General features: G+C 65.5%; 50 protein-coding genes (2 of these 50 running past the window's edge). 28 read left to right on the top strand and 22 right to left on the bottom strand.

Going from position 1 to position 56938, the window contains the following annotated elements; genetic code table 11:
* The 4 genes in view from AC1RM6_RS15850 to AC1RM6_RS15835 are tightly spaced (at most 2 nt apart) and all read right to left on the bottom strand, a layout consistent with a single transcriptional unit that may run on beyond the window.
* Positions 1-392 carry the 5' end (the start) of an efflux RND transporter periplasmic adaptor subunit gene (locus AC1RM6_RS15850; protein ID WP_493102847.1) on the bottom strand. 502 nt of this gene lie to the left of the window's left edge, so only the first 392 of its 894 coding nucleotides appear in the window; the start codon lies at positions 390-392; its stop codon lies off the left edge, out of view.
* Positions 389-604 (bottom strand): DUF1656 domain-containing protein, encoded by a 216-nt coding sequence (locus AC1RM6_RS15845; protein ID WP_493102845.1) that lies wholly within the window; start codon positions 602-604, stop codon positions 389-391. The genes AC1RM6_RS15850 and AC1RM6_RS15845 overlap by 4 nt, the downstream gene beginning before the upstream one ends.
* On the bottom strand, positions 601-2643 hold the full coding sequence (locus tag AC1RM6_RS15840; protein ID WP_493102843.1) for an FUSC family protein: 2043 nt from the start codon (positions 2641-2643) through the stop codon (positions 601-603). Before AC1RM6_RS15840 ends, AC1RM6_RS15845 begins: the two co-directional genes overlap by 4 nt.
* 2 nt (positions 2644-2645) lie before the next feature.
* Entirely contained in the window at positions 2646-3089 is a 444-nt protein-coding gene (locus AC1RM6_RS15835; RefSeq protein ID WP_493102841.1) for a MarR family winged helix-turn-helix transcriptional regulator, read from the bottom strand.
* Between the two features lie 409 nt (positions 3090-3498).
* Here AC1RM6_RS15835 and AC1RM6_RS15830 point away from each other — a divergent pair, with 409 nt between their 5' ends.
* A complete protein-coding gene (locus AC1RM6_RS15830; protein WP_493102840.1) occupies positions 3499-5367 on the top strand; it encodes a DUF6065 family protein in 1869 nt (622 codons plus the stop codon).
* Between the two features lie 140 nt (positions 5368-5507).
* Here AC1RM6_RS15830 and AC1RM6_RS15825 read toward each other — a convergent pair whose 3' ends face one another.
* Genes AC1RM6_RS15825 through AC1RM6_RS15815 form a run of 3 tightly spaced genes read right to left on the bottom strand, consistent with a single transcriptional unit; the run spans position 5508 to position 9809 of the window.
* On the bottom strand, positions 5508-8870 hold the full coding sequence (locus tag AC1RM6_RS15825) for a DEAD/DEAH box helicase (protein WP_493102838.1): 3363 nt from the start codon (positions 8868-8870) through the stop codon (positions 5508-5510).
* Positions 8863-9336, bottom strand: coding sequence for a hypothetical protein (locus AC1RM6_RS15820; RefSeq protein WP_493102836.1), 474 nt, complete (start codon positions 9334-9336; stop codon positions 8863-8865). Before AC1RM6_RS15820 ends, AC1RM6_RS15825 begins: the two co-directional genes overlap by 8 nt.
* Entirely contained in the window at positions 9300-9809 is a 510-nt protein-coding gene (locus AC1RM6_RS15815; RefSeq protein WP_493102834.1) for a hypothetical protein, read from the bottom strand. The genes AC1RM6_RS15820 and AC1RM6_RS15815 overlap by 37 nt, the downstream gene beginning before the upstream one ends.
* A 339-nt stretch (positions 9810-10148) precedes the next feature.
* Here AC1RM6_RS15815 and AC1RM6_RS15810 point away from each other — a divergent pair, with 339 nt between their 5' ends.
* From AC1RM6_RS15810 to AC1RM6_RS15785, 6 genes are all read left to right on the top strand, one after another.
* Entirely contained in the window at positions 10149-10556 is a 408-nt protein-coding gene (locus AC1RM6_RS15810; protein ID WP_493102832.1) for an MAPEG family protein, read from the top strand.
* 167 nt (positions 10557-10723) lie between these two features.
* Positions 10724-11374, top strand: coding sequence for a TetR/AcrR family transcriptional regulator (locus AC1RM6_RS15805; RefSeq protein WP_493102830.1), 651 nt, complete (start codon positions 10724-10726; stop codon positions 11372-11374).
* Positions 11375-11872: 498 nt separating this feature from the next.
* Entirely contained in the window at positions 11873-14320 is a 2448-nt protein-coding gene (locus AC1RM6_RS15800; RefSeq protein ID WP_493102828.1) for a TonB-dependent receptor, read from the top strand.
* A gap of 75 nt (positions 14321-14395) precedes the next feature.
* A complete protein-coding gene (locus AC1RM6_RS15795) occupies positions 14396-15331 on the top strand; it encodes an NAD-dependent epimerase/dehydratase family protein (protein ID WP_493102826.1) in 936 nt (311 codons plus the stop codon).
* A 128-nt stretch (positions 15332-15459) separates the two neighbouring features.
* Positions 15460-15963 (top strand): nuclear transport factor 2 family protein, encoded by a 504-nt coding sequence (locus tag AC1RM6_RS15790; protein WP_493102824.1) that lies wholly within the window; start codon positions 15460-15462, stop codon positions 15961-15963.
* Positions 15960-16469 (top strand): nuclear transport factor 2 family protein, encoded by a 510-nt coding sequence (locus tag AC1RM6_RS15785; protein ID WP_493102822.1) that lies wholly within the window; start codon positions 15960-15962, stop codon positions 16467-16469. The genes AC1RM6_RS15790 and AC1RM6_RS15785 overlap by 4 nt, the downstream gene beginning before the upstream one ends.
* A gap of 47 nt (positions 16470-16516) precedes the next feature.
* Here the strand turns inward: AC1RM6_RS15785 and AC1RM6_RS15780 are convergent, their stop codons facing one another.
* From AC1RM6_RS15780 to AC1RM6_RS15770, 3 genes are read right to left on the bottom strand one after another with little or no spacing between them, the layout of a single operon-like run.
* Positions 16517-16987: a hypothetical protein gene (locus AC1RM6_RS15780; RefSeq protein ID WP_493102820.1), complete on the bottom strand. Its 471-nt coding sequence runs from the start codon at positions 16985-16987 to the stop codon at positions 16517-16519.
* 17 nt (positions 16988-17004) lie between these two features.
* Positions 17005-17511 (bottom strand): hypothetical protein, encoded by a 507-nt coding sequence (locus AC1RM6_RS15775; RefSeq protein ID WP_493102819.1) that lies wholly within the window; start codon positions 17509-17511, stop codon positions 17005-17007.
* Positions 17512-17527: 16 nt separating this feature from the next.
* Positions 17528-18874 (bottom strand): spinster family MFS transporter, encoded by a 1347-nt coding sequence (locus AC1RM6_RS15770; RefSeq protein ID WP_493102818.1) that lies wholly within the window; start codon positions 18872-18874, stop codon positions 17528-17530.
* Between the two features lie 269 nt (positions 18875-19143).
* Between AC1RM6_RS15770 and AC1RM6_RS15765 the strand changes: the two genes are divergently transcribed.
* The 4 genes from AC1RM6_RS15765 to AC1RM6_RS15750 are packed head-to-tail and all read left to right on the top strand — an operon-like array spanning position 19144 to position 22993.
* Positions 19144-20871: an FAD-dependent oxidoreductase gene (locus AC1RM6_RS15765; protein ID WP_493102817.1), complete on the top strand. Its 1728-nt coding sequence runs from the start codon at positions 19144-19146 to the stop codon at positions 20869-20871.
* A gap of 25 nt (positions 20872-20896) precedes the next feature.
* Positions 20897-21388 carry a nuclear transport factor 2 family protein gene (locus tag AC1RM6_RS15760; RefSeq protein ID WP_493102815.1) on the top strand — a complete coding sequence of 164 codons (492 nt, stop codon included), beginning with the start codon at positions 20897-20899 and terminating at the stop codon, positions 21386-21388.
* A complete protein-coding gene (locus AC1RM6_RS15755) occupies positions 21385-22173 on the top strand; it encodes an SDR family NAD(P)-dependent oxidoreductase (protein ID WP_493102812.1) in 789 nt (262 codons plus the stop codon). The genes AC1RM6_RS15760 and AC1RM6_RS15755 overlap by 4 nt, the downstream gene beginning before the upstream one ends.
* A gap of 37 nt (positions 22174-22210) precedes the next feature.
* Positions 22211-22993 carry an antibiotic biosynthesis monooxygenase gene (locus tag AC1RM6_RS15750; protein WP_493102810.1) on the top strand — a complete coding sequence of 261 codons (783 nt, stop codon included), beginning with the start codon at positions 22211-22213 and terminating at the stop codon, positions 22991-22993.
* 39 nt (positions 22994-23032) lie between these two features.
* Here AC1RM6_RS15750 and AC1RM6_RS15745 read toward each other — a convergent pair whose 3' ends face one another.
* Positions 23033-23941, bottom strand: coding sequence for a LysR family transcriptional regulator (locus AC1RM6_RS15745; RefSeq protein WP_493102808.1), 909 nt, complete (start codon positions 23939-23941; stop codon positions 23033-23035).
* Positions 23942-24054: 113 nt separating this feature from the next.
* Between AC1RM6_RS15745 and AC1RM6_RS15740 the strand changes: the two genes are divergently transcribed.
* The 4 genes from AC1RM6_RS15740 to AC1RM6_RS15725 all read left to right on the top strand — a co-directional run bounded on the left by AC1RM6_RS15740 (position 24055) and on the right by AC1RM6_RS15725 (position 27455).
* Positions 24055-24807, top strand: a complete 753-nt coding sequence (locus tag AC1RM6_RS15740; RefSeq protein WP_493102806.1) for an SDR family NAD(P)-dependent oxidoreductase — start codon at positions 24055-24057, stop codon at positions 24805-24807.
* 272 nt (positions 24808-25079) lie between these two features.
* Positions 25080-25448, top strand: a complete 369-nt coding sequence (locus AC1RM6_RS15735) for a nuclear transport factor 2 family protein (protein ID WP_493102804.1) — start codon at positions 25080-25082, stop codon at positions 25446-25448.
* Positions 25449-25594: 146 nt separating this feature from the next.
* Entirely contained in the window at positions 25595-26008 is a 414-nt protein-coding gene (locus AC1RM6_RS15730; RefSeq protein ID WP_493102802.1) for a DUF305 domain-containing protein, read from the top strand.
* Between the two features lies 1 nt (position 26009).
* Positions 26010-27455 (top strand): YncE family protein, encoded by a 1446-nt coding sequence (locus tag AC1RM6_RS15725; protein ID WP_493102800.1) that lies wholly within the window; start codon positions 26010-26012, stop codon positions 27453-27455.
* Between the two features lie 168 nt (positions 27456-27623).
* Here the strand turns inward: AC1RM6_RS15725 and AC1RM6_RS15720 are convergent, their stop codons facing one another.
* The 3 genes from AC1RM6_RS15720 to AC1RM6_RS15710 are packed head-to-tail and all read right to left on the bottom strand — an operon-like array spanning position 27624 to position 31521.
* Positions 27624-29087 carry an LVIVD repeat-containing protein gene (locus AC1RM6_RS15720; RefSeq protein ID WP_493102798.1) on the bottom strand — a complete coding sequence of 488 codons (1464 nt, stop codon included), beginning with the start codon at positions 29085-29087 and terminating at the stop codon, positions 27624-27626.
* 39 nt (positions 29088-29126) lie between these two features.
* Positions 29127-30638, bottom strand: coding sequence for an LVIVD repeat-containing protein (locus AC1RM6_RS15715; protein ID WP_493102796.1), 1512 nt, complete (start codon positions 30636-30638; stop codon positions 29127-29129).
* Positions 30639-30690: 52 nt separating this feature from the next.
* A complete protein-coding gene (locus AC1RM6_RS15710) occupies positions 30691-31521 on the bottom strand; it encodes a sterol desaturase family protein (RefSeq protein WP_493102794.1) in 831 nt (276 codons plus the stop codon).
* Positions 31522-31698: 177 nt separating this feature from the next.
* Between AC1RM6_RS15710 and AC1RM6_RS15705 the strand changes: the two genes are divergently transcribed.
* Positions 31699-32865 (top strand): hypothetical protein, encoded by a 1167-nt coding sequence (locus AC1RM6_RS15705; RefSeq protein ID WP_493102792.1) that lies wholly within the window; start codon positions 31699-31701, stop codon positions 32863-32865.
* Positions 32866-33107: 242 nt separating this feature from the next.
* Positions 33108-36323: an autotransporter outer membrane beta-barrel domain-containing protein gene (locus AC1RM6_RS15700; protein ID WP_493102790.1), complete on the top strand. Its 3216-nt coding sequence runs from the start codon at positions 33108-33110 to the stop codon at positions 36321-36323.
* 273 nt (positions 36324-36596) lie between these two features.
* On the opposite strand, the gene AC1RM6_RS15695 is transcribed toward AC1RM6_RS15700, so the two are convergent.
* A complete protein-coding gene (locus tag AC1RM6_RS15695) occupies positions 36597-36806 on the bottom strand; it encodes a hypothetical protein (RefSeq protein WP_493102788.1) in 210 nt (69 codons plus the stop codon).
* A 120-nt stretch (positions 36807-36926) separates the two neighbouring features.
* Between AC1RM6_RS15695 and AC1RM6_RS15690 the strand changes: the two genes are divergently transcribed.
* The gene (locus tag AC1RM6_RS15690) at positions 36927-37151 is read left to right on the top strand and encodes a twin transmembrane helix small protein (RefSeq protein ID WP_493102787.1); all 225 of its coding nucleotides are present in this window, start codon (positions 36927-36929) and stop codon (positions 37149-37151) included.
* Positions 37152-37162: 11 nt separating this feature from the next.
* On the top strand, positions 37163-37738 hold the full coding sequence (locus AC1RM6_RS15685; RefSeq protein ID WP_493102785.1) for a cob(I)yrinic acid a,c-diamide adenosyltransferase: 576 nt from the start codon (positions 37163-37165) through the stop codon (positions 37736-37738).
* A gap of 5 nt (positions 37739-37743) precedes the next feature.
* Here AC1RM6_RS15685 and AC1RM6_RS15680 read toward each other — a convergent pair whose 3' ends face one another.
* Together AC1RM6_RS15680 and AC1RM6_RS15675 are read right to left on the bottom strand one after the other, a co-directional pair.
* The gene (locus AC1RM6_RS15680) at positions 37744-37935 is read right to left on the bottom strand and encodes a hypothetical protein (RefSeq protein ID WP_493102783.1); all 192 of its coding nucleotides are present in this window, start codon (positions 37933-37935) and stop codon (positions 37744-37746) included.
* Between the two features lie 11 nt (positions 37936-37946).
* A complete protein-coding gene (locus tag AC1RM6_RS15675; protein WP_493102781.1) occupies positions 37947-39608 on the bottom strand; it encodes a patatin-like phospholipase family protein in 1662 nt (553 codons plus the stop codon).
* A 206-nt stretch (positions 39609-39814) separates the two neighbouring features.
* Here AC1RM6_RS15675 and uvrA point away from each other — a divergent pair, with 206 nt between their 5' ends.
* Positions 39815-42847, top strand: coding sequence for an excinuclease ABC subunit UvrA (uvrA, locus tag AC1RM6_RS15670; protein ID WP_493102779.1), 3033 nt, complete (start codon positions 39815-39817; stop codon positions 42845-42847).
* Positions 42848-42921: 74 nt separating this feature from the next.
* On the opposite strand, the gene AC1RM6_RS15665 is transcribed toward uvrA, so the two are convergent.
* The 4 genes from AC1RM6_RS15665 to AC1RM6_RS15650 all read right to left on the bottom strand — a co-directional run bounded on the left by AC1RM6_RS15665 (position 42922) and on the right by AC1RM6_RS15650 (position 48086).
* The gene (locus AC1RM6_RS15665) at positions 42922-44808 is read right to left on the bottom strand and encodes an NACHT domain-containing protein (protein WP_493102777.1); all 1887 of its coding nucleotides are present in this window, start codon (positions 44806-44808) and stop codon (positions 42922-42924) included.
* A 132-nt stretch (positions 44809-44940) separates the two neighbouring features.
* On the bottom strand, positions 44941-45669 hold the full coding sequence (locus AC1RM6_RS15660) for an FkbM family methyltransferase (protein WP_493102776.1): 729 nt from the start codon (positions 45667-45669) through the stop codon (positions 44941-44943).
* Between the two features lie 295 nt (positions 45670-45964).
* Complete coding sequence (locus AC1RM6_RS15655; protein ID WP_493102774.1) at positions 45965-46969, bottom strand: alpha/beta hydrolase; 1005 nt, start codon at positions 46967-46969, stop codon at positions 45965-45967.
* 337 nt (positions 46970-47306) lie between these two features.
* Positions 47307-48086 carry an NUDIX hydrolase gene (locus tag AC1RM6_RS15650; RefSeq protein ID WP_493102772.1) on the bottom strand — a complete coding sequence of 260 codons (780 nt, stop codon included), beginning with the start codon at positions 48084-48086 and terminating at the stop codon, positions 47307-47309.
* Positions 48087-48486: 400 nt separating this feature from the next.
* Between AC1RM6_RS15650 and AC1RM6_RS15645 the strand changes: the two genes are divergently transcribed.
* On the top strand, positions 48487-49380 hold the full coding sequence (locus tag AC1RM6_RS15645) for an acyl-CoA thioesterase (RefSeq protein ID WP_493102770.1): 894 nt from the start codon (positions 48487-48489) through the stop codon (positions 49378-49380).
* On the opposite strand, the gene AC1RM6_RS15640 is transcribed toward AC1RM6_RS15645, so the two are convergent.
* A complete protein-coding gene (locus AC1RM6_RS15640) occupies positions 49377-50222 on the bottom strand; it encodes an alpha/beta fold hydrolase (protein WP_493102768.1) in 846 nt (281 codons plus the stop codon). The genes AC1RM6_RS15645 and AC1RM6_RS15640 overlap by 4 nt on opposite strands.
* A 342-nt stretch (positions 50223-50564) precedes the next feature.
* Here AC1RM6_RS15640 and AC1RM6_RS15635 point away from each other — a divergent pair, with 342 nt between their 5' ends.
* The 7 genes from AC1RM6_RS15635 to acnA form a co-directional block, all read left to right on the top strand.
* Positions 50565-51209: a phosphoribosylanthranilate isomerase gene (locus tag AC1RM6_RS15635; RefSeq protein WP_493102766.1), complete on the top strand. Its 645-nt coding sequence runs from the start codon at positions 50565-50567 to the stop codon at positions 51207-51209.
* Positions 51206-52417: a tryptophan synthase subunit beta gene (trpB, locus tag AC1RM6_RS15630; RefSeq protein WP_493102764.1), complete on the top strand. Its 1212-nt coding sequence runs from the start codon at positions 51206-51208 to the stop codon at positions 52415-52417. The genes AC1RM6_RS15635 and trpB overlap by 4 nt, the downstream gene beginning before the upstream one ends.
* Positions 52414-53229, top strand: coding sequence for a tryptophan synthase subunit alpha (gene trpA / locus AC1RM6_RS15625; RefSeq protein ID WP_493102762.1), 816 nt, complete (start codon positions 52414-52416; stop codon positions 53227-53229). Before trpB ends, trpA begins: the two co-directional genes overlap by 4 nt.
* A complete protein-coding gene (gene accD, locus AC1RM6_RS15620) occupies positions 53226-54080 on the top strand; it encodes an acetyl-CoA carboxylase, carboxyltransferase subunit beta (protein WP_493102760.1) in 855 nt (284 codons plus the stop codon). The genes trpA and accD overlap by 4 nt, the downstream gene beginning before the upstream one ends.
* A gap of 162 nt (positions 54081-54242) precedes the next feature.
* A complete protein-coding gene (locus AC1RM6_RS15615) occupies positions 54243-55571 on the top strand; it encodes a bifunctional folylpolyglutamate synthase/dihydrofolate synthase (protein ID WP_493102758.1) in 1329 nt (442 codons plus the stop codon).
* 115 nt (positions 55572-55686) lie between these two features.
* Positions 55687-56121 carry a DUF6628 family protein gene (locus tag AC1RM6_RS15610; protein WP_493102757.1) on the top strand — a complete coding sequence of 145 codons (435 nt, stop codon included), beginning with the start codon at positions 55687-55689 and terminating at the stop codon, positions 56119-56121.
* Between the two features lie 343 nt (positions 56122-56464).
* Positions 56465-56938, top strand: the start of a protein-coding gene (gene acnA / locus AC1RM6_RS15605; protein WP_493102755.1) for an aconitate hydratase AcnA. It continues 2211 nt past the right edge of the window; only the first 474 of its 2685 coding nucleotides appear in the window; its start codon is at positions 56465-56467; the stop codon falls past the right edge of the window.

Raw genomic sequence — 56938 nt, 5'->3', positions numbered from 1 at the left:
GCGACCCGCGCGACATTCTGCTCATGGCTTTCGGCGGCGACCAGATCGCCCAGCGCCAGGTCGCGGCTCGCCTCGCGCTGCGCCTGACCCAGCGTCGCCCGCGCGCTCGCCACCTGCGCCTGCGCCTGTTCGAGCGCGAGCGCGTAGCGCGGCCGGTCGATCACGAACAGCAGGTCGCCCGCGTGCACCGTCTGGTTGTCGTGGATCGCCACCTCGGTCACCAGCCCGCCGATATCGGGGGTCACCCGCACCACATCGGCGCGCACCCGCCCGTCGCGAGTCCAGGGGCTGCGCTCATAATGATGCCACATCCACAGCGCGACCAGGACGGCGGCGAGGGCGATGGCGATGGTGGCGGCGCTGCGGGTCAGCGTGGCGGCAAGCTGTTTCACGTGGGGATACCGATCAGGGGGGAAAGACGGGCCAGCAGGCCCAGGCTGAGGATGAACAGGCACAGATCGACCAGCGCGCGATAGGCGACGAAGCGGTAGAGCCCGAACCAGCTCATGATCCGGATCGCGAGCACGGTCGGGATCAGCGCCGCGACCGCGAGCAGCAGCAGCGTCGGCACGAACACCCCGCCGATCGAGATTTCGCCGGTCATGCCGCGGCCCTTTCATAGCCGGGCGCCGCCGGGAACAGGTTGCGGCGCAGGCTGACCAGCGCCAGCGTCGCCGGCCGCGCCGCGACTGGAATCCGGGTCAACGCGCCGATCGCCGCGTCGATATGCGCGAGCAACCCCGGCCCGGCCGGTGCCGGCGCATCGGGGTCGAGCCCGCGATAATAAGCGCCGACATCGTCGAGCACCGGGGTCAGCGGCCGCCCGGCCTCGGCGGGCAGGTCGATCCGCAGCTGGCGCAGCTCGCCGATCGCCACCCCGGTGCGCAGGTCGCGCAGCGCGTCGTAGAGCGGCTTGCCGCTGTCCTGCCCGCGCGCGGCGAGCCGCGGCGCCAGCAAGGCGACCCGGTCGAGCATCCGGTTGATCCAGGCGCGGACGTCGGGCGGGCCTGCGATGTTGCTGCGCGCGGCGATGTCGGCCCAGCCCGCGCGGATCGTCCGCCGGATCGCGCCCTCGGCGCCCGCCGATTGCAGCAGCCGCGCCATCAGGATCGCGAACCAGATGCCGATGATCTGCGCGATCGCGCCGTTGACGAACGAAGCGAACTGGTTGGTGTAGCTCGCCGACAGCAAAGCCGGGCTGCCGAGCCCCAGCATCGCCGCCAGCGCGACGACATTGTAGCGCGGCGACGCCATCAGCGCCCCGCCGATCAGCAACATCGGCGCCATCGCCGCCGCCAGCATCGCGAAGCCGTCGAGCCGCGGCATGATCGCATAGCCGTAGAGCAGCCCGAGCAGCGACGCCGCCACCGTCCCGATCAGGAAGGCGCGCAAGGGGACGGCGGGATCGTCGGAGGCCGAGAACAGCGCCAGAAACACCCCGGCCAGCGTCACCGATCCCGAAAATTCGGCCGACCCGCTGCCGATCCACAGCGCGCAGCCGACGATCACCGTCACCATCGCCCCGAACGCGCCGCGCAGTGCGCCGGCATAGTCGCGGTGCAGCTCGCGGTTGCGCCGGCCTTCGAGCAGCTCGCCGACCCGCGCGGTGACCGGCCTGCGGCTGTGGGTCTCCATCTGGTCGCGCAGGTCGCGCGCGTCGCGATGCGCCGCGATCAGCGCCGACAGCCGCGCGAGCAGGCTCATCACCATCATCTCGGGCCAGGCGAGCTCGGGCGCGGCCGCGGGTTCGAGCGCGGCGCAGCGGTCGCGCAGCGCTTCGGCGGCGTCATGCCGCGCCGCGCGGTCGTCTCCGGGTCCGGCGAGCCACAGCCGACAATCGTCGATCAACCCCGCGACCGCCGACGGCAGCGCCACCCCCGCCTCGCGCAGCGCCCGCATCCGGTCGTCGACCGCGGCGCCCAGCGGCAGCAGCAGCGACAGCTGGTCCTGCAGCGCGCGCACCGTGCGCACCCGCGGCGAAACCCGGCTGGTCTCGAACGGCAAATGGGTCGACAGCATGTGGAGCTCGGTGATGTCCTGCGCCAGCCGCTGGCGCTCCTGCTCGACCCCCGGCACCGCCGCGGGCGCGATCGAATCGCGCGACCAGCGCTCGGCGTCGCCCAGCATCATGTCGATCCGCCGCAGCAGCAACTGGGTCACCGACCCGGGCAGGACGAAGCCATGGACCAGGCTGCCGCAGACGATGCCGATACCGATCTCCTGGACCCGCAGGATCGCGGTGGTGAAGATCTCGCCGGGCGCATCGACGCTGGGGATGCCGATGATGCACGCGCTATAGCCCGCCAGCACGAACATATAGGCGCGCGGGGTGCGGTCGAGCAGCGACACGAACACGCACAGCCCCAGCCACAGCGCGAAGCCCAGGGTCAGCAGTTCGGGCGAATCGACCAGCGCCGGCACCATCAGCACGGTGACGCTCGCGCCGACGATCGTGCCGATCACCCGGAAGATCGCCTTGGAGATCACCGCGCCGGCGAGCGGCTGGGCGACGATATAGGAGGTCAGGAACGCCCAATAGGGCCGCTCGAGCCCGATCCGCAGCGCGATATAGAGCGCCAGCATCCCGGCGACGAAACATTTGATCGAGAACAGGGCCGCCGGCCAGCCATAGCGCGCGCCCATGGTCAGGCCCGCCGCTCGGCGATCGCGACGGTCAGCCGGTCGAGCACCCTGAGCGTCGCCGCGATATCGTCCGACGACAGCCCGTCGAGCAGCTCGTGCCGCAGCGCGACCAGGGTCGCCTCGATCCGCTCCGCCAGTTGCCGGCCCTGTTCGGTCAGCAGCAGATGGTTGACCCGCCGGTCGTGCGGGCTGGTCCGCCGCACCAGCTGCCCCGACGATTCGAGCTGGTGGACGATCCGTACCAGCGACGCCTCGGTGATCCCGATCGCCCGCGCCAGATCGGCCTGCCGCACATCCTCGCCCAGCCGCTGGAGCCACACCAGGCACCAGCCGGTCGAATTGGACACGCCGAGCCGGGCCAGCGCCTGATCCGCCAATTGCTGCCACGCCCGCGCCACGGGGTTGAGCCGCGTCGCCAGGTCGCGTTCGAGTGTCCTGCGATCCATATCCATTAGTTAGCACACTAAGAGATATTTGCAAGCGCAGTGATCGACGCCAGCACGAGCCCGCCTTCTGAAGCCCTCCCCCGTTCTTCTGAAGCCTTCTCCCGTCCTTCACGGGAGAAGGTTTGGATGAGGGTCTTCTTCTCCTGTGCCTTCTCCCCACACTCCCTCCCCACCGTTCGTGTCGAGCGCAGTCGAGACACCACACGCAACATCGGGGCAGGTGTCCCGACGACGCTCACCACGAACGGCCGGGGTCATGGCCGGACCGGCGGCACCAACCCACCGCCGGCGAATGATCGTCCCACGGGCCCCCCGTCTCCAAACCGACATCGATCCCCTTCTATGCTAAACGATTACCACCCGCCGCTCGCCCAGCGGCGGAGCCCGACACGCTGGAGCCGTCGCCGCAATGCCCTCCGACCCCATCAAGCCCCCGGTCGACCTCATCTGCTACCTCCACCCCGCCTGGGCGCCGCGCATCCGGCCGGCCTCGGCGAAGCGCGACTGGATGGAGACCACCCCCGAACGCTTCGCCTATCGCTGCCTGCCGCTCGCGATCGCCAACGCCCATGGCTGGGAGATCGGCAGCCCGTGCGGGTTCGAGGCGCGCTGGAATGGCGGCCGCGGCACCGAAGCGGTCGAGATCCGCCTCGATCCCGGCACCCCCCTCGCGCAGGCGCCGGTGTCGCTGTTCGGCCAGGGCACGATCACCTTTCATGTCGAGGGGCTGTTCCGCACCTCGCCCGGCTGGAATCTGTGGGTCGGCGGCGCCCCCAACGCCGCCAAGGACGGCATCGCCCCGCTCGGCGGGGTGATCGAGACCGACTGGTCGCCCTACAGCTTCACGATGAACTGGCGCTTCACCCGGCGCGGCGAATGGGTGCGGTGGGAGAAGGACGAGCCCTTCTGCTTCTTCTTCCCGATCGAACGCGGGGTGCTCGACGGGGTCGAGCCCGAACTGCGCCCGCTCGCCGACGCCCCCGAACTCGAGGACGCCTTCACCCGCTGGAGCGCCTCGCGCGACGCCTTCCAGGCGCATGTCCGCAAGACCAACCCGAAGGCCCCCGCCGACCGCTGGCAGAAGCTCTATTATCGCGGCGTCGGCCCCGACGGCGAACCCGGCCCCGACGACCACCAGGCCAAGCTGCACCTCGAACCGTTCCGCGAAGGCAGCGACCCGCCCGCGGCCTGCCCGGCCCATGTCCCGCAAGTCCAACCCCAACCGGCGCCGGCATCGGCGCCGAAGCCCGCGATCGCCGCGACCGGAGCCAAGATCCCGCCGATGCTCGCGGCGATGCCGGCGGGGCAGGGCGCCAATGCCGCGGCCCGGATCCAGGCGGCGACGAACCTCATGACCCTGAACCGGCTCGGCTTCGACGCGCCGCTGCGGCCGGGTGCGGCGCCGATCGCCCCGGCGCTCGCCGCATCGCCCGCCCCGGCGGAGCCGCCGCACAAACCCGATCGCCTCGCCGCCCGCCGCGACTGGATCGACGAAATCGCCCGCCGCCAGCGCGCGCTGGCGCCCCACGCGGCCGGCGCCATCCCCCGCGTCCGCACGCCGTCGGCGGACGAATTTCTCGATCACTTCTACGCCGCCAGCCGGCCGGTGGTGATCGAAGGCGCGATGGACGGCTGGCCCGCGCTCGACCGCTGGACCCCCGACTATCTCGCGGCGAAGGTCGGCGCCGCGCCGATCGTCTATCAGGGCGGCCGCGACGCCGATCCCGATTTCGAACTCTACAAGGATCGCCACACGAAGCGCATGGCCTTCGACCGCTTCGTCGCGGCGGCGGGGCAGGGGGCCGGCAACGACGCCTATGTCACCGCCTATAACAGCGCCGAAAACCGTACCGCGCTCGCGCCGCTGAACGCCGATCTCGGTACCCTCGACGCCTACCTCACCCCCGGCGAAGGGATGATGTGGATCGGCCCGGCGGGCACCTTCACCCCGCTCCACTTCGATCTCACCAACAATCTCCTGGCGCAGATCGTCGGCCGCAAGCGCCTCGTCCTGCTCCCGCCGAGCGAAACCGCGAAGCTCGCCAACAGCCGCCATGTCTTCAGCGACGTCCACGACGTCACCGACCCGGCGAAACTCGCCCGCTTCCCGCAGGCGAAGGACGCCCGCCGCTTCGAGGTCGAGATCGGCCCGGGCGACCTGCTCTACATCCCGGTCGGCTGGTGGCACCAGGTGCGGTCATGCGACTTCAGCGTGATGCTGACCTATACGAATTTTCGGTGGGCGAATGATGCCTATGCGAGCTTTCCGGGGGATTGAGCGCGCCAGCGTGCAACGGAATCGGGAATAGGGTTGCGCTAATAATTCTCGATTGACCGCATTGGTTCGATTGCAGATGGCCTGCTTCTGCACCTCGATAACAAAACCTCTCGCTCATCGCGGATCGTTTAAGACGATTTTCACGACTCCCCATTCGTCTGGAACTGCTGCAAAATCGCCTGAAAATCATCACCTGAGAGATCGCCAAACATCTCGGAGATCTGCACCGTCTCCAGTTTTTGCCGAATCGCCTCCCAAGTGTCGCTGGCATCGCGATTCAGCTTTCCAGCCATCCCTTCAAACGCCTGCTGCACCTCGACGCGCGAACCGGTTTCTGAGTCACGGGACAGCGCATAGTGGTACGGGGTTTTGAAGCCGTAGCGAGTAAGCTGAGACAGAAAACCTGGCATCGGAGGTGCATCGACACCTCGGTCTTCGCTGATTTTCTGAGAAATCTGACTGAATACGCCGCAAAGGAATCCGAGATCTGGCGCAAGGCGTATCGCGAACCGCCGCGCGCGCTTTCCCTTTTGGTCGGCAGTGGTGGGCCTCTTCGTGCCAATTTCGTTCGCAGCCACAAAGGTAGCGATCGTCGTTTCAATCTCGCAGAGCGGGCGTCCGCCAAACCACAAATCTAACGCTTCCACAGTACCTTTGAGCGCTATTTGGCGGGCGGTTTCGGTGTTTGGTTGTGTCGTATAGGCCCGACCGAAGACCCGTCCGACGGTTTCCGGTCGAATGAAGGCGTCTGTCTCGGGTTCCGTCGGGCTCAGCTGACCAAGGAGCCATTTAACCCAAACATCGGCGTCCGGACTATCGAAAGGAGCCTGATCATAAGCGCCAGCAAGCCTCACGACAAATGCTGCTGACGTGCCGGTTTTCGCCGCCAGCTCTTCCAGCCATGGTAAAGATGGCGGCTCCTCCCGCTTCGCGATCTTGTCAAGTAATATAGCTTTTCGTTGGGCGAGCCATTGGTCAGCTGCCTCAGGATTGGATGCTTGCCGCCTGTAAAATCCGAATGTCCGGCGCGCCAAGTTATCGAATGTCTCGACCCCTTCGCGCTCCTGCCCAAGAGATACGGCCAAACGGCGCAACAAGTAGTCAGCTTCCCGGGTAACCACTCCGGCGACCTCGATCTGATCAAACAGTGTTGTCAAAGGATCATCTAGCGGGAGACATTGGTCGCCCTCGGCAAAAATGACCTTCAACTCCTCATCTGAACTGACGGTTTTCGTGCTCAAATCGCATGGTAGTGGACTGCCCGGAATAACGATGGAAAACCCGGTAGCAGCTTGACCGGCACGGCCTGCTCGACCCAAGGCATTGATGATCTCATGCGGCATTAAGGAGACGCGCGCTTTTTCCTCTGCATCAGCGTCGTCTAGACGATCCGAGGAGGCGAGGATGACAACGTCACAGGGCAAATTAAGCCCCTGCGCCAGAGTTGATGTCGCCGCTAGCACGTCCACGCCGCTGTCCCTACTTTTGAACAAAGTCTCGACGAGCCGTCGTTCGCAGGGAAGAAGTTCACCGTGATGCACAGCAGCCAATCGCGTTCCAGCATCGTAGATCGCATCGGCGTTTCCCAACTCAGATATGGCATCGTTTCGCCATTTTTCCTGACCGGCATCGCGCTCGGAAGGGAAGGGTTGCGCAGCACCATTTAGCGACTTCGCAACGCTGCCGCAGGTCACGATGCTCTCGCAAAAAACCACAACCTTGAGGCCGCTGGCAGCGAATTTTCCTGCAATGTTGGAGGCTACTTCATACCTGTTCGCCGTAAGCCAGCGGCGCAAATTTTTGCCTCCGACCGCAAGCGCGACAGGCCCGGCGGAAAAGGGCCGAATGAGCAGCTTGTCGGGCGCTTTGGGATTCCATCCGCTTGAGAGCGAGAACATACCATACGGCACCGCCGCCGGAGAATTTGACCGCGGCGGAATATTGATCTTCCTGACTTGCGACTGAAGCTCATTCTTTTCGTACAACACGCAAGAGCGCAACTGCCTGGTTGGCTTCCATTTGAAATCGAATGGTATGACCGGGCGGCCGATCAGCTTTCCGAGCCAATCGGCGATCTCAGTGCCGTTGCTAACCATCGCGGACAGTAGAAGATAATCCGCACTGGGGTTGGTTACTTGGAAGGTGAGTAGACAGAGCATCGCGTCGATGCCCCGGCGGTCCACCTTAGCTGCTGATCCTCGGAATGCAGGGCGATTGACGCCGAGCAGATGAAACTCATCGAAGACGAAAAGTCCGACGTTGGCAAACAATTCGGGTGCGAAGGTGAGTAGCGCAAAGCATCGTTCAGGTGTAACGACGGCGATGTCAGGTAGTACTTGGGCGGTCTCGTCCAAGCTCACATTCTCGATGCTGACAGCCTTCGCGACGCCAACGACACGCTTGTTCAGATCATCCTCGATCTGGCTCACCAGCGCGTGTGTTGGGGCCAGATAGAGCACGGTCTTTCCGGCTGCGAGTGTGGAGACAATCTTGAGTGCGGCGAGTGTGCTTTTCCCGGAGCCTGTCGGGGTGGTCATTACAAGCGATGCGCCCTGATTCAAATAACCGGTTGCGATTGCCTGCCGATGATTCTCCCAGAGGAACGGCCACCGGCTGGCTTCGCTTTGAACCCATTCCGTCCATTTTTCTGGGTCTGCCCCCGTGGGAGGGGCGACAAGGACAAGGGCGTTGTCTTGAAACGAGCCCGCCGCCTTGGCTAGTAGCGCAGCGAGGTGATGCGGCCCGGCGAAGATCGATGTCGCCTTAAGCGGGATGGCGGCTACAGGAGATTCCAGAATGCTCGTCGCGATTGACCTGTTGATGACACCCTGAAAAGCCGCTTGAGCTGTCTCAATCGCTTCCACACCATCAATACCCAATCCCGCCCGGGCGAGCATCATCACGCCAATTAATATTTCTCGGTATAGAAAATCGACCGCAAGCTCGATCGGATCGGTGTTGGGCGAGACCTCTGCATCAAGATTCGTGTCGGCGATTTCTTGAAATTGACCGCGGGCGAACCTGCCAAGATTCAGAATGAGGACTCGACGGATTGGATTAGCTTCGCCGGTAGCTCTAACGTCGCGGCTTGCCTCGTACGCATCCGAGGATCGCTCCGCGATGAGGAATAACAACGCGGCGGCAATCTCCGCGCCGATCGCCACATGATCGAGGACGGTGGGCTTTTCCGAGGCCGGATCGAGGCGCGCAATTTGGGCTAAAACTTGGCGAGCCGACCCCGCGACAAATGCTATAGAACGGCGACGGTCCGCCTGCACGTCGAGCACGATCTCGGTTTCATACACGTCAGCAAGACGCCCCATTCGGTCAACCAAGCCAAGAAGTTCGATCCGATCTTCTGTACTCAAGCCAGCCCCGACCTTTAGTCGCGCGGCGGCAATCTCCACATAAGCGGTGGTTAGCTGATCAACGAGCGTCTCGGGATTAAGACCGGGCAGCGGCGGTGCAGCGCTAATCACCCGCGCGGTTTCCTGATCAAACATTTGGCTTCATCTCTTCCAGACGAGCGATAACTCTAGTCGCCAGCTCTTGCAGGTAAGGTCGGACTGCGGGCATTGGCATGACTTCGCCCAGCCGAATCTGCACATCGCCTAGCGCTTGGTTCTCGTATCCATCGAATAGATGACGGTAGCTCCCATCCTTGATCTGGTCGTCACCTGCGGCGAGAGCTATCCGGTAATGCTTCGCGCGGTCCCAGACCGTTGCCGCCAAAATGGCTTCCCGATCGATTGGCTGCACATTTGACAAAAGCGCTCCCACGGCGGCGGCGATTTCGCGGTCCTTGTCGCCAGCGATTATGGCTTTGATGTCCGGCCAAATCTTGCCAGTGACCAACCCTCGCGGGCTGGTCGAAGCCTTGTCTTCGCACAGGATTACTTGCGAGAGCGCGAGTTGCCCCGGCGTATGTTGAATTAGGAATCCATCAAAGCCCTTATCCGCCGCACGCACATGTGGTGGTGTTGCCTCCGCATGTGGGTATTGCAGCCGAGCCGCATCCAAGAAATATGCTGGAACAGCAGGCCATCGCGATGAGATATTCGCGTGGCTAGTGTGCGATTGGCTTTGTTCCTGATCTCTACATCGGCGCTGGTCAGGTCATGCAGGAGGTCGCTCGTTTTATACCGCAAGGTGTCAATGGCGTTGTCGATTTCCTTGCCGATGAACGCGGCGGGTCCTGGCGCCAACGCTTGGATGACAGCGACAGCGTGAGCCTGCTTCTGCACGTAAAGCCAAGCAATCGCGGTTACGAGCGAGTCATCAATCGCGATAGTCCACGACGATAGAATACAAGTTGGAGCATTCTCCGCAGTTTCAATTGTTAGCGGCATAATTCCAATTTCGCTGATTGCTTGTGAACTCTGATCTGTGATGCGCCATACCTGACTATCGTGCCTGACAGCACTTCCTTCAGCAAGGGCCATATCTGGCGAGGGATGATATGTTTGAGCCGATCTTTCGTCCCAGCCTTGGCATGGCGAACGGCGCCCTAGGTTTGGCGCGAGCACTTAAGCGCCTACAAAGCTGAGGTGGTCTACGAACACCAAGTAGCTGATTGTAAACGATTCATCGAGCAACAAAATTGCCGATTCTGTTGCATCTCGCTGCCTCGTTATGCTCTAGATGATAGCGCGCCGTCGTTCTGGTCTCCGACCACAGCTGGCGAAAACGCAACACGCATCGGCGATTTCCGTCATACCCCCATGCATGCCATGCTCGCATCGATGGCGACGCTTCACCGCCGCGCCCCGGAGGGAACGAACATGATGATGGGACATCGCTGGACCGCCCTGGTCTCGATCCTCGCGCTGCTGGTCTATTTCTGGATGAGCGTGCAGGTCGGACGCGCCCGCGGCAAGGCGGGGATCGCCGCCCCGGCGATGACCGGCGACCCGCTGCTCGAGCGCGCGATCCGGGTGCACATCAACACCCTCGAATGGCTGCCCCTGTTCCTGACCGGGCTCTGGCTGTTCGCGATCTACTGGGACGAGCTGGTCGCCGCCGCCCTCGGTCTGGTCTGGATCGTCGGGCGGCTGATCTATTCGGCCGCCTATATGGCCGATCCGGGCAAGCGTAGCCTGGGCTTCCTGATCCAGTTCGCGGCCGCCATGATCCTGTTGCTCGGGGCGTTCGGCAGGATCGCCTATAGCCTGGCGACCGGCGGCGCGTGACGTCGCCCGGGACGTCTTTCGCGTCGAAGGCCGCCCCCCTATCGAAATGGTCGGCGATCGGGCGATCGGCACCGCGATCGCACCGACCCGATCCGGGTGGAAAGCGGGATGGTCCCGGAGGCGGTCGGGTCGACATCGAGTCGGCCGGCTGATAATTCGGTTTGGTCATGCCGTCCCCCACGCCTTCGAAAATCCACAAGAACACGGCGGCGACCCGCTCCGGCATCCTCGACGCCACCGAAGCCATCATGCGCGAGGAGGGCTATGCCGCGGTCAGTTCGCGCAAGGTCGCGCTCCGCGCCGGCCTGAGTTCCAAGCTCGTCCATTATCATTTCAAGACGATGGACCATCTGTTCCTCGCGCTGTTCAACCGCGTCGAGGAGCGGTATTTCCATCATCTCAGCCAGACGCTGGTCGCGGATTCCCCGCTCCGCGCGCTGTGGGAGCTCGGGATTTCGCCGACCGCGCCGCGCATGCACAAGGAACTGCGGGCGCTCGCCACGCATAATGAGCAATTGCGCGGGCTCATCGCCCGCTCGTCCGAGCGGACCCGCTCGATCGGCACCGCGATCGTCGCGCGAGCCCTGCTCGACCGGGGGATTACCGCCGAACAGCTTGCACCCAAGGCGGTGGTGGTCATCATGGAGGGCGTTTCCCGGCTGCTCGTGTCGGAAAACGCGCTCGGAACACAGGACGGCCATGCCGAGGCGATCGATCTCGTCGAACGCTGGATCGACATGATGACATCGGCCTTGCCGAACGCCGGCCAGCCGCTGCCCGCGAACGACGAACCCGCCGAGGCCGACACCACCGGCTGACCAGCCCCGGTCGTCGCGGGCGTCGCCCGCCGGCGAACCGCCACAGCATCCCCACTGCCTTGCAGATCGATCGCGGATGCGCCGCCATCCGCGCGGTCGCCTGTCGCCGCGCACCGGCTATGCCATCGGCGCTTGCAATATTGGGCGAGTGCCCTAAAAACATAGGACGACGAAGGTTCGATCCGATCTGTAACTGTTTGGGATCGGAGCGTGTGTGACGTCGGCATGCAAGGCAATTGCCTGAATATACACGACCGGAGGTCAAAAGGCCGCGGCGGGGAGGATGTGAAACTGTGGGCAAGGGGAAGCATCATGCTTCAGCTATAAGATGGCCTCGCCATCATGCCGGCCCGGTGGCCGGTTTTCCCTCGCTCCTACGCCGTTCGATCGAACCCGCGGGGCGATGCCCCGCATGATGTTCGGCCGCATCCGCTTCTGTGACGTCGATCGATGGGCCGTCCCGAGGCGGCCTGCGGACACTATGATGAGGGGATCGTAATGACAGGGACAATATCCACCTACGCGCACCGCGGACTCCGCAGGGCGTCGATTCTCGGGGCCGCCGCGCTGATGCCGGTCTGCGGCACCGCGGGGCTCGCCCAGACCGCACAGGATGTGGCCGCCGACAATGAGATCGTCGTCACCGCCCAGCGCCGGGCGGAAGCGGTCGAGGACGTGCCGATGACGGTCTCGGTGATCTCGCAGGACACGCTGCGCAATGTCGGGGTGAACACGGTGCGCGAGATCGCCAACGTGACCAGCGGCATGCTGATCAACAACAGCGGCGCGTTTCCGCAGCCCGCGATCCGCGGCATCACCACGATCAACGCGGGCATCTACGAGAATAATGTCGCGGTGTTCGTCGACGGTCTCTATCAGATCGCGCCGCAGGTCCTCACCATGGAGCTGCCGAACGTCGATAATGTCCAGATCCTCAAGGGGCCGCAGGGCACGCTCTACGGACGCAACGCCACCGGCGGGGCGATCCTGATCGACACGATCGATCCCAGCCGCGACTGGCACGGCAATCTCGAGGCGACCTATGGCCGCTTCGACGACCGGCGCGGCCGGGCCTATCTGTCGGGGCCGATCGCCGACAGGGTCGGCTTCAGCCTCGCCGGCACGGTGCGCCACACCGACGGCTATTATAAGCGGGCGAGCCGCACCACGCCGGGCGAATTCGACGGTCGCTTCCTCGGCCTGAAACAGGAATCGATCCGCGCGAAGCTCAAGTTCGACCTGTCCGACAGCTTCCGCGCCACTGCGGGCTACTCCTATGGCCGCACCAGCGATCCGCGCGGGGTGATCTTCACCGCGATCGAAAATGTGAACACCCCTTATACCGGCGCCAACGCGACGCGGCCCACCGGGCTGGGCGAGGTGTCGGGCGACCTCTTCACCCAGAATTTCAAGCAGCATGAAGGGTCGCTCAAGCTCGAGCTCGACACCGGCATCGGCCGGTTGCAGTCGCTCACCGGCTATACTTCGGGCTGGCTGCGAAGCGCTTATGATGCCGATGGCACCTATGCCGCCGGCGGCTATTCGGACACGATCATCCGCGACCGGACCTGGCAGGAGGGGCTCGATCTGACCGTCGATGCCATCGACAATGTCGATCTGATCGTCGGCGGGACCTATTATCATATCCGCACCGACTATGATCCGGAGGCCGCCAACGCCGCTTATGCCGCGCCCGCCGGCTCGCTTCCGGGCACGCCGCTGTCCAGCTACCGCAAGGCGCAGGAAATCTATTTCTGGCGGACCAAGCAGGCCTGGGCCGGTTTCGTCGATGCGACCTTCCATGCCTCCGATCGGCTCAGCATCAATGTCGGCGGCCGCTACAGCACCGAGACGCAGGACGTCGCCGCGCAGAAGAATATCTATTGCACCAATCCCGCCACCTGCACGGTCGGCACGATCACATCGACGCCCTATACCCGGGCCAGTTCGGCGCAGGGGTCGAAATACAGCAAGTTCACGCCCCGCGCGTCGATCCGCTACGAGATCGCGCCGCGCACCAACATCTACGCCTCCTATTCGAAGGGCTTCCGCGCCGGCGAATGGAACTCGGTCCCGCCCTCCGACACCAATCTCGCGCTCTGGCGCAGCAATGGACAGATCGGCCAGGAAACGGTCGATGCCTATGAAATCGGGGTGAAGTCGGCGGGGCCGCGCTTCCACGCCGACGCTTCCGCCTTCTATTATGATTACAAGGACCTGCAGGTCAGCACCACGGTGTTCGTCGGCGCGGTTTCGCTGGTCAGCCTGCAGGCGGTGCCCAAGGCCAGGATCTACGGGCTCGAGGGCAATGTCGACTATGAGCTCGTCGACGACCTCACCGCCCGCGCCGGGGCGACCTGGCTGCACGCGCGCTATGGCGACGGTGCGGTGTTCGTCGGCACCAGCGTCAACCCGCGGGGGACCGGCTATAACAGCAACAGCGATCCGCTCAGGGTCTTCCCCAATGTCGGGCAGACCGCGATGGACATCTCGGGCAAGCAGATGTCGCGCGCGCCGAATTTCAGCGCCTATTTCGGCCTCGACTATCTGGTCCACAGGGGCAATGGCGGCCTGCGCCTCGCCGGCAATCTCAAATATACCGACAGCTATGTCGTGACCAATCCGTCCTTATGGGGCGGCGAGCCGCTCGCGGCCTACACCGCCCGCAAGGCGGCCGATCCCAACGCTTTGCCGAACAACGACGTCGCGCTCGCCGGCACGCCTTATGCCGGGCGATCCAACGACCAGCGCGCACGCCAGGGCCGCTATGTCCTGTTGAATGCCTCGGTGACATGGACCGACCCGTCCGATCATTATTATGTCCGCGTCTGGGGCAACAACCTGACCAATATCCTCTACCGGACGCATTATAACCCGAGCACCGCCACCTATTCGCCGATCGCCGAGCCGCGAACCTTCGGCGGGACCATCGGCTATAAATTCTGATCCCCCCGCCTCTGATCCATTGTTGCCAATATGCCGGCCGCGGCGCGTCCGCGCCGGCCCGTCTGGAGAAATCCCATGCCCCAGCTTTCCGGCAAGCGCGTCCTGATCACGGGGGCGAGCGGCATCGTCGCCCTGCCCGTCGCGGTCGAGCTTGCGAAGACCAACGAAGTCCATGCCGTCGCGCGCTGGTCCGACCCGGCCCAGAAGCGCAAGATCGAGGATGCCGGGGTGCGCGCGATCGCGTTCGACCTTGCCGAGACCGACCTGTCGCCTTTGCCGAAATCGGTCGATATCGTCATCAACTATGCGGTGCTGCCGCCGAAGTTCAAGAACATGGCCTATGACGTGAATATCGGCGCGACCGGCCGGCTGGCCCGGCGCTACCGCGATTGCGCGGCGTTCGTGCAGGGCAGCACCGGTTCGCTCTATGAATATCAGGGCGAGCGCCCGCTGCGCGAGGATGATCCTTACGGGCTCCACAGCGCCGGCGAGAATTATGCGGCGAGCAAGATCGGCGCCGAATATCTGCTAAGGCATCTGAGCGAGGATTATGGGCTTCCGGTCACGCTGGTCCGCATCTTCTCCTTCTACGGTCCGCGTGGCGGCGGCGTCACCCAGCGCGTCGACCAGGTCCTGCGCGGCGAGCCGGTGAGCGTCTATCCGGGCGTGCTCAACATGCACACCCCGCTCTACGAGGACGACTATGTCGCCAAGACCATCGCCGCGGCCGGCATCGCCAGGATCGGCGCCGAAGTGGTCAATGTCGGCGGGTCGGAGGCCGTCACCACCCAGGATTATTGCCGGATCGCCGGCGAGATGGTCGGCAGGGAGCCGATCTTCGTCGAGACCGGCACCTCCTGGCCGATCTGGGCCGACACCACGAAAATGGAAGCGTTGCTCGGGCCCAGCACGGTGTCGATCCGCGAGGGGGTGCGGCGGATCATCGAGTCGGCGCACGAACGTCTGCCGAACGCGCATCATGTCCTCGGCCAGGCCGGCGCCGACGCGTGACCGCGCGGGCACGCGCCCCCCTCGCGATCGCGGGTCGGCCCGTCGGCCGCAGGGCGGTTGAGGTGCGGCCGAACATGCGCGATCATCCGCCGGTCCGTCGCGGCCCGGCGGTCAGGAGAGGAACGACCATGAACGTCGGCGACCAACTCGGCGATCTCGAACGGCTGATCGAGCTCCAGGCGATCTTCGATCTCAAGGGGCGGCGCGACCATGCCGTCGATCAGAAACGCTGGGACCTTTATGCCGACATGCACACCGACGATTATGTCGCGATGTCGATCGGCGCCGAGCCGATCGTCGGCGGGCGGGCCGCGGCCGATGCGCTGTCGGTCCAGCTCGCCAACGTCACCACGGTCCATCATTGCCATACGCCGGTGATCGAATTCCAGGATCGCCGCAACGCCACCGGCGTCTGGGCGATGGAGGATAATCTCTTCTGGTCCCGCGACGGCGAGAAGCAATGGCTGCGCGGTTTCGGCTTCTATCACGAGACCTATGTGAAGGGGGATGATGGCCGGTGGCGCTTCCGTTATCGCAAGCTGCACCGCACCCACGCCGAGACCTCGCCGGGTGCAGCGCTTCTCGCCGCCGATCTGTCGGGCGAGAATCTGATCGTCGGCGTCGCCCGATGACCGTGCATGTCGCGGGCGATCCGGCGCACGAACCCGGGCAATCCGACGACGATCGCGCCATCCGCCGGCTGGTCGCCGAATATAGCGACGCGATAACCCATCTCGACGCGCGCCGCGCCGCACTGACCTATGCCGAGGACGGCTGCGTCTCGCTGCCGGGTGTGCAGATCGCCGGCCGCGCGAACATCGAGGCGGGCATGCGCGAGACGTTCGCGGCCTTCCAGGTGCTGCAGCTGGTCGCCCATGCCGGCCTGATCGATATCGACGGCGACCGTGCGTCGGCGCGCTGGTCCACCGTCGAGCTGGGCGTCCGCACCGGCGCGACCGCGCTCAGCTGCATCCTCGGCCGCTATGAGGACGAATTGATCCGGACGCCGCAAGGCTGGCGTTTCGGCAGGCGGGTGTTCAGCCTCGCCGCCCGGGCGCTGCTCGACACCGAGAAATTGCAGCTCAACCCCGCTTTCGGATCGGTCGGCCCGTTCACAGGCGCCTCGACCGAAGCGTGACCGTCGGACCGCCCGGCCGTTCCGCAGGGGGAACGGGCGGCTGCCGCTCACATTGGGTCGGGAGGGGGCACAACGGACGGGTCGATCTCCACGCCGGGAAGCCCGAAAAAATCTTCGCCGAGCACCGCGACCAGAAACGGGGCATCCTCGGCATCGACATAATTGCATTCGCCGCTGACCAGGTCGCCGGTGAACTCGCACCAGCTGAACTGGCTCGACGCCCGCTCGCCGCCGTCGGGCAGCGGCTTCACGATCCGCACTTCGCCGATGAACCCATCGTCGGCGAACCAGCTGTTGACGACGTCGGGCGCCCCCATCGCGCCGATGATCGGGAACATCCGCTGGTACATTTGCGAGACGCCCTCGACGCTGGTGATCGAACAGCCGATCGGCTCATAATGCCAGCCCGGTTCGTGGTGGACCGTCGCCATGAGCTTGTCGATCTCATGCGAGAATTCATAATGAGTGTGCCGCTCGGCGAGCGCCTGCATTTCCGCCAGGCTGCGATCGGTAGGCATCGGCTCGTCCCTTCCTGCTATCCCGCCACGCGTTCGACGCCCGGCAGGTCGAAGAAATCGGCGCCCAGCGCCGCCGCGAACCGGCGCGCATAGGCCATGTTCATCCTGAGACGGTAGGAGAGGATGTGGTCGAGGCCCTCGGCGAACTCGATCACCTCCAACTGCCGCGTCGGCCTGTCGCGGCCATCCTCGCGCACCGGATAGGCCCACTCGCGCAGGACGCCGTTCTGGTTCGTCCATTGGCGCAGCTTTCGCCGCCCCGAAAAGGACGGCCGCAGCGCGGGAAGCGTGCGGCGGAAAAGATCGCCGATCAGCTGGGTACCGGTCAGCTTCATGCCGACCGGCTTCACCTCGGCGATCGCGTGCGAATCGAACAGGCCGGGCAGCGCGCCGAAATCCTCGACCCGCATCGCCTCGTCGAATCGGGCGATCACCCGCTCCATCGCCGCCAGCTCCTGCGGGGTGCTCGGGCGGGCATGGGCGGCGAGGCTGCCGATCGGTCCGTCGGTCTCGGTCATACGCATCACCCTCTCCGTTGCATCATCGGGCCGACCGCGACGCCTCGCCGCGGCGGATTGCATGCGGGCGCGGTGCGGCGCTGCGACTCTGGCCGGGCGTGATCAGCCGCTTCGCCCGAAACAGGCAGGCGATGGCGAGCAGCTCGACGGGGATGATCGCCAGCATCGCCTGGCGCAGCCCTTCGGGACCCGACGCCTGCCAATGGTCGCTCAGCATGCCGACCGCGAGCGGGCCCAGTCCCAGTCCGATCAGGTTGATCGACAGCATCAGCAGCGCCGAGGCCGAGGCCCGCGTCGTCGGCGCGACGATGCCGTGCGCGGTGGCGATGCAGGGCGCCAGATAGGCCCCGCCGAAGAAGAAACTGCCGGCAAACAAGGCCAGCGCCCCGGTCTCGCCGCCCGCCGACAGCCCCCCGATCTCGAACGGGATCATCAGCGCGATGCTCGCCAGCGCCACCTCGATCCGCGCGTTCGGCCGGCGCTCGGCCAGCCGGTCGGCAAGATAGCCTGCGCCGAGGATGCCGATCAGCGCGGGACCGACCGAAAACAGCGCCAGCCAGGTGCCGAGTTCGGAGCTCGACATGCCATGCACCCGGCCGAGAAAGGGCGGCGTCCAGTTGCCATGGCCGTAGGTCACGAAGGTGTGCAGCCCGCAGCCCAGCGCGAGCCAGCAAAAGGCGCGGTTGCGCATCAGCGCGCCCAGCGCCGCGCCGAACGAAGGCGGTGGGGCGCCGGTCGGATCGGTGGCGACCGGATCATATTGGCCGCGCCGCGGCTCGCGCATCGTCAGTCCGATGACCAGCGCGAGCAGCAGGCCGGGGCCGCCGGCGAACAGGATGGCGATCCGCCATCCGAAATAATGGTTGATCCACCCGCCGATCAGAAAACCGCACATCAACCCGACGGTCCCCGATGCCGCGTAGATCGACAGCGCCCCCGCGCGCTTCCTGGGCTCGTAATAATCCGATATCAGCGAATGCGCCGCCGGCGTCAGCCCCGCCTCGCCGATCCCCACCCCGATGCGATAGACGAGCAGCGAGACGAAGCTGTTCGCCGCCGCGCACAGCGAGGTCGCCGCGCTCCACAGCGTCATCGACACGACGATGATCGCCTTGCGCGACCTGATGTCGCCGAGCCGGCCGATCGGCACGCCGAGCGTCGCGTAGAACAGGGCGAAGCTGAGCCCGGTGATGAGGCCGAGCTGGGTGTCGGTCAGGTGCAGGTCGGTCTTGATCGCGTCCTGCAGGATCGTCACGACCTGCCGGTCGACATAGTTGATCGTATAGGCGCAGAACAGCAGCAGCAGCGCGTAACGGCGCGCGCGCGTGCCGACCAATGGCGGCGACATCGTCCAGGCTGCTTCGGTCATCCTCACCCCTTTTAGTCGTGCGCGGCTTCTCGGCTCATGCGCCCGTGCATGTTCGATGATCGGCCCGCTCATGGCAACAGGATTCTGCATTTGTTGGGCGATCGCCTTGTATGGAGGACTTGGCCAATACGGGACCGATATATCCGTGACATGGGCTGGAAATAAAATTTGTGCAGTCGCCCTAAATATGCTTTTGGGCTGGCCCGACAGGGACGGCGGGCGCCGATGCGCGCCGGCGAACGGGAAACGGGACCGGGGGGGGGATGACGATGACGACCGAGCCGCATCGGCGTGCTGCGAAGCCTGGCCTGGCGGCCGGTTCGGCCGACATCGTCGTCGTCGGGTCGGGCGCGGCGGGCATGATGGCGGCGCTGCGGGCGCATCATGCCGGCCTGTCGGTGGTCCTCGTCGAAAAGGCGCGCCAATATGGCGGCACCACCGCGACGTCGGGCGGACTGTTCTGGGTCCCGGGTCATGGGATGAACGGCTTCCGCGACGATCCGGCGCAGGTCCTGCTCTATCTGGAGCAACTGACCGGGGGCCTGGTGCCCGAGGCGCGGCTGCGCGCCTTCATCGACGCCGCGCCGCGAATGGCCGGCTTCATCCGCGATCTCGGCATCCCGTGCGAGCATCTCCCGACCGCGATCGACTATCATAGCGAGCTTGCCGGCAGCGGCACCGGGCGGCTGCTCGCCGTATCGGAGTTCGACGGCGCCGCGCTGGGCGACGATTTCTTCCGGATGCGCGCGCCCAACCCGATGCGCGTCCTCTTCGATCGCTATCTGATCGATCGGCCGCAGTCCTACGCGCTTTCGGGGCGGAAGCGGGGCTGGCAATGGGTGGCGTTTAGGCTCGTCGCAAAATATTGGCTCGACGTCCGCCAGCGCCTGAGGTCGCGGCGCGACCGGCGCGCGACCGGCGGCGATGCGCTGATCGCCTGGCTCCGCCGCGAGCTGCGCCGCCGCGAAATCCCGCTCCTCCTCGACTGCGCGCTCGAGGAACTGGTGACGGAGGGCGGTCGCGTGTGCGGGGCGGTCGTCCGGCATCGCGGATCGCGCCATGTTGTGTGCGCCGGTCGCGCCGTGATCCTGGCCGCGGGGGGCTTCGAGCAGAATCAGCGATTGCGCGACGCCCATCTGCCGGTGCCGACCGATCGGCGCGCGAGCGCCACCCCCGAAGGCGCCAATGCCGGCGATGCGCTGGTCGCGGCGACCGCGGTCGGCGCCGACACCGCGTTGATGGACTGCCTGTGGTGGATGCCGGTGCTGCGCCTGCCCTCGGCGACCTATCCCAATATCGAGATCGCCCACATCATGGGTTTCGAGCAGCGCTATCCGAACAGCATCATGGTCAACCGGATCGGACGCCGCTTCTGCAACGAGAATATCTCCTATGATCGCTTCGGGCTGAAGATGATCGAGGACGCGCAGGCGACGGGCGCCAATGCGCCCTGCTGGATGATCTTCGACGCCACCTATCGCAGGCGCTATAATTGCGGCGGGCTGATGCCGGCCATCGTCACCCCCGACCGGCTGGTGCCGCCCGGATGGTGGGACAATTATCTGTTCAGGGCGGACTCGATCGCCGCGCTCGCCGACCGCATCGATGTCCCCGCCGACCAGCTCTGCGCGACGGTCGCCCGGTTCAACGGCTTCGCCGCGCGCGGCGTCGACGAGGATTTCGGGCGCGGCGACACCGCGTTCGACCAGAGCCGCGCCGACCGCCGGGTCAGACCCAATGGCTGCCTCGGTGCGCTCGACACCGCGCCTTATTATGCGGTGCGGATCGATCTGGGCGACATCGGCTCGAAGGGCGGGCTGCGCTGCAACGAGCATGCGCAGGTGGTCGACACCGACGGCATGCCGATCGCCGGCCTCTATGCGGCCGGCAACTGCGCGGCGTCGCCGTTTGCCGACAGCTATCCGGGTCCCGGGAGCACGATCGGCGCGGCGCTGACCTTCGGGATGATCGCCGCCGACCATGCCGCGGCAACATGATGATGGCAAAGGGGAGAAGAAGCCTGTGACTGTCGAGGAACGTCTGGCCGCGCTCGAGGCGCGGCTCCGTGCGAGCGAGGATCATCTCGAGATCCTCAACCTGCTGATGAGCTATGGGCCGCTCGTGGACAGCAAGACGAGCGAGCCGGCGGCGGCGCTCTGGGTCGATGGCGGCGGTTATAATTTCACCATTCCGACCGGCGCGCCCGCCCGGCTCGAATCGCCCGACGGCCTCGTCGGCATGTACGAAGGCGAGTCGCATCGCTGGCTGGTCGACACCGGCTGCTCGCATCTCACCGCGACGCCGAAGATCATGATCGTCGGCGACGAGGCCGAAGCGGTCGGCTACTCGTTCGTCGTGCTGCGCGAGGAGGATCGCTGGTTCGTCTGGCGGGCCGCGATCAACCATTGGAAGCTCGCGCGGACCGGCGACGGATGGCGCATCGTCGAGCGCTTCAACCGTCCGCTCGACGGATCGTCCGAAAGCCACGACACGATGCGCAAGGTCCTCGGATGATGCGCCCCCGCTTCGAAGGAAAGGTGGCGATCGTCACCGGCGCGAGCTCGGGCGTGGGCCCGGTCATGGCGCGCATGCTCGCCGGCGAAGGCGCGCGGGTGGTGATGGCCGCGCGCCGCGTCGAGATGGTCGAGGCCGAGGCGGCCGCGATCGGCGATGCCGCGGTCGCGATCAGGGCGGACGTCACCAGCGAGGCCGATGTCGCGGCGATGGTCGATCTGGCGATCGACCGCTGGGGGCAGGTCGACATCATGATCAACAACGCGGCCGTCCCCGGGGTCGACAAATATATCTGGGAACAGACGCTCGAAAACTGGAACGCCACATTCGCGGTCGACGTGACCGGCGCCATGCTCTGCAGCCGCGAGGTCATCCGCCGGTCGATGCTGGAGCGCAAGGCCGGCGTCATCGTCAACTTCTCGTCGACCGCCGGCTGGAACGGGTTGCCGCGCAAGAGCCATTATAGTTCGGCCAAGGCGGCGCTTCGCGTTCTCACCAAGGTGGTCGCCACCGAAGCCGGCCCGTTCGGCATCAGGTGCAACTGCATCGTGCCCGGCGCGATCGAGACCCAGCTCATGGCCGACTGGCTGCAGCGCACCGCCGACGAGCAGGGGCTGTCGCTCGAGGAACGGCGGGCCGGCTGGTTTTCGAACATTCCCTTGGCGGCGAAGATCTCGACCGCGGACGACGTCGCGAACCTAGCCCTCTTCCTCGCCTCCGACGAAGCGCGCACGATCACCGGTCAGTCGATCAATGTCGACTGCGGGGGCGTCATGATCGGATAGCGCAGAACTTCTCCCCCTTTGCATATGGGCAGGCCGCATGATCACCTTCATCATCCATGTCAGGGTCCAACCCGCCAACCGGCCGGCCTTCGAGGCGCTGATGGCCCATGTCCGCGACCTGTCCCGCGCCAACGAGCCCGGCGTCGTCCATTACGACTTCGGGATCAGCGCGGAGCAAGGCGACGCCTATGCCATCGTCGAGGTCTACCGCGATGCCGCGGCCCATGCCGCCCATATGCAGACCGACTGGGTCAGGGAGTCGATTCCCGAATCGCGCCGGCTCGTCGAGGGCGGGTTCGACATCCGGCAATATGTCAGCCCCGGCACCGAACCGGCGGTGCGCCAGATGCAGGAGCCCGTGCGGCGCTCGAGCCAATCGATCGAGGATGCGTCGGCATCGTCGCGATCGGATAGGGTGCCGGTCCTTGGCTTCAACCATCTGAACATCCGCACCCCCGATTTCGAAGCGGCGACGCGCTTCCTCTCCGAGGCGCTGGGCATGGCGGTGATGCCCGTGCCCGGGCAACCATCGCGCGACAGGGCCGCCTGGCTGCTCGATGCCGGGGGCCAGGCGCTGCTGCATCTGGCGAGTGCGGACGTTCGCTATGCGGAAGGCGAGGCGCTCCCCGATCCCGCGCCGCGGGGCAGCGGCGCCATCCACCATGTCGCGCTGACCTGCACCGACATCGCCGCGATGCGCGCGCGGCTGACCGCCCGGGACATCCCCTTTCGCGAGAATGTCCCCGAAGACGGGGTCCGGCAGATCTTCGTGACGGACCCGAGCGACATCCGCTTCGAACTCAATTTTCGGGAGGACTGACGGCATTCGGAGCGAGGGGTGTCGCGCCACTCGCGCCATTCACCCCGCCCTTGTCGCAATATCGCGCGGAAACCCCGCCGCCAGATGGTCGATCAGCGCCCGCACCGCCGGCGACAGCCCGCGCCGGGTCGTGAACACCAGATGCACGATCCCCTGCAGCCCGTGCCAGGCGGGCAGCACCCGCACCAGCCGCCCCGCCGCCAGCGCCTCGCGGCAGACATGGTCGGGCAGGATCGCCACCCCGGCGCCGTCGATCGCGGCGTTGCGCACCGCGACCATGTCGGCGCAGCCCATCCGCGGCACGACGCGGACGACATGGGTCCCACCATCCTCGCATTCGAGATGCCATTCGACCTCGTCGCTGCCGTCGTCGGTTGCCAGTGCGGGCAGCGCCGCCAGCTGCTCGATGCGCGCGACCTGGCTCGCGATCTGCGGGCAGGCGACGAGGATGCGGGTCGACCGGCCGAGCGAGCGCATCGTCAGCGCGGCATCGCTGGTCAGCGCGGCGCGCACCCGCAACGCCAGGTCGATCCGTTCCTCGATCAGGTCGACCGCGCGGTCGGTCGCGATCAGTTGCAGCCGCACCTTGGGATAGCGCAGCAGGAAGGACGAGATCAGCCCGGAAATCGGCTCGATCATCCCCGTGGGGCAGCTGAACCGCACCCGGCCATGCGGTTCGGACTGCGCCTGCATCACCAGCGCCTCGGCCTGTTCGGCCTCGGCCAGCAACGCCCGACATCGCTCGTAAAAGGCCTGGCCCGTGTCGGTCACCCGGAAGCGCCGGCTCGACCTTTCGATCAGCCGCAGCCCCAGCCGCGCCTCGAGCCCGGCGATGCGCCGGCTGAGCTTCGACTTGGGTTCGCGCAGCGCCCGCCCGGCGGCGGCGAACCCGCCATGCGCGACCACCTCGGCGAAATAGGCATAGTCGTTCAGGTCGATCCGCATCATCGTTCCTCCAATAGAACGCTGAGTGCCATATCTGCCGGCTACACGCATCATCGTTCTGGATGCATCTCGTACGGGCACCGGCGCTTCGCCGACAGCTTCAAAGGAGACAGACGATGAGCAACAGGTTCGACAACAAGGTGGTGGTGGTGACCGGCGGGACCAGCGGGATCGGCCTCGCCACCGCCAAGGCGTTCGCCGCCGAAGGCGCTTCGGTGTTCGTCACCGGACGCCGCCAGGACGCACTCGACGCCGCGGTCAAGGCGATCGGCGGCCGGGTCACCGGCGTGCGCGGCGACATGGCCAATCTCGCCGACATCGACCGGCTCTACGACGCGGTCCAGCAGCAGCATGCCCAGATCGACGTGGTGTTCGCCAATGCCGGCGGCGGCGACATGCTCCCGCTCGGCGCGATCACCGAGGACCATTATCAGCGCATCTTCGACACCAATGTGAAGGGCGTGCTGTTCACCGTGCAGAAGGCGCTGCCGCTGCTCCGCGACGGCGCCTCGGTGGTCCTGACCGGCTCGACCACCAGCGTCTCGGGCACCCCGGCGTTCAGCGTCTACTCGGCGACCAAGGCCGCGGTCCGCAACTTCGCCCGCACCTGGATCCTCGACCTCAAGGACCGCCATATCCGCGTCAACACCGTCAGCCCCGGCGTCACCGAGACCGCCGGCCTCGACGAGCTGTTCGGCGGCGCCGACGCGGCGCAGGGCACCAAGGACTATCTCGCCACGCTGATCCCCGCCGGTCGCGTCGGCCAGCCCGAGGAGATCGCCCGGACGGTGCTGTTCCTCGCCTCCGACGAAGCGAGCTTCGTCAACGGCGTCGAACTCTTCGTCGACGGCGGCCAGATGCAGATCTGATCCGGCACCGAGGGGCGACGGGCCTGTCTCGTCGCCCTTCGCTTGCCCACTGCATGCGCACTTCCAGTGTCGACGGTGCCGCGAGCAAGATCCTCCCTGCGCGTAGCGTGGGGAGGGGGACCATCCATAGGATGGTGGAGGGGTCTTCCGCACCATCGATGTTGCGCAGACCCCTCCACCGCTTCGCGGTCCCCCTCCCCATCTGCGATGGGGAGGTCTGCAGGACTGACCCGATGAACCAATTCGATAGCGCGTTCCCGAGGAGACACGCCATGTCCCACAGCATTTCCGATCTTCTGGTCCGCAACCTGCACGAGGTGTTCGGCGAGGGCGACCCCGTCCGCCGTCGCGCGGCGATCGACGATCTCTACACCGAGGACGCCGCTTTCTACGCCCCCGACGGCATCCACCGCGGCCGCGACGCGATCGACCGCAACGCCGGCGCCGTCCGCGCTACCCATCCGGACTATCGCTACACCGAACTCGGTGCGCCCGAGGAACTCCAGGGGGCGGCCGGGCGCCTCGCCTGGGTGTCGGGGCTGCCGGGCGAGCCGCCGGCCTATGCCGGCACCGACATCATCACCGTCCGCGACGGTCGGATCGCGGCGGTCTACCTCTTCTTCGATCGGCCGGATGCCTGACCCCGAAGGTTGCGGGGAGCCGCGACCCAAACCTTGATATGGGGTGCGCTCCGCGATCCGCGCAGGCAACCTCACGTCCGCACTTGATCCTTCCCATCTGCGATGGGGAGGATCCGGCAGTACGCCCATCGAAGGGGAACCGCCTCATGACCAGAGCCTATGCCATCGTCCTCGCCGGCCTTCCGCTGCTCGTCGCCGCGGCGCCGGCCGGTCGAGATCCGCAGGCCGCGGCCTTCCTCGGCGAAAGCCATGCGGCGATGGACCGGATGATGGCCGGCATGGCCGGGCCATCGACCGGTCAGGTCGACCGCGATTTCGTCGCGATGATGGAGCCGCACCATCAGGGCGCGATCGACATGGCGGTCGCCGAGCTGCGCTACGGCAAGGACGTGCGGCTCAAACGCATCGCCCAGGAGATCATCGTCGACCAGCAGCAGGAAATCGCCGCGATGCGCCTCGCGATCGGCGTGCCGCTGCCCGCCGCCGCACCGGCCCCGACCGATGGCGCGCTGCCGCCGGCACCGATGGCCGCCCATTCTATGCACGACATGGAGCACTGACATGAATCGCCGCCTTTCGCTCGCGCTGCTCGGTGCCCTGTCGGCGCTTCCGGCGATCGCCTCCGCCCAGCAGGCGCCCTGGGCCGCGCCCGATGTCGCGATCAGCCACCGCGACCGGGTCTATGCCGCCGAGCAATTCTCCAACACGCTGTCGGTCACCGATCCTGCCGACAACCTGCTGCTCGGCGTCGTCCGGCTGGGCGATCCGCAGCCGATGAACTTCTCGCCGCTCTACAAGGGCCAGGTGCTGGTCCATGGCCTCGGCTTCTCGCCCGACGGCCGGACGCTCGCGGTGGTGTCGATCGGGTCGAACGCGGTGAGCTTCATCGACACCGCCACCAATGCGGTGAAGCACACGACCTATGTCGGCCGTTCGCCGCACGAGGCCTTCTTCACCCCCGACGGCAAGGAGGTCTGGGTCACGGTGCGCGGCGAGGATTATATCGCGGTGCTCGACGCCACGACCTTCGCCGAAACCCGCCGGCTGACCACCCCGGGCGGGCCGGGCATGACGACATTCTCGCCCGACGGCAGATATGGCTATGTCTGCTCCTCCTTCAATCCGGAGTTGGTGGTGTTCGAGGTCGCGACCCACGCCATCGTCGGCCACGTCACCCAGCCGAGTCCCTTCTGCCCCAACATCGCCGCGACGCCCGACGGCCGGCAGGTCTGGTTCACGCTCAAGGACATCGGCAAGGCCGTCGCCTTCTCAGCGGTGCCGCCGTTCGAGGTTCTGAAGGTGATCGACACCGGCCCGATCACCAACCATGTCAATTTCGCCCGGACCCGCGACGGCATCTTCGCTTATGTCTCGGTCGGCGGCCTCGACCAGGTGAAGGTGTTCCGCACCGACGATTTCCGCCAGGTCGCGACGATCCCGGTCGGCAAGCTGCCGCACGGCGTCTGGCCCTCGGGCGACGGCAGCCGGATCTATGTCGGCCTCGAAAATGACGACGGACTCGCGGTGATCGACACCGCCGCCAACAGGCTCGTCGGCCATGTCGCGATCGGGCAGGCGCCGCAGGCGATCGCCTTCGTGCCGAATGCCGTGCGCGACGGCGACGGCACCAACAGTCTGCAGCCGCTCGGGATCGCGGGCAATGCCGTCCATCTGACACTCGCCGCCAAAGGCAGCGGCGCCACGCCGACCAGCGTCACCCTGTTCGATCAGGGGCTGGTCCAGATCCTCCAGGCATCGGCGACAGGGCTCCAGCCGAAGAGTCCCTATATCCTCGCGCTCGCCGACCGTCCCGACGGCAAGGGGCCGCTCCAGCCGCTGGCCCGGTTCACGACCAACCCCGCCGGCGCCGCGATCGTCGATACCACCGGCCCGATCCGCCAGATCGTCGCGGGCGACGCCGCCGCACCCCGCCGCTACCTCGTGATCGCGCTCGCCCCCGACGACGCGAAGGCGCCCCCAACGGTGGTGCAGATCCAGTCGCCCTGACCAGTGGCAACTGGTGTGCATTTCGGCGACAGTGCACTTTTAGCGACGCATTTCACCCGGCTTGGGCTCGCCCTTTGCCAGGGCGAGGACAAGGCCGGTCTGCGCCTCCATCGCAGCTTGCCGGTCCTTCGATCCGACAGGACGTCCTGGGCGTTCGGTCGGGTTGGCTCACAGCCCGAGCCGCGCCTTGACCTGCGGTTCGATCAGCAGCACTTGCAGGCTGGTCTTGCCCGCCATGTAGATCAGCCCCCGGCCGGCATCGTAATAGCCGATGCCGCCATGCTCGAGCGGACCGTGATTGAAATACGCGACTTCGCTCGGCTTCGACGGATCGCGGATGTCGAAGATGCGCAAACCTGCATCGCCGAAATTCACCGCCGCGAAATGCGCGTTCATCGCATCGTCGATCAAATGATAGGCGATCCACGGATCGCGGCCCGATGCCTTCCGCGCCGCGCAGAACTGCGGATCGTTGATCGCGATCCTGAGCATCGAGACGCCCTGCGCCTTGTCACCGGTGACGTCGCTGACGAACGCCTCGAACCCCCAACCCAAGGCTGACGGCCGCGGATAGGGGCGGCATGTGTCGCCTGGCGATCCGTAGACCTGCTTGTCGCTGCTGCCCCATTCGTTCGAGCCGAGCACATAGTCGCGGCCGCCGGTACGGAACCAGTCGAGGCCGTGGCCCGGCCCGTCGACGGTGCTGACGATCCGCACCGGGCGGCTCGTCATGTCGATCACGCGCGTCTTGGGAGTTTCCCCAAGGTTGCGGGTGCCAACGACTTTCTGGTCGCCGACATAGACCCGCGTCCCGTCGGAATTGATGTCGAGCGAATGGGCGATCGAAGGCCAGAGCAGACCTGATTGCATCCGGCTTCCTCCGATGCGGTGATCGGCACCGTGCGGATTGGCCAGGTCGTCACACAGATTATAGCCCGAGGCGAGTGCCTGGCGATGCAGTTCCTGCCAAGGCCCCGGTATCTGCGGTGAGAGATCGCAGCGATAATCGGTAATCTTCCAGCTCGTCGGATTATCGAGATTGCTGATGTCGGCCACCCACAGGCCCGGAGATGCGTAGATTTTCGTGGCTGTCCGGTCGATCCGCAGATCGTGCGGAAGCTGTCCGTAGCCCGCGCCCGTGCCCTCCGCTGCGGTGGCACCGATGATCAGCGGAGGCCATTTGACTTCGCCGAGATGCACCGGATTGAGGCAATCCTTGATGCTGTACACGGAGTTGCCTGTGACCAGGATCGCCCGATCCTTGGTGACCATGACGCGCATCGTCTCCGACACGCCTTGGACTGGCAGGCTCCTGACCTGCACCGGCCTCGCCGGATTGCCGACATCGACGACGAAGACTTCGTTGCTCTCCTCCGGGCGAACATAGGCGCATCGCCCGTAGCCCTGGACCTTCCCGCCCTTGGGGAACTGGCCGACGAGCCGGACGCCACAATTATAATGGGGCGTCTGTCCGACCGGGACGTCTCCCTGAATGCCGGGTTCCCGAACATCGCTGCGCCCGCACTTGGCCGGCGACGCTCCATCGACCGGATTGCGCTGCACTGCCTGTGCCGGCGCCGTGCCGCTGGCCAGCGTACCGGCCAACAATGTGACGATCATCAGTCGCTTCATGGCGCCTCTCCCCTTTTGTCGCTTTGTTTGGATCGACGGCTACAGCCCGAGCCGTGCCCGAACCTGCGGTTCGATCTGCAAAATCTTGAAACCCGTTGCGTCGGAGAAATAGATGAGTTTGCGGGCCGCGTCGTAATAGCCGACCTGCGCATGGACCGGGACGCCGTGGTTGAAATACGCGACTTCGGTCGGCTTCAGCGGATCGCGCAGGTCGAAGATGCGCAGGCCCGCGTCGCCGAAATTCACTGCCGTAAAACGCGGGTCGATCGGTCGGTCGATCAGGTGATACGCGATCCACGGGTCGCGGCCCGACGCCTTGCGCACCGCGCAGAATGCGGGCGTGTTGATGGCGATCTTCACCATTGCAGCGTTATGCGCGTGGGCCGGGTCGGTGACGTCGCTGATGATCGCCTCATATGCCCAGCCGAGCGCGAACGGTCTTGGGTATGCCGCGCAGGCATCGCCATCATGCACCCGACCGGGGGTCGCACTGGTGCCTTCGTTGGAATGCAGCACATAGTCGCGACCGCCCGAGCGGAACCAGTCGAGACCATGACCTGCGCCATCGACCTCGCCGAGAACCTGAAACGGGCTTTTCGTGATATCGATGATGCGAACCTTCGGCACGGGTGCCCAAAGCGCGCTGTTCCCGCCAGCCTGATCGCCGACATAGAGCCGCGTGTCGTCGGCGTTGAAATCGGGCGAGTGCGCGACTTGCGGCCACAACAATGATATCGCGTAGGGGCTTGCCCCGAGCGAGTAACCCGCACCGGCCGGGGCGGGCTTGGTCGCATCGTCGCACAGGCTGCGGCCCTTCGAGATCGACTGCCGATGCACTTCGGTCCACGGTCCGGCGAGTTGCGCAGCGACTTCGCAACGGTGATCGACGACCTTCCAGCTTTCCGGGTTCTTGAGGTCGGCCAGGTCGGCTTCCCACACGCCGAACGACGCGAATACCTTGGTGGCATCGCGGTTGATGCGGATGTCGTGCGGCAGATTGCGCGAGCGAACACCGGGAACCGTCGTGTCGGGCCATTTGATCTGCCCGGCGAGTTTGGGGTGAAGGCAGTCGCTGATGTCGTACACCGTCGCGCCCGAGACCATGATCGCGCGGTCCTTGGTGACGACGACGCGCAACGTCTCCGATCGCAATTGCAGCGGCAGCGGCTCGCCGACCACGATAGGCTTTTTCGGGTCGCGCACGTCGATGACGGAGATGGTGGCCGGCCCCGGCGCACCGCCTTGTCCGCCGCCGCGCACATAGGCGCATTGGCCGGTGCCCGCGACATTCCCGGCAACGGGAAGCTCCCCGATGAGCTTGACGCCGCAATTGTAGCTGGCGGTCTGGCCGGCGGGGACTTCGCCCTGTACGCCGGGTTCTCGAACATCGCCGACACCGCACAACGCGGGAGAGGCGCCGGCGACCGGAACCTGCGGTCGCGCGCTCGCGGCTTGCGGCGCGCCTATGGCGCAGCCGATCAGCGCAACCGACGCGGTGCCTGCCAACCATCGGCGCGAGGTGGCCCGCAAGCGGCCAACATGGAATGCCATCGGATTTCTCCCCGTTTGCTTTTTTGGTTTTGCAATCGGTCTAGGGTGGCGCTCACGCCTCCGCCGAAGGAAGCGGGGCCGCAGCCCGCCGTCGAAACGGCTTGCTCCACCATTCCCACCGCCGGTCGCAGATCTTCTCGAAATCGGCCTCGAACTTCGCGCGCTTCGTGCCGCACAGCCGATCCCAGATCGTCGTGTACCCACCGAAGTTCCAGTTGAAATATTTGTGGTGCTGGTCGTGAAACGTCGTGGTGATGAACCACTTCGTCGCCCAACTCTTGTGCCACCAGCGCGGAAAGAACTCGTGTCCCGCATGCACATAAAGTCCCATGACGATGTTGGTCGGCAGGATCAGTGCCGCCGCCACGGTGCTGATGGGCAAATGGATGAGCGTCGCAGTCGTCAGGAAAAGCGGCACGAACCCGCCATTGATGCAGGATTCGAGCGGATTGACCGAGAGCGTCGTGAGCAGATTGGGCGATGTCGATTTGTGATGGAGCTTATGGATCCAGCTGTAGAACGGCTCTTTGTGCATCCAGCGATGCAGCCAGTAGAACCAGGTGTCGAACAGCAGGAAATAGGCGGCATATTCGATCGCCACGCGCCACCATGCGACCGGTGCGCTGTCGAACATGATGAAGCCGTGGCTGTTGAGAAACTTGTTCGCGCCGCCCAGCAGGAAACCGGTGACGAACCCGCCGATGACGGCGACGAGCAACTCGAAGCCCAGCCGCTTCCATTTGAACCCCTTGGGCTGGATGCGGTGCGCGCCGAAGAAGCCGGAGAAGAAGCCGATCGCGATTGTCGAAGCGACGATTCCGATCAGCCACAAATGCAGCAGCCATTCGCCGGACGTAATCATTTTAATCATGGTCGGCCTCACCTGCGCGTCTCCGCGCCGTTTCGGCGTCGGTCTTCGCTCCTGTGGGATCGCCGACGCGGCAGCCGAAAAGTAGTGCCAACATTCAAACGACCGGATCGCCACAGCGATGCCGTCTCGTCGGCCGTGAAACGATCGCGCGCACTTTGACCGATGCGTGCGACGGGGTTAGCCTTCGTCGTGGACGATAGCGCCGACACTCGCGGGCCGATGACCTCGCCGGAAATCCGGGCGTTCGCGGAAGGCTATGGCGACGGGCCAATCCAGAGCCCGCTGCATGTCGCATGGCTGCTCGAAAGCGTGGCGCTCGGGTGCGATTGGCGCGACGATAACGACATGGGGTCCGAGAGCGACCTGATCGAGCGCTTCGCCGCCAGCCGGGACGTCGTGCGAGGCGCCATCCGCATAGTCGAGGCGCGGGGATCGATGCGGATGCGGCGAGGCTGCCGCGGCGGTCTCCACTTGCAGGCGCCGAGCGTGCGGTCTGCCGCGATGGCACTGGCGATCTATTTGCGATCGCACGGCTATGCGGTGCAGCAACTCGAAAAGGTCAGGGGCCTGGCCGACGCGTTGCTGACGCTCTCGACGACAGGCCGGATCGTGTCGGCAGTGCTTGCGCAGACGGCCGCGATGCTGGCCGATGGCGCGGCATTGTCCGCCGGCTCGGACAATCGCGCCGAGCGGTTCGCGATGAACATCATCGCGCGCTCCGGTTCTCTACCGGAAGAAGGCGTGCGCATCGGCAACGAGGCTGACCTGTGCGAGGCGTTCGGGATTGGACACCGGACCTTTCGGCAAGCGCTCAACATCCTCGAAGACCTCGACATGCTGCGCGTAAGCCTGGGTCGCGGTGGCGGCTATACGCTCAAGCCCGCAAGCCCGATCGGCGTCATTCGTCGCCTCTTCGTGCTGCTCGCCTCGCGGCAGGTACGGTCCGCCGAAGTCAACGAGACGCTGTGGAAGCTCGACATCGTCAAGCTCCGGCTGATCTTCGATCCATCGCGAGGCGTCGTGCTCGACATCCGCGACCAATGGGCCGACGCAGTCGAGCAAGAAATTGAAGATTTGACCGAACCTCGCCGCTGGGTTCGCGTTCAACAAGCCATCGACAAGTTGGTCGGTGACAAACTCGTCGAAATCCTGACCTTGGCGCTGGTCGCATATGTCGCTCGAACGGCACCCCCCCTTTACAGCCATGCGCCGATTGAAGGCGGATTGGCCGGGGCAGAGCGAGGCATCATTGCGTCTATCACATCAGATCGACCTAATGATGCCGAGCAGCATCTTCTCGACGGCCAAGCCCTGTTGTCGTCGCTGAATGAAGCCCGATTGGTGCGGCCAAATTAGCGATAACAGCCGTTCGGTCGGCGTTGGCGCGATGCCGGGTGGTATCACCCTGTGTGGCGCTTGAGCAAATCGATCGAGGATGCGTCGGCATCTTCGAGATCCCGCATAAGCCACAAAAGCCTCCCCAAAAAATTTCTCACGCCCCGCCAAGGTTGCCGGCGATCGGCCCCGTCATGCCCTTCGAACGGACGCGATGACGCCACCAGGCGCGTCGCCTCCTGCGAAAAGGGAATGATATTCGAATGCGCGCTCTGCTTGCTTCCACCTGCCTCCTCTCGATCGCCGCGATGACCGCCGGCGCCGCCCGCGCCGAGACCGTGATCGACACCAAGCGCACCACCCCGGCCGCGACCTCGAGCATCAAGTCGGGCGCGGCCGACGACATCCGCATCACCTCGGCGGGCTCGGTCGTGCTGCCCGGCACCGGCGCCGCGGTCGTGCTCGACAGCAACAACAAGGTCACCAACGAAGGCCTGATCCAGATCACCGACGCCAATGCCGTGGTCGGCATCCGCGCCTCGGCCGGCACCACCGGATCGATCGTCAACGCCGCCACCGGCAAGATCGTGCTCGACGAGACCTATACCGGGGTCGACGACGACAAGGACGGCGATATCGACGGCCCGCTCGCGGTCGGCTCGGCGCGCTTCGGCATCGTCACCGCCGGCGGTTTCACCGGCGACGTCACCAACAATGGCGCGATCACGATCGAGGGCAAGGATTCGGCCGGCATCCAGCTCGGCGGCCCTCTCACCGGCAAGCTCACCACCGACGGCACCATCGCCGTGATCGGCGATCGCTCTGTCGGCGTGCGCACCGGCGACATCAGCGGCGCGGTCCGCATCGCCGGCACCATCACCGCCCAGGGCCAGGGCGCCCAGGCGGTGTCGATCGAGGGCAATCTCGCCGGCGCGCTGGTCGTCCAGGGCTCGCTGACCTCGACCGGCTATCGCGCCACCACCCCGCCCACCGACACGTCGAAGCTCGATGCCGACGATCTGCTTCAGGGCGGCGCCACCCTCGCGGTCGGCGGCAACGTCGCCGGCGGCATCATCCTCGCGATCCCGCCCAAGGATGCCAGCCCCACCGATAACGACGAGGACAAGGACGGCATCGACGACAGCAAGGAAGGCTCGGCGGTCGTCACCTCGCTCGGTTCGGCGGCGGCGGTCCAGGTCGGTTCGGCGACTCGCACCGTCACCATCGGTGCGGTCGCGGGCAATGGCAGCGGCCATGGCCTGGTGATCGACGGCGCGGTGCTCGGCGCCGGCACCTATGCCGGGGTCGCCGGCAACGGCGTCCAGATCGGCGGCCTCGGCCAGGCGGTAACGATCGCCGGCGGCATGACCGTCAACGGCAAGGTCGAGGCGACCTCGAACGGCGCCAACGCCACCGGCATCCGCATCGGCAGCGGCGCCCAGGTCGCCGAGATCAAGGTCGCCGGCACCGTCTCCGCGGCCGGCGGCGGCACCGCCGGCGTCACCTCGACCGGCATCCGCATCGATGCCGGCGCGGCGGTCTTCTCGATCAGCAACAGCGGCGTCATCAAGGCGACCGCCTCGGGCACCGCCGGGGTCGCCGCGGCGATCGTCGACGCCTCGGGCGAGGTCGACCTGGTCAGCAACAGCGGTGCGATCGGCGCCGCGGGCGGGGTCGCCGGCAACAATATCGCGATCGACCTGTCGGCCAACGCCACCGGTGCACGCATCGCCCAGACCGTGGTCGCCAGCGGCGTCGCGGCGCCGCAGATCGTCGGCGACGTGAAATTCGGCGCCGGCAACGACGTGTTCGACATCGCCGACGGCGTCGTCACCGGCAACACCAGCTTCGGCACGGGCGCCAACCAGCTGCTGCTGTCGGGCGACGCGGTCTATACCGGCCAGGCGAAGTTCGGCGTCGGCGACGACATCATGACGCTCGGCGGCACCTCCTCCTACAGCGGCGCCGCCGATTTCGGCGGCGGCAACGACCGGCTGACCTTGACCGGCACCGCGAAGTTCACCGGCACCCTCGCCAACGCCACCGGCCTGGCGGTCGCGGTCACCGGCGGCACCCTCGATGTCGGCAAGACCACCGCGGCGATCCGTTCGCTGTCGGTCGGCGCGACCGGCATTCTCGGGGTGACGATCGACGCCGTCACCAAGACCAGCACCCTCTACCAGGTGAGCGGCGAGGCCGCCTTCACCACCGGTTCGAAGGTGGCGGTGAAGCTGACGTCGATCACCGCGGCCGAGGGGCGCTACAGCTTCCTGAAGGCCGGCACCGTGACCGGTGCGGCGAACCTGACCAGCAGCAACACCGTGCTGCCCTTCCTCTACAAGAGCAGCATCGTCAGCGTCACCCCGACCGAACTGGCGATCGACATCACCCGCAAGACCACGACCGAACTCGGGCTCAACCGCTCGCAGGCGGCGGGCTATAATGCGATCTACACGGCGCTCGCCAAGGACACCAAGGTCGCCGGAGTGTTCCTCGACACCGTCGACGGCAACCGTTTCCGCAAGCAGCTCCGCCAGATGCTGCCCGACCATGCCGGCGGCGCCTTCGAATCGGTGACGATGGGTTCGCGGGCGACCGCGAGCTTCCTCGCCGATCCCAACGCCCCCTTCGCCGACCAGGGCAGCTGGGGCTATCGTGTCCAGCAGGTCGGCTGGGGCACCTCGAAGAGCCTCGGCGACACCGCCGCCTACGACATCACCGGCTGGGGCGTGAACCTCGCCGGCGAGAAGAAGACCGGCATCGGCAGCTTCGGCATCTCGCTCGCCTATCTGTTCGGCAAGGACGCCGATGGCGGCACCGACAACAGCGTCGACGCCGGTCAATATGAGGCGGGCGTCTACTGGCGCGGCAGCTGGGGCCCGCTCTCAAGCTGGGCGCGTGCCTCCTATGCCCATGTCGATTTCAAGGGCAAGCGCCACTTCGACGGCATGATCGGCAGCGAGGCGGTCGAGCGCAACTCCAGGGGCAACTGGAACGGCAAGCTGGTCTCGGGCTCGGGCGGCGCGTCCTACACGGTGCAGATGGGCTCGTTCAGCGTCCGCCCGGTCGCCGCGATCGATTATTACCGGCTGCGTGAGGACGGCTATACCGAAACCGGCGGCGGCGACGCCTTCAACCTGATCGTCGGCAGCCGCACCAGCGACGAACTGGCGCTGTCGGGCACCGTGGCCGCCGGCTTCGATTTCGGCGGCTACACCCCCGAGGGCGGCTGGCTGCGGGTCGAGGCCGAAGGCGGCCGGCGCCAGCTGGTCGGCGGCTCGCTCGGTTCGACCACCGCCAGCTTCAAGGGCGGCCAGGCCTTCACCCTCGATCCCGAGCAGCGCACCAGCGGCTGGGTCGGCAAGTTGCGCGCGGTCGGCGGGGCCGAAGGCTTCCGCATCGCCGGCGAAGCCGGCGCCGAACAGCAGCAGGGCCGCGCGGCGCTGTCGCTCCGGGCCACGCTGATGGTCGGCTTCTGACCTCTTTCAACCTCTAGCCATCTCTCTTCCACCATCTCTCTTCCGGACGACCCCACCAATGTCCGGAAGCGGGAGGAGGCGGGTGCAACCCCGTGCGATCACGCGACCCCCCCGATCGCCGCACCCGCCTCCGATCCTCTTTTCGATCCTTCGCGCCACCCTCCCCGCCCCGCTCTCCACGAGCGGGGCGGTTCGAAATTCGGCGAATGCCGGCTCGGTACAGGCCCCATATTTGCAGAGGCGCGCGCCACGAGGCCGCCGAAAGCGGGGAAATTACGCCGCCGGTACGCCGGTCCGCTCCGCCTTGCGGCGGTCATAGACCTTCTTGGCGACATAGCCGCCGCCGAGCAGCAGGCCGAGCGGACCGAGACGGCGCATGACGCCGACCGCGGTCGCGCCGAGCAGGGCGCCCTTGACGCCATTGTCGCCGTCGCGGCGATCGATTTCGCGGCCGACCAGTGCACCAATGATTTTGCCGATCATGAAAGCCCCTTTCGCAATGAAGACGGGGGCCAAGCGAACGAAGCGCCGGCTGGTTCCATGGATCGATCCGGCCAAGGTTCTGGGCGTGCATCTTGTTCCACGCGGCGCTAAGACGGTTCCATGAACAGCTTCTTCCTCATCATTCTGATCGTCATGGTGATCGGAACCGTCGTCGCGCTGGTCCGCGGCATCATCGCCTTCCTGAAGACCACCGAGGCGGATCTGAAGGGCGGCGGGATCAGCCAGTCGGGGCTGAAGCAGAACAAGATGATGCGGATGCGGATCGCCTTTCAGGCGGGCGCGGTGATCGTCGTGATCCTGATGCTGATGATGGCGCGGAAATAGGCGCGACCGCGATGGTGCGCCTCAACAAGATCTACACCCGCACCGGCGACACGGGCGAAACCGGGCTGGTCGACGGGTCGCGGCTGCCCAAGCATGCGCCGCGGATGGCGGCGATCGGCGACGTCGACGAGCTCAATTCGGCGATCGGGGTCGCGCTCACCCACGCGATGCCCGCCGAACAGAAGGCGATGCTCGCGCGAATCCAGAACGAGCTGTTCGACCTCGGCGCCGATTTCGCGACTCCTGGTGAAGATTTCGCCCCGACCGAGATGTCGCTGCGGATCGTCGCCGACCAGGTCGAACGGCTCGAGGCCGAGATCGACGCGATGAACGAAGCGCTGCAGCCGCTGCGATCGTTCATCCTGCCGGGCGGCGATCCCGCCGCCGCCGCGATCCACCTCGCCCGCGCGATCGCCCGCCGCGCCGAACGCGCCGCGGTCGCTGCGACCCAGACGATCGCGCTCAACCCGCTCGGACTGGCTTATGTGAACCGACTGTCGGACCATCTGTTCGTGATGGCGCGCTTCCTCAACCTGCACGCGCAGGGCGACATCCTCTGGCAGCCCGGGGCGACGCGCGCGGGCTGAGGTGATCAGGGCCGCGTCAGCTTGCTCAGGATCTCGTCGATCTGCGACTTGGCCTTCTCGATCATCTCGTTCGACGGCTCGAACTTCGATTCGCTGGTCTGTACATTGCGCGACGCAGGGTTGAAGGACAGCGTATCCGACGCCGCAGCCCTGGCATCCTCGGGCGTCGAATAGATCCAGCTTGTCTTGTCCGCCATCGCGATCAACCTCACGGATATTGCTGATAGACCCGATCCCGTATGATTGCGGGTGAGCAGGCCACGCCGAGCGTGTTCAGCAATGCCATGAAAATAGCATCGGCAAACCACGCATTCAATAGACGGTCGCTGTCGAGACACAGCACCCCGCCGATCACCGGGATGCAAATCGACGAGCAGAGCGGCCGCCTTTGCAGGGCCAGTTCATATTTCGTCATGAACAGTTGCTGCGCCGAGAGGCCGGAAAATTCCTTGTAGACCGCCTTGCGTTCCTTGAAGGCGAGCGGCGCGGTATCGTTCCTCAGATCGAACTCCAACCGATCGTCGGCATCGGCATCCATGTTCGCGCAGGCGGTCACCTTGAAGGCGGCTGGCAAGGGGCGTTCGGGGGTAAGGGCGGGCGTCGGCTCGATCAGGCTGAGGCGCAGATGATGCGCCTGCGGCTCGACGCCCTGGATATGCTTGTCGAGTTCGCCCAGCGTGAAGAGCAGGATGTCCCTGCTCAACGTCTCGATCGCGATGCGGCGCTTCAGTTCGCGACCGGCAACCTTCGATCCGGCGTCACGCGCGTCGATCGCTTCGTCCCGGGTGCAGTCGAACGACAATGTCCTGAGCAGGGATCCGAGCCGAATGACCTGGAGATCGGGAATGAAATCCTGGATCAGCGTCTGGCTGCCGAAAATACCCGCCGAGACGATCGCCATGACCGAACCCAGCAGGCCGAGTTCCTCCTCCTCGGCATCGCCTTCGTCGCCGCTGGCGAGGGTGAAGGCCATGATCGGGATCGGCACGCCGCCCTGCTTGCGTTCGAGCGCCTTCTTCTCGGCGCGAAACGACCAGACCGGCAGGTTGGACAGCAAGCCGCCGTCAACGAACATCGGTTTCCCCGGGACCGAATGGCCGCGAATCTGCGGCGGCCGAAAGAAGAAGGGGATGGCGGCGGAGGCGGCCACCGCATCGGCGACCGCGACGTCGGGGGTCGCGTGATCGAAGATCAGGGTCTGGCCCGATCGTGCGTTCGATACGATGATCTTCAACGCGCAGCATCGATCGACGACATCGGGGTCGATATGCCTGAACTTTATGACGGGCGGGACTTTCCAGTCGCGCAAGGCGGGCGAAGCCGCATAATGTTCCCTGAGCTTGTCGCGCAGCAGATCGTTAAGCGTGTCCCGCATGCCTTCGGTCGAAAACAGCCCGCGGTGACGAATGATCGACCCGGCGCACCAGAAGAAGCGCCAGCCGAGCGAGACCATGGCGAGGACGGCCACGGCGATGGCCGCCAGCCATACCGGCGCATTGGGCCCGTTCGCGCACATCAGCAGCGCAGCGAAGCAGAACAGCGTCACGGCCAGCAGCACGAGGGTCGCCAGCGCGGCACGCCGGACCCCCTTGAACCGGACCCAGTCGTTCGCGCCCAGCAGGTCGAGCGGGGTCTTGCCGCGCCGCACGAGGATGTCGCTGGACGGGCTCAACAGCTCGGCGGGCTTATAATTGACCGCGGTCAACGCGGCGATGATCGCACCGGCCGAGGAGCCCGCAACGCCGACGATCGCCAGTCCCTCGGCATCGAGCGCCTCCAGCGCGCCGAGATGGGTGATACCCTTGGCGCCGCCGCCTTCGAAAATCGCGAAAATCGACCGGAAGCCGCCCGGATTCATTTGTGTCGCCACGGCCATTCCCCCAAACCGCCCAAGCCATTTTAGGTGATCTCGCCCCGGCCGTCATCGGTATCGGCAGCAAACTCGTCCATTTCGGGTCAAGATTTGCGACGCGCCCGTACCGCCCTGTCCCCTTGTCTTTGCGACGCGCCAACCCATCTCACGTCCGCGCGCCCTTCGGCTTGCCCAATCCGAACAAATATGGAACAAATCGACGCATGAGTCTCACCCACATCAGTGTGCGCGGCGCGCGCGAGCATAATCTCAAGGGCGTCGACGTCGATATTCCGCGCGACAAGCTGGTGGTGATCACCGGCCTGTCGGGATCGGGCAAATCCAGCCTCGCCTTCGACACCATCTATGCCGAGGGGCAGCGGCGCTACGTCGAATCGCTGTCGGCCTATGCGCGCCAGTTCCTCGAGTTGATGCAGAAGCCCAATGTCGAGCATATCGAGGGGCTGAGCCCGGCGATCTCGATCGAGCAGAAGACGACGAGCCGCAATCCGCGATCGACGGTCGCGACGGTGACCGAGATCTACGACTATATGCGGCTGTTGTGGGCGCGGGTCGGGATTCCCTACTCGCCGGCGACCGGGCTGCCGATCTCGGCGCAGACGGTCAGCCAGATGGTTGACCGGGTGATGACGCTGCCCGAGGGCACCCGCTTCTTCCTGCTCGCGCCGGCGGTGCGCGGGCGCAAGGGCGAGTATCGCAAGGAGCTGGCCGAGTGGCAGAAGGCGGGCTTCACCCGTGTCCGCATCGACGGCGAGATGTACGAGATCGAGGACGCCCCGGCGCTCGACAAGAAGTACAAGCACGACATCGAGGTGGTGGTCGACCGCCTCGTCGTGCGCCCCGATATCGAGACGCGGATGGCGCAGTCGTTCGAGACCGCGCTGCGGCTGGCCGACGGCCTGGCCTATGTCGACCTCGCCGAGGGGACGGTCGCCGAGGCGATGGCCAAGGCGGGCGGCGCGAAAGGCGGCGTTGCGGAGGCGCGGACGGCGTTTCAGATCGAGGGCGAGCTGTCGCCGGACGACGCACAGGGTGTCTCGACGGCGCCCGACACGAACGGTGGCGGTAAGACGCCCGCCAAGATGAAGGGGACCGGGGTTCCGGCGAACCGGATCACCTTCTCGGAGAAGTTCGCCTGCCCGGTGTCGGGGTTCACGATCGCCGAGATCGAGCCGCGGCTGTTCTCGTTCAACGCGCCGCAGGGGGCTTGCCCGGCGTGCGACGGGCTCGGCGAAAAACTCTATTTCGATCCGCAACTGGTGGTGCCGAACGAGGCGCTGTCGATCAAGCAGGGGGCGGTGGTGCCCTGGGCGAAGTCGAACCCGCCGAGTCCCTATTATATGCAGGTGCTGAGTTCGGTCGCGCGGGCTTATGGGTTCAAGCTCGAGACGGCGTGGAACGAGCTGCCCGAGGAGGCGCGCGAGGCGGTGCTGCACGGGACGAAGGGCCGGGCGATCACGTTGACCTTCATCGACGGCCGCAAGAGCTATGACGTGCAGAAGCCGTTCGAGGGGGTGATCGGCAATCTCGACCGGCGGATGATCTCGACCGAGAGCGCGTGGATGCGCGAGGAGCTGAGCAAATATCAGTCGGCGGCGCCGTGCGAGGTCTGCCATGGCGCGCGGCTCAAGCCCGAGGCGCTGAGCGTCAAGATCGCCGGCGAGGACATTTCGATGTCGACCCGCCGCGCGGTCGGCCCGGCGCTCGCCTTCTTCCGCGAGATGCCCGCGCATCTCAACGACCAGCAGAATGCGATCGCCGAGCGCATCCTCAAGGAGATCGTCGAGCGGCTCGGCTTCCTCGACAATGTCGGGCTCGACTATCTCAACCTCGACCGCACCAGCGGCACGCTGTCGGGCGGCGAGAGCCAGCGGATCCGGCTGGCGTCGCAGATCGGCTCCGGCCTGTCGGGGGTTCTGTACGTCCTCGACGAGCCTTCGATCGGGCTGCACCAGCGCGACAATGACCGGCTGCTGGTGACGCTGCGGCGGCTGCGCGACCTCGGCAACACGGTGATCGTCGTCGAGCATGATGAGGACGCGATCCGCACCGCCGACCATATCATCGACATGGGCCCCGGCGCCGGCGTCCATGGCGGGGCGATCATCGCCGAGGGCAGCCTCGCCGACATCCTCGCCAGCGAGGAGAGCCTGACCGGCCAATATCTGTCGGGCCGGCGGATGGTCGACGTCCCGAAGAAACGGCGCAAGGGCAATGGCAAGAAGGTCACCGTCCATGGCGCGCGCGCGAACAACCTCAAGGACGTGACCGCGAGCATCCCGCTCGGCACCTTCACCTGCATCACCGGGGTGTCGGGATCGGGCAAGTCGAGCTTCACGATCGACACGCTCTATGCGGCGGCGGCGCGCTCGCTCAACGGCGCGCGGGTGATCGCCGGCGCGCATGAGAAGGTCACCGGGCTGCAATATTGCGACAAGGTGATCGACATCGACCAGTCGCCGATCGGCCGCACCCCGCGATCGAACCCGGCGACCTATACCGGCAGCTTCACCCAGATCCGCGACTGGTTCGCCGGGCTGCCCGAAAGCCAGGCGCGCGGTTACAAGCCGGGGCGGTTCAGCTTCAACGTCAAGGGCGGGCGCTGCGAGGCGTGCCAGGGCGACGGGCTGCTCAAGATCGAGATGCATTTCCTGCCCGACGTCTATGTGACCTGCGACGTGTGCCATGGCGCGCGCTACAATCGCGAGACGCTCGAGGTGAAGTTCAAGGACAAGAGCATCGCCGACGTGCTCGACATGACGGTCGAGGATGCGGTCGAGTTCTTCAAGGCGGTGCCGCCGATCCGCGACAAGATGGCGATGCTCGCCGAAGTCGGGCTCGGTTACGTCAAGGTCGGCCAGCAGGCGACGACGCTGTCGGGCGGCGAGGCGCAGCGGGTCAAGCTGGCGAAGGAGCTGTCACGGCGCGCGACCGGCAACACCCTCTATATCCTCGACGAGCCGACGACGGGGCTGCATTTCGAGGATGTCCGCAAGCTGCTCGAAGTGCTCCACGCGCTGGTCGAGCAGGGCAATACCGTGGTGGTGATCGAGCATAATCTCGAGGTCATCAAGACCGCCGACTGGGTGCTCGACCTGGGGCCGGACGGCGGCGTGCGCGGCGGCGAGATCGTCGCGGAGGGTACGCCCGAGCAGGTGGCGAAGGCCGAGCGGAGCTATACGGGGCGGTATCTGGCGCCGTTGCTGGGGATGGGCGAGCGGGTGGCGGCGGAGTAAATTACCGCCGCGAATAATTGCTACGAAATTATCCATAGATCTGACTAAAATAGATTGAGCATGCAGCCTCTTTGCTACTTGCCTACCCGTGATCCCAACGCGCGCATGGAGTGTCTCCTGGTCGAGTGTTTCCCCTCAAGAAAATCAACAAATTTCTGTATTTCCTCACGAACCTTATTGAGCCTTGCTGGCAGTGGTGTTTCTATTAACCAGTAGGCATCGCTCGACGTAATTGGTACTACATCTCGTTCGTCGTTGTCGATATCAAGAACGCCTCTCAATGCCATAGAATCTTGGAATGATACAATATCTTGATATTTTTTGTCTTGGCTTAACTCTCTAATGCTGCGTGTATTTTTTACAAACTCATCAGAAAATAAGAATTTGTCACAAGAAAAATTGTCGTAATGCCCTTCGATTTCGGTGAACCATGTCCCCATCGTTCCAGGCATCAGCGATATAGTTGCAACGTTGCCAGTCTCAAATTCGATATCCAGCTCGCGCCACGTCGAATTTATCATCTCAGCAAGATCGACACTGCTAATAAGATTAAAATTCTTGGTCGATTTCAGCCATCTTTTAATTTTTGGAATTATCCACTCGATTTCTAAAAGATCGATGTTGATTTCGAATAGCATATCTAAGGTTGGACTATGGAAATCATCATTTACTAGATCATCTATAATCAATTCTATGTCAGAATCTCTATAGTTTGAAACAAACACCGTTGCAAAATATTCTTGAAACGATCTATGAACAAATACGTTGTCAAGACCTTCTTTTTGTAAAAGACAGGCAGATTCTCCAACATCCCTAACAACGTCACCAACGTTAATTCCGGATATTGCGCTATATTCGATAGCTGATCTAAATTCAGAAAGTAGATCATTGTCGGAAAATTCATATTTCGAACTAATATACGTCTGATAGCAAAATATAGAAAACAAATTTGCAAATTGGTCCATTTGTAAATTTGCGTAATGCCCTCTTTTATAGCCACCCTTCGCGCCGTCGTGACGCTGATACAAGGTCTCAAATGCCAGCTTATAAAATGCAGTTAATCTCGTTGGCAAAATTGCCGCGTGATCAAATGTCAAAAGCATAATAGTTACTAAAAGTGGATTTGACAGAAATTCCTTATGTGTTTCGTATAGTTTGAAATTTATTTCTTTAATAAGTCTTGACTTTGTTTCCTCATTATATTGAAGTTTATTTATTACTTTAATAATTTGAGATTTATCCATTTCTGTAGTTCTAACAACAGAAAGTTCCTGCATAGTTTCAATCTGTTCGCTGGGCCTTGTGGATAGCAGAATGGGGCATTCAGGATAGGAAATTATGAAATCTCGTATCGCGTCGATACAATCTTCTCTATATTGATGATTTATTTCATCAACAGCATCCAATATTATTGCGAATTTTCCAGATTCGAGTCCGTATATAAATTGCTCTTTTGGCATTTTCCCTTTAGAAGAAGTTGTTTTTTCTAAAAGAAAATCTTCCAGCGGTAACTTACTATCTTGTTCGGATAAATATCTCAGTTCAAGAAACAGTGGAATTTTGCCAGTCTCGCTTACGGATTTAATTGCAGAAAGAGCCGCCCATTTCATGAACATAGTTTTTCCAGCACCAGCCGTACCGGAAACTACGATTTTCCCACCACCAAGAAACTGACCAACAAGATCGCTATCTGACAAATTGATTGAGAGAGATCCATCGCGCTTTTCAAATGATACATTTACGTACTGATCCAGTAAATAAACCGACTCATCTCGATAAAGAATGTTTTTAATCTTTGAGCATTTTAATTCTGTATTCTCTATATGAGAATTAAATGTCCTCGCAAATTTTACCACTAGATTATCATACTTATTTCTTCCCAACGTGCGTATCAGATCCCCTGCCGGGACGAAGAATTCCTTCGCAGCTGCGGCTGCCAAAGCAACCTCTAAGTTATTCACCATCCACCCCCGTTGAGATTGGCCAACTTTTGCACGCTGATCTTCAACAGCAACAGCATACTATCATCACGAGATTTACATAATCTCTTGAAGTTCATCGAGCAGTCAAAGAATCGATAATCAACAAAATGCTTAGGCTCGATGATCCCGCACCAACACCGCATCGAACTCGATCCCGCCCAGATTCGCATCGCGGCTCACCGGCACGAACCCCGCCGGGATGAAGCCCAGCGCCTCGAGTTCCTTCAGATTCTCGGTGTAGTGCGGCAGCCCCTTGTAGATGCGCTGCACCCCCATCTCGATCTGCATCGCCTTGATCCGTGACAGCGTGGCCGTCGCGCCGCGGATGACCTCCATGTCGAAGCCCTGGGTGTCGCACTTCAGGTAGATCGCCTGGCCGGCGCCGACATCGCTGCCGTCGAGGCGGCGGACCGGGACCATGTGCTGGGCCTTGATCTCGTTGAGCCCGGCGAATTGCGGGTTGTCGGCATTTTCGGGTTCGAGGAACGAGGTGAAGGGGCTTTCCGCCATCACGTTGAGCTGAAGCTCGGTGTCCTCGCTGCCCAGCGCCTTGTGCTGGATGTGCCAGCGCGGATCGGCCTCGGCCAATTTGTCGAGGATCGCGGCGAGTTCGGGCTGGGGCTCGAACGAGTAGATGTCGCCGGTGAAGCCGACCTCGAGCCGCAGGAACTGGTGATACTGGCCGACATTGGCGCCGACGTCGATCACGGTGTCGATTTTGTGGACCGCGAAAATGTCCCGGAGCAGGCTGGCGAGCGGCAGGTTGGGCTCGCGCCATTTCGGGGTGATCGTGTAGCCGAGCTTGTCGGCCAGTCCTTCGATCGTCGTTCGCAGGCTCATCCACTCACCCTCTCTTACGCCGGAGGGGATCGGGTATCATGTCTTTGGGGGGCGGGCGAGATGGGTTGGAGGGTGTGATGCGGGAGTCGCGCGACCACCATTACGCGTCATCCCGGCGGAGGCCGGGATCTCGGGAGGTGAACGCGCGCCCTTGCCGCACGAGATCCCGGGCGATGCCTGTCCTCGGACGGGGCAAAGCCCCGATCCGGGGGCCGGGATGACGAAAATTGGATGGGTGTCGCTTCAGCCTTGGGCGGTTCCGGCCTCCGCCGGAACGACGGGGTGGGCTACCGATCTAAACACCCAAACCCTTCGCCCAATCGGCGATGGCGTCGGCGACCGCCGGGTCGCTGTCGGTGGCGAGGGCCATGTTGGCCATCGGCGGCAGATCGGCCGGCGCGTCCTTGTAGAAATGGGTGAGGGCCGGGAAGGAAGCGGTCGCGGTCGGGAGAGCGCCGCGCGCCGCTTTGAGCGCGTCGGCGTGGTGGGGGCGGACCGAGAGGTCGTGGCCGCCCTGGACGATGAGCAGGGGCTGGCGGACCTTGGCGATCGCCGCCAGCGGATCGATGCGGTCGATGCTGGCGATATAGGCGAAGGCGGCGGGCGGCATATGGGCGAGCATGGCGGTCATCGGATCGGTGGCGGCCGCGGGCGGGAGCGGGGCGCCGGCGCGGATGGCGGCGATCGCCTGGTCGAAGACGGTCAGGTCGGCGGGGGTGCCCGGCGGGCCCATCGCCGCCATCTGCTCGCGCATGATCGCCAGCAAAGGCACCGACGGGCCCGACAGGCTGACGACGCCGTCGATGTGCGCAGCATCGGGGCCGGCGGCGAGCAGCGCGGCGACGACCGCGCCCTCGCTATGGCCGGCGACGATCAGCGGCCGGGCGGGCACCGCGGCGCGCAGGCGGGCGAGGACGGCGGAGGCGACGTCGACCCGGGCGAGGAAGTCGGCGTGGCGCGCGGCCAAAGCGGGGTCGATAGTCTTCGAGCCGGTGCCGGGGCCTATCTTGGCCATGCGCAGCACCGCGAAGCCGCGCGCGCCGAGCTGGGCGGCGAGATCGGCATAGGCGTGGGGGTGCATGTTCATGGTCGGGTAGTTGCCGTCAACGTCGCTGTAGAGCGAGCCGGGCAGGAGCAGGACCGCGCCCTTGGCCGGCCCCTCGGGGAGGGTGAGGCGGCAGGCGATTTCGACGCCGTGGACGGTGACGCCATCGATAGCAAGGGGCGCGTCCTGGTCGGTGGGCGGGGTGGCGCCCGCGCCGGTGGTCGCGGCGAGGGTCGCGAGGAGGGAGGTGGTCATGAAGCTGCGCCTGTTCATCGAGTCGGGTCCGGGCGCCGGGAGGTGGCGCGACGGGGTCTTTGCAGGATGACGCTGGGTCAACTTCAAGGGGGAAATTGGAGCGCTCGATGAAAGGCGCTCGCTCGCCCCCTTCCCTGGCCGTCATCCCGGACCTGTTCCGGGATCCACTGGGCCGGTTTCGCACCATATCGGTGGGCAGTTGCCCGGTGGATCCCGGAACAGGTCCGGGATGACGAAGGAGACGGCGTGGCGAGCGCGCAACCGGCGGCAGCGCCATCGGGCGAGAGACATGGGCACCAGCCTGCGCTGGTGCGACGGGTTTGGGGTGCCGCCCCCTTCACCCCGCGCGGTGGGCGGCGGTGGCGGCGCGGTCGCGGGTGTCGCGGGTTTCGCCATAGCCGGCGTCGAGCGGGATTTCGGCAAAGGCCTTGCCGTTCTCGAACACCACCACCGGCTGGACGGTGTAGGGCGGGCGGGCCGCGGCGGCGGCGAAGGCTTCGTCGACCGAGGCGCTTTCGGCGAGGCGCTTGAGGTTCATCCGGGTCGGGAAGAGGATGCTGCGTTCGCCGGCGGCCGCGCGGGCGAGCAGGTCGGCGGGGGCGGCCCATTCGAGCGCGACGGTCTCGCCGCCGTCGCAGATCGCCTCCTGCCCCTCGGCGGCGCGGCACAGGAAGAAATGGGTGTCGAATCGTTTCGGCGAGGCCTCGGGGGTGATCCAGTGGCCGAAGCGGACGAGATCGCCGAGCCGGAGCCTGCCGCCGCTGGCAGCGACGACCTGGCGGAAGACGCCGCCCGCGTCGCGATCGGCGGGGGCGACGCAGCGGCCGTCGACATCATGGGCGACGAGCAAAGCGGCTTCCTCGAAGGTCTCGCGCAGTGCGGCGATGCGCAGTGCGCGTTCGTCGACCGGCAGGCTGTCGGCATCTTCGACCAGCGGCAGCCAGTCGTCGGAGGCGTCGTCGGGATCGACCTTGCCGCCGGGGAAGACCAACGCCGAGCCGAACACGTCGCCGCGGGTACGGCGGACCATCAGCACCTCGAACGGATCGTCGCGCAGGATCAGCACGGTCGCCGCGAGCACGGGGATAGCGGGGGTGCGCGGCGCGGTTTCGGCCATCGATCTCTCTCCTTCGCCTCCGGCGATGCCGGATGCGAAGCGGCGAGTCCATCGGCCGGGGAACGACATCGCCGAGGGGATAGCGGGTAGGCGCCTCCCGGGCCTGGGGCCGATGGGCACGAACTTATCCGCAGGACTGCCCTTCTGCCCCTCTCCCGCTCTTCGCGGGAGAGGCCGGGTGAGGGTCTTCTTCTGCCTGGCCCTCCTCGCCACGCAGAAGACAGAAGAAGAAGACCCTCATCCAAACCTTCTCCCGCGAAGAGCGGGAGAAGGCTTCAGAAGGCGCTATGTTACAAGACCGGGGCGACGATGAGGGGGTGTGGCCGCCGGCGTCGGGCTGTTCTAAGCGAGGCCATAGCAAGCCGGGCGACGAGTCCCGGCGACCGCGAGAGGAGCCGCGATGACCGACCCGATGCCCGACGATCCCAGCCCTGCGGATCTGGTCGCGCGGCTGGTCGCGCTGCTCGATCTCGAGGAGATCGACACCGATCTCTACCGCGGATCGCGGACCGGCGAGTTCGCGGTGCGGGTCTATGGCGGGCAGGTGATCGGACAGGCGCTGATGGCGGCGTGCCGGACGGTGGGCCCAGAGCGGCCGGCGCATTCGCTCCATGGTTATTTCATCCGGCCGGGCAATCCCGACCGGCCGATCACCTATCGGGTCAGCCGCGACCGCGACGGCGGCAGTTTCAGTTTCCGCCGGGTGGTGGCGATGCAGGACGGCAAGCCGATCCTCAACCTCGCCGCTTCGTTCCAGACTCCCGAGGCCGGGCTGGCGCACCAGGCCGAAATGCCCGATGTGCCGCCGCCCGAGGATCTGGAGACCGAGATCGCGATCGCGCGCGCCCACCAGCATCTGATCGGGGCGGATCGGCGGCAGATGCTGCTGCGGCCGCGACCGATCGAGTTCCGCCCGATCGAGCCGATGGCGCGATTCGAACCGACGCCGCGACCGCCGCACCAGTCGCACTGGCTGCGGACGGTGGCGCCGCTGCCCGACGACCCGACGCTGCACCGGGTGCTGCTGGCCTATGCGTCGGACATGATGCTGCTCGGCACGGCGATGCTGCCGCACGGGCTCGACTGGATCGGCGGCGAGGTGGTCGACGCCAGCCTCGACCATGCGCTGTGGATCCACGAGGATCTGCGGATCGACGACTGGCTGCTCTACACCCAGGACAGCCCCTGGTCGGGCGGCGGCCGCGGGCTGAACCGCGGATCGATCTTCACCCGCGACGGGCGGCTGGTGGCGTCGGTCGCGCAGGAGGGGATGATCCGGGTGCGGCGGGGCTAGCTCGCGCGCGTCACCCGGTCGAGGAAGCCGAGGAGCGGGGCGTTGAAATTGTCGTTGGCGTCGCCGGCGACCATATGATCGGCGTCGGCAATGCTGACGGTTTCGGCATGGGGAATCAGCCGATGGAGATCGGCGGCGCCGGCGTCGCTGACCACCTTGCTGAGCGCGCCGCGCACCAGCATCGTCGGGACGCGGATGTCGCGGGCGGCGGTGTCGAGACGCCGCGCCATCTCGTCGAGATCGATGACGCGGTCGCCCGCGATCATCGCCGGGTCCCAGTGCCAATAATAGCGGCCATTGGCGCGCAGCCGCAGATTCTTGAGCAGGCCGCGCGAATCGCTGCGGCGCGGGCGGTGGGGCAGATAGGCGGCGACCGCGTCGGCGGCCTCGTCGACGGTGGCGAAGCCGTCGGGGTTGGCGGTCATGAAGCCGCCGATCTGGGCGGCGCCCTCGGGCTCGATCCGCGGGACGACGTCGACCAGCACCAGCGCGGTCACCCGATCGGGCCCCTCCTGCGCGGCAGTCATCAGCGAGGCGAGCCCGCCCATCGAGGCGCCGACCAGAGCCGCCGGGCGGCCGACCCAGTCGAGGATGGCGACGACATCGTCCTTGACGCTGGAAAAGTCGTAATCGGAGTCGGGCGACCAGTCGCTGTCGCCATGGCCGCGCAGATCGAAGGTGAAGGCGCGATAGCCCGCGGCGCCCATCGTCGCGATCGCCTTGCCCCAGCTGTGCCGGGTCTGGCCGCCGCCATGGAGGAAGATCACCGCGGGGCCGTCGATCGGCCCCGCGGCGTCATAGGCCAGCTTCATCCCCTGCGGGGTGGTGACATGGTCGGTCATGCGCTCTCCGTTGTCTTTGCAACGGCTGTTTCAGGCGGAAGCGGCGGAGGCAAGCCCTTGGTACGCGGAGCTGAAGGAAAGGACAAATGGGACAGCCCTACACCAGCGTCGCCTCGGCCTTGTGCCGAGGTGCAGGGCTGGTTCCGCATGGGCCATCACCAAGAGCCGGATGCGTCCGCCGACAGAAGACATCGGCCGAATCGGCTCTGCGCGGCGGTGTTTCTCGACGCACCAGCCATGGACCCCGGCACAAGGCCGGGGCGACGGTGGAGGGGTTTGCGCCCCTGCGTCTCCGTTGCAGCCGCTTGACGACGCGGCTCGCGAAGCCGACATGCGCCGCCGATGCAGCGCATATATGCCAAGATCTGCGGGCTATCGACGCCGGAAACGGTGGATGCCGCCGTGCGCCATGGTGCGAGCCATGTCGGGTTCGTGTTCTTTCCGAAAAGTCCGCGCAACGTCGATGCGGCGAAGGCGGGGTCGCTGGGGCGGCCGGTGCCGCCGCGGGTGAAGAAGGTCGGGGTGTTCGTCGATCCCGACGACGCGCTGCTCGCCGATGCGATCGAGCGGGCCGGGCTCGACGCGATCCAGCTCCATGGCGACGAGCCGCCCGCGCGGCTGGCGGCGATCCGCGGCCGGCACAAGGTCGAGATCTGGAAGGCGATTCCGGTGCGTAATCGCGCCGACCTGGCCGCCGCGCACGGCTATCGCGGGGTTGCCGACCTGGTGCTGTTCGACGCCAAGACCCCGAAGGGTGCGGCGCTGCCCGGGGGCATGGGGCTGCGGTTCGACTGGGAGCTGCTCGACGGCTTCGCGCATGCCGGGCCGTGGGCACTGTCGGGCGGGATCGACCTGGGCAATGTCGAGCGCGCGGTCGGGATCACCGGGGCGAAGCTGGTCGACGCCTCGTCGGGGATCGAGAGCGCGCCGGGCGTCAAGGATGTGGACAAGATCGCCGCCTTCCTCCAACGGGTCGCACAGCTATGAGCATCGCAAATTCCCTGCGCTCGGGTCCTGACGACCGCGGGCAGTTCGGCCAGTTCGGCGGACGCTATGTGTCCGAGACGCTGATGCCGCTGATCCTCGACCTCGAGCGCGAATATCGCGCGGCACAGGCCGACCCGGCGTTCGCCGCCGAGTTCGACGACCTGATGAAGAATTATGTCGGCCGGCCGAGCCCGCTTTATTACGCCGAGCGGCTGACCGAGCATCTGGGCGGCGCCAAGATCTATCTGAAGCGCGAGGAGCTGAACCACACCGGCGCGCACAAGATCAACAATTGCATCGGCCAGATCCTGCTCGCCCGCCGCATGGGCAAGACAAGGATCATCGCCGAGACCGGCGCCGGCCAGCACGGGGTCGCGACCGCGACGGTGGCGGCGCGGTTCGGCCTGCCCTGCACGATCTTCATGGGCGCGGTCGACGTCGAGCGCCAGCAGCCGAACGTGTTCCGTATGAAGCTGCTCGGGGCCGAGGTGCGGCCGGTGACGTCGGGGTCGCAGACGCTCAAGGATGCGATGAACGATGCGCTGCGCGACTGGGTCGCGAACGTCCACGACACTTTCTACATCATCGGCACCGCGGCGGGCCCGCACCCCTATCCCGAGCTGGTCCGCGATTTCCAGTCGATCATCGGCAAGGAGGCCCGCGAGCAGATCCTCGAGGCCGAAGGACGGCTGCCCGACCTGCTGATCGCCCCGGTCGGCGGCGGATCGAACGCGATCGGGCTGTTCCACCCCTTCCTCGACGACGAAGGCGTGGCGATGATCGGCACCGAGGCGGCGGGCGACGGCATCGACACCGACCGCCATGCCGCGTCGCTGGCGGGCGGGCTGCCCGGGGTGCTCCACGGCAACCGCACCTATCTGCTCCAGGACGAGGACGGCCAGATCACCGAAGCGCATTCGATCTCGGCCGGGCTCGACTATCCGGGGATCGGCCCCGAGCATAGCTGGCTGCACGAGATCGGCCGGGTCAAATATGAGCCGGTGACCGATGCCGAGGCGGTGGCGAGCTTTCAATTGCTGTCCAAGCTCGAGGGGATCATCCCTGCGCTCGAATCGGCGCATGCGCTGGCCGCGGCCGAGCGGATCGCGCCGACGATGGCCAAGGACAAGTTGATCATCGTCAATCTGTCGGGGCGCGGCGACAAGGATATCCCAACGATCGCCAAGATGCTGGGAGTGAAGATGTGAGCCGGCTCGCCACCACCTTCGCCCGCACCCGTGCCGAGGGCCGCGCCGCGCTGGTCGCGTTCGTGACCGGCGGCGACCCGACCCCGGCCGATACGGCGGCGATCCTCGATGCGGTGGTCGAGGGTGGCGCCGACGTGATCGAACTCGGCATGCCGTTCACCGACCCGATGGCCGACGGCGCGTCGATCCAGAAGGCCAATCTGCGCGCGCTGGGCGCGGGCACCCGCACCGCCGACCTGCTCGCGATCGCGACCGATTTCCGCGCCCGCCATCCCGAGACCCCGCTGGTGCTGATGGGCTATGCCAATCCGATGGTCCGCCGCGGCGCCGAATGGTTCGCCGAGGCGGCCGCCCAGGCCGGAGTCGACGGGGTGATCTGTGTCGATCTGCCGCCCGAGCAGGACCGCGAGCTGGGGCCGGCGCTGCGCGCTGCGGGCATCGACCTGGTGCGGCTGGCGACCCCGACCACCGACGCGGCGCGGCTGCCGGCGGTGCTCGATGGCGCGTCGGGTTTCCTCTATTATGTCTCGGTCGCCGGGATCACCGGCCAGCAGCAGGCGGCGCAGGCGAGCATCGAGGCCGCGGTCGCGCGGCTGAAGGCGGCGACCGACCTGCCAGTCGCGGTCGGTTTCGGCATCCGCACCGCCGAGCAGGCGGCGGCGGTGGCGCGGGTCGCCGACGGCGTGGTGGTCGGATCGGCGATCGTCGACCTGATCGGCGAACATGGCGCGGCGGCCGCGGGGCCGGTGCGCGAATTTCTGTCCACCCTGAGCAATGCGGTGCACGGCGCCGCGCAGGAGAAGGCCGCATGAGCTGGCTCGACAATGTCCGCAAGAAGATCCCGTTCATCGCCAAGCGCGAGACCCCGGACAATCTGTGGCACAAATGCCCGTCCTGCGCGCAGATGGTGTTCCTCAAGGAATATGAGGAAAATCTGTCGGTGTGCCCGCGCTGCGGCCATCATGGCCGGATCGGGCCCGACGAGCGTTTCAACCAGCTGTTCGACGGCGGCGTGTTCACGCCGATGGCGGTGCCCGACGTCCGCGAGGACCCGCTGAAATTCCGCGACAGCAAGAAATATAGCGACCGCATCAAGACCGCGCGCGCCAACACCGGCGAGCAGGACGCGCTGATCAACGCGAGCGGAACGATCGAAGGCTTCAAGGCGGTCGTCGGCGTCCAGGACTTCGCGTTCATGGGCGGATCGATGGGCCTCGCGGTCGGCGCGGCGTTCGTCGCCGGGGTCGAGGCGGCGATCGCCGACAAATGCCCGTACATCATCTTCACCGCCGCCGGCGGCGCGCGGATGCAGGAGGGCATTCTCAGCCTGATGCAGATGCCGAAGACGACGGTGGCGATCGCCAAGCTGCACGATGCGGGCCTGCCCTATATCGTGGTGATGACCGACCCGACCACCGGCGGCGTCACCGCCTCCTATGCGATGCTCGGCGACGTCCAGATCGCCGAGCCCAATGCGCTGATCGGCTTCGCCGGCCAGCGGGTGATCGAGACGACGATCCGCGAGAAGCTGCCCGAAGGGTTCCAGCGCGCCGAGTATCTGCTGGCGCACGGAATGCTCGACATGGTGGTCCACCGGGCGGAGCTGCGCGCCGAGCTGGCGCGGCTGATCGACTATCTGTGCCCGGGGAAGAAGGCCGCGTAGCCATAGTCGGCTACGGGGAAAACGAAGCACGAAACTCTCCACCGTCATCCTGAACTTGTTTCAGGATCCACCGTGCGACAAGGGGCCGTTCCCGGGTTGATGAGTGGATGCTGAAACAAGTTCAGCATGACGAAGGGGGCTCATCCCGTTGCGAGTGCACCGATGCCCGATTTCGCCACCTCCTCGCATCCCGGCGTGAGCGCGCAGCTCGGCCGGCTGTCGCTGCTGTCGCCGGGGGCCGATATCCTCGGGCTCGAGCGGATCGGGGCGCTGCTCGACCGGGTCGGCAATCCGCATCGCCGGCTGCCGCCGATCTTCCATGTCGCCGGGACCAACGGCAAGGGATCGACCTGCGCCTATCTGCGCGCCGCGGTCGAGGCGGCGGGGATGAGCGCGCACGTCTTCACCAGCCCGCATCTGGTGCGGTTCAACGAACGGATCCGGATCGCCGGACAGCTGATCGAGGACGATCTGCTCGCCGACCTGCTCGCCGAGGTGCTCGATGCCGGCGGCGATATCGGCGCGAGCTTCTTCGAAGTGACGACCGCGGTCGCCTTCCTCGCCTTCGCGCGCACCCCGGCCGATGCCTGCATCGTCGAGGTCGGGCTGGGCGGGCGGCTCGACGCGACCAACATCATCGCCGATCCGGCGATCTGCGGGGTCGCGCAGATCGCGCTCGACCATCAAAGCTTCCTCGGCGACAGCGTCGAGGGGATCGGCGGCGAGAAGGCCGGGATCGCCAAGGCCGGGGTGCCTATCGTCACCCTCCATTATCCGGCGGGGATCGCCCATCGGGTCGGCCAGGTTGTGCATGAGGCCGGCGCCCCCTGGCTGGTCAAGGGCGACGCCTGGGATGCCGCCGCCTATCGCGACAAGCTCCATTATCGCGACGCGCGCGGCAAGCTCGCGCTGCCGCTGCCGCGGCTGCCGGGCGCGCATCAGGCGATCAACGCCGGGCTGGCGATCGCGATGCTGCGCCACCAGCAGCGGATCGCCATCCCCGATTCGGCGATCCGGGCGGCGATGGGGTGGGCCGACTGGCCGGCGCGGCTGCAGCGGGTCCACGAGGGCAGCCTGTTCGCAACGCTGCCGGCCGGGTCCGAGCTGTGGCTCGACGGTGCGCATAATCCCGCGAGTGCGCGGGCGCTCGCCGATTTCTTCCGCAACCGCCAGCCCGCCGGGCGGCCGCTCCACATCGTCCTCGGCCTGCTCGCCAACAAGGATGCCGAGGGGATCGTCGAGGCGCTCGCCGGGCTGCCGGCGCGCATCCATGCGGTGCCGGTGCCGGGGCATGCCTGCCATGCCCCCGAGGAGATCGTCCGACTCGCCGCCGGGGTCGGGCTGAAGGGATCGATCGCGGCCGATCCGGCGGCAGCGCTGGCGGCGATCGCCGCGCGTGCGGACGGTCCGGTGCCGCCGACGGTGCTGGTGGCGGGGTCGCTCTATCTGGCGGGGGCGTTTCTGGCGGCGAACGGGACGTTGCCCCATTAGGCCGCAGGCGGGTTCCGTCGCGTCATCTCCGGAATTCACCGCACGTCGATCTAATTGCGATTGACTTGCAATAGCGGGAATGCTTCTTTCGACTCACCAGTCGAGAGGATCGCTTATGGCCGACGAAGCCGAACCCCTGAATCGCATCCTGCCGCACGACGCCCCGGGCGACGACGGCACCCGCCTGTTCCTGCACAGCGTCCGGCGCATGGGCATTGGCGGACTCAACGACGCGCAGGCGGCGAACGAGCTGATCGGGGCGTTCGGCCTGTCGTTCCGCCGGCCGCTGATCCTGATGCGGGCGCTGATGGCCGAGCTGGCGCGGGTGTCCGCGCGGCAGATCGTGATCGCCCCGGCCTGCTGCATGCGGATGACCGCCGCCGAAGCGATCCTGCTGCATTCGGTGGTCGCGGCGAACGCCAATCCGCACCATTCCCACGCCTTGTTGTGCGGGATGTGCGGGGTAAACGGCTGCCTGGGGCTGCTGTCGAGCGCGCAGGCGGTTGCCGCCGCCTTCGCCGATCTGGGGAGACCGATCGAGGCAGGTTAGAGCAGCAAGCCTTATATCTGACCCGCCGTGATTGCCCTGAAAAGGCCCGTGGCGAGAAGCAGCGCGCAGCGCGGGCTGGTCTGTCCCGTGCAAGCGCTGCGACGCTGCCACGGGGCTTTTCAGGGCAACCCCGAAGGGGCGGGCCGATTTTGGTCCATCGCAGCGTCTGTCGTCGGTCACAATGGCCCCACATTGCTCCCTCCTCCATCCTCGCGACGGACCAAAATCGGCTCCGTCACGGCGGATCAGATATAAGGCTTGCTGCTCTAAGGCTTTCGCACCCCCTCCGCGCTGGCTATAGCCACCCCTGACTCTCGCAATTGCAGCATTCAGGGGGCGCATCATGACGGCCGTCGGACAAGACACTCTCAAAACCCGTTCCACGCTCAACGTCGATGGCAAGCATTATGCCTATTACTCGCTTGCCAAGGTGGCCGAGCAGCTCGGCGACGTGTCGCGCCTGCCCTTCTCGATGAAGGTGCTGCTCGAGAATCTGCTGCGCTTCGAGGACGGCGTCACCGTCACCGTCGAGGACGTCCAGGCGATCATCGACTGGCAGAAGGAGCGCAAGTCCGACCGCGAGATCCAATATCGCCCCGCACGCGTGCTGATGCAGGATTTCACCGGCGTGCCTTGCGTGGTCGATCTCGCGGCGATGCGCGACGCGATGACCGCGCTCGGCGGCGACGCCCACAAGATCAACCCGCTGGTCCCCGTCCACCTGGTCATCGACCATAGCGTGATGGTCGACAGCTTCGGCAACCCCAAGGCGTTCGACGAGAATGTCGCGCTCGAATATGCGCGCAACGGCGAGCGC

This window comes from Rhizorhabdus sp. GW822-FHT03C02, assembly GCF_058801765.1.
This window is presented reverse-complemented; position numbering and strand designations above follow the sequence as displayed.

Excerpts from the sequence above, each read along its gene's own strand:
- AC1RM6_RS15700 (WP_493102790.1), top strand. The coding sequence starts at position 33,108 with ATGCGCGCTCTGCTTGCTTCCACCTGCCTCCTCTCGATCGCCGCGATG.
- AC1RM6_RS15780 (WP_493102820.1), bottom strand. The coding sequence starts at position 16,987 with ATGCCTACCGATCGCAGCCTGGCGGAAATGCAGGCGCTCGCCGAGCGG.
- AC1RM6_RS15660 (WP_493102776.1), bottom strand. The coding sequence starts at position 45,669 with ATGAGCCTGCGAACGACGATCGAAGGACTGGCCGACAAGCTCGGCTAC.
- trpB (WP_493102764.1), top strand. The coding sequence starts at position 51,206 with ATGAGCATCGCAAATTCCCTGCGCTCGGGTCCTGACGACCGCGGGCAG.
- AC1RM6_RS15725 (WP_493102800.1), top strand. The coding sequence starts at position 26,010 with ATGAATCGCCGCCTTTCGCTCGCGCTGCTCGGTGCCCTGTCGGCGCTT.
- AC1RM6_RS15745 (WP_493102808.1), bottom strand. The coding sequence starts at position 23,941 with ATGATGCGGATCGACCTGAACGACTATGCCTATTTCGCCGAGGTGGTC.
- AC1RM6_RS15635 (WP_493102766.1), top strand. The coding sequence starts at position 50,565 with ATGCAGCGCATATATGCCAAGATCTGCGGGCTATCGACGCCGGAAACG.
- AC1RM6_RS15655 (WP_493102774.1), bottom strand. The coding sequence starts at position 46,969 with ATGACCACCTCCCTCCTCGCGACCCTCGCCGCGACCACCGGCGCGGGC.
- AC1RM6_RS15775 (WP_493102819.1), bottom strand. The coding sequence starts at position 17,511 with ATGCGTATGACCGAGACCGACGGACCGATCGGCAGCCTCGCCGCCCAT.
- AC1RM6_RS15830 (WP_493102840.1), top strand. The coding sequence starts at position 3,499 with ATGCCCTCCGACCCCATCAAGCCCCCGGTCGACCTCATCTGCTACCTC.
- AC1RM6_RS15650 (WP_493102772.1), bottom strand. The coding sequence starts at position 48,086 with ATGGCCGAAACCGCGCCGCGCACCCCCGCTATCCCCGTGCTCGCGGCG.
- AC1RM6_RS15815 (WP_493102834.1), bottom strand. The coding sequence starts at position 9,809 with ATGGCCCTTGCTGAAGGAAGTGCTGTCAGGCACGATAGTCAGGTATGG.
- AC1RM6_RS15640 (WP_493102768.1), bottom strand. The coding sequence starts at position 50,222 with ATGACCGACCATGTCACCACCCCGCAGGGGATGAAGCTGGCCTATGAC.
- AC1RM6_RS15685 (WP_493102785.1), top strand. The coding sequence starts at position 37,163 with ATGGTGCGCCTCAACAAGATCTACACCCGCACCGGCGACACGGGCGAA.
- accD (WP_493102760.1), top strand. The coding sequence starts at position 53,226 with ATGAGCTGGCTCGACAATGTCCGCAAGAAGATCCCGTTCATCGCCAAG.
- uvrA (WP_493102779.1), top strand. The coding sequence starts at position 39,815 with ATGAGTCTCACCCACATCAGTGTGCGCGGCGCGCGCGAGCATAATCTC.
- AC1RM6_RS15810 (WP_493102832.1), top strand. The coding sequence starts at position 10,149 with ATGATGATGGGACATCGCTGGACCGCCCTGGTCTCGATCCTCGCGCTG.
- AC1RM6_RS15615 (WP_493102758.1), top strand. The coding sequence starts at position 54,243 with ATGCCCGATTTCGCCACCTCCTCGCATCCCGGCGTGAGCGCGCAGCTC.
- AC1RM6_RS15735 (WP_493102804.1), top strand. The coding sequence starts at position 25,080 with ATGTCCCACAGCATTTCCGATCTTCTGGTCCGCAACCTGCACGAGGTG.
- AC1RM6_RS15610 (WP_493102757.1), top strand. The coding sequence starts at position 55,687 with ATGGCCGACGAAGCCGAACCCCTGAATCGCATCCTGCCGCACGACGCC.
- AC1RM6_RS15805 (WP_493102830.1), top strand. The coding sequence starts at position 10,724 with ATGCCGTCCCCCACGCCTTCGAAAATCCACAAGAACACGGCGGCGACC.
- AC1RM6_RS15715 (WP_493102796.1), bottom strand. The coding sequence starts at position 30,638 with ATGGCATTCCATGTTGGCCGCTTGCGGGCCACCTCGCGCCGATGGTTG.
- AC1RM6_RS15750 (WP_493102810.1), top strand. The coding sequence starts at position 22,211 with ATGATCACCTTCATCATCCATGTCAGGGTCCAACCCGCCAACCGGCCG.
- AC1RM6_RS15690 (WP_493102787.1), top strand. The coding sequence starts at position 36,927 with ATGAACAGCTTCTTCCTCATCATTCTGATCGTCATGGTGATCGGAACC.
- AC1RM6_RS15795 (WP_493102826.1), top strand. The coding sequence starts at position 14,396 with ATGCCCCAGCTTTCCGGCAAGCGCGTCCTGATCACGGGGGCGAGCGGC.
- AC1RM6_RS15730 (WP_493102802.1), top strand. The coding sequence starts at position 25,595 with ATGACCAGAGCCTATGCCATCGTCCTCGCCGGCCTTCCGCTGCTCGTC.
- AC1RM6_RS15645 (WP_493102770.1), top strand. The coding sequence starts at position 48,487 with ATGACCGACCCGATGCCCGACGATCCCAGCCCTGCGGATCTGGTCGCG.
- AC1RM6_RS15740 (WP_493102806.1), top strand. The coding sequence starts at position 24,055 with ATGAGCAACAGGTTCGACAACAAGGTGGTGGTGGTGACCGGCGGGACC.
- AC1RM6_RS15790 (WP_493102824.1), top strand. The coding sequence starts at position 15,460 with ATGAACGTCGGCGACCAACTCGGCGATCTCGAACGGCTGATCGAGCTC.
- AC1RM6_RS15765 (WP_493102817.1), top strand. The coding sequence starts at position 19,144 with ATGACGACCGAGCCGCATCGGCGTGCTGCGAAGCCTGGCCTGGCGGCC.
- AC1RM6_RS15680 (WP_493102783.1), bottom strand. The coding sequence starts at position 37,935 with ATGGCGGACAAGACAAGCTGGATCTATTCGACGCCCGAGGATGCCAGG.
- AC1RM6_RS15845 (WP_493102845.1), bottom strand. The coding sequence starts at position 604 with ATGACCGGCGAAATCTCGATCGGCGGGGTGTTCGTGCCGACGCTGCTG.
- AC1RM6_RS15720 (WP_493102798.1), bottom strand. The coding sequence starts at position 29,087 with ATGAAGCGACTGATGATCGTCACATTGTTGGCCGGTACGCTGGCCAGC.
- AC1RM6_RS15835 (WP_493102841.1), bottom strand. The coding sequence starts at position 3,089 with ATGGATCGCAGGACACTCGAACGCGACCTGGCGACGCGGCTCAACCCC.
- AC1RM6_RS15825 (WP_493102838.1), bottom strand. The coding sequence starts at position 8,870 with ATGTTTGATCAGGAAACCGCGCGGGTGATTAGCGCTGCACCGCCGCTG.
- AC1RM6_RS15770 (WP_493102818.1), bottom strand. The coding sequence starts at position 18,874 with ATGACCGAAGCAGCCTGGACGATGTCGCCGCCATTGGTCGGCACGCGC.
- AC1RM6_RS15695 (WP_493102788.1), bottom strand. The coding sequence starts at position 36,806 with ATGATCGGCAAAATCATTGGTGCACTGGTCGGCCGCGAAATCGATCGC.
- AC1RM6_RS15755 (WP_493102812.1), top strand. The coding sequence starts at position 21,385 with ATGATGCGCCCCCGCTTCGAAGGAAAGGTGGCGATCGTCACCGGCGCG.
- AC1RM6_RS15785 (WP_493102822.1), top strand. The coding sequence starts at position 15,960 with ATGACCGTGCATGTCGCGGGCGATCCGGCGCACGAACCCGGGCAATCC.
- AC1RM6_RS15840 (WP_493102843.1), bottom strand. The coding sequence starts at position 2,643 with ATGGGCGCGCGCTATGGCTGGCCGGCGGCCCTGTTCTCGATCAAATGT.
- AC1RM6_RS15800 (WP_493102828.1), top strand. The coding sequence starts at position 11,873 with ATGACAGGGACAATATCCACCTACGCGCACCGCGGACTCCGCAGGGCG.